This window comes from Devosia sp. ZW T5_3 (genome assembly GCF_044987315.1).
In the GTDB taxonomy this organism is placed as follows: Bacteria; Pseudomonadota; Alphaproteobacteria; order Rhizobiales; family Devosiaceae; genus Devosia.
Genome location: NZ_JBJDRE010000002.1, coordinates 226,325 through 281,946, shown reverse-complemented (window position 1 = coordinate 281,946; position 55,622 = coordinate 226,325). Strand labels below are relative to the sequence as shown.

At 61.9% G+C, this 55,622-nt stretch carries 58 protein-coding genes (2 of these 58 running past the window's edge); 17 read left to right on the top strand and 41 right to left on the bottom strand.

The window, feature by feature from the left end; all coding sequences use genetic code 11:
- The 6 genes in view from ACI3KW_RS03850 to mazG are tightly spaced (at most 33 nt apart) and all read left to right on the top strand, a layout consistent with a single transcriptional unit that may run on beyond the window.
- A protein-coding gene (locus ACI3KW_RS03850) for an ABC transporter ATP-binding protein (RefSeq protein WP_404847046.1) crosses the window boundary here: on the top strand, nt 1-619 show its 3' portion. Its footprint begins 146 nt before the window's first position; only the last 619 of its 765 coding nucleotides appear in the window; its start codon lies off the left edge, out of view; its stop codon occupies nt 617-619.
- A complete protein-coding gene (locus ACI3KW_RS03845) occupies nt 616-1,479 on the top strand; it encodes an ABC transporter permease (RefSeq protein ID WP_262167706.1) in 864 nt (287 codons plus the stop codon). The genes ACI3KW_RS03850 and ACI3KW_RS03845 overlap by 4 nt, the downstream gene beginning before the upstream one ends.
- Nucleotides 1,451-2,803 carry a cytosine deaminase gene (locus ACI3KW_RS03840; RefSeq protein ID WP_404846995.1) on the top strand — a complete coding sequence of 451 codons (1,353 nt, stop codon included), beginning with the start codon at nt 1,451-1,453 and terminating at the stop codon, nt 2,801-2,803. Before ACI3KW_RS03845 ends, ACI3KW_RS03840 begins: the two co-directional genes overlap by 29 nt.
- Complete coding sequence (locus ACI3KW_RS03835) at nt 2,800-4,200, top strand: FAD-binding oxidoreductase (RefSeq protein ID WP_404846994.1); 1,401 nt, start codon at nt 2,800-2,802, stop codon at nt 4,198-4,200. The genes ACI3KW_RS03840 and ACI3KW_RS03835 overlap by 4 nt, the downstream gene beginning before the upstream one ends.
- Nucleotides 4,200-4,796 carry an NAD(P)H-dependent oxidoreductase gene (locus ACI3KW_RS03830; protein ID WP_404846993.1) on the top strand — a complete coding sequence of 199 codons (597 nt, stop codon included), beginning with the start codon at nt 4,200-4,202 and terminating at the stop codon, nt 4,794-4,796. The genes ACI3KW_RS03835 and ACI3KW_RS03830 overlap by 1 nt, the downstream gene beginning before the upstream one ends.
- A 33-nt stretch (nt 4,797-4,829) precedes the next feature.
- The gene (gene mazG, locus ACI3KW_RS03825) at nt 4,830-5,639 is read left to right on the top strand and encodes a nucleoside triphosphate pyrophosphohydrolase (RefSeq protein WP_404846992.1); all 810 of its coding nucleotides are present in this window, start codon (nt 4,830-4,832) and stop codon (nt 5,637-5,639) included.
- Here mazG and hflX read toward each other — a convergent pair.
- The 7 genes from hflX to dusB form a co-directional block, all read right to left on the bottom strand.
- Nucleotides 5,636-7,018, bottom strand: a complete 1,383-nt coding sequence (gene hflX / locus ACI3KW_RS03820; RefSeq protein ID WP_404846991.1) for a GTPase HflX — start codon at nt 7,016-7,018, stop codon at nt 5,636-5,638. The genes mazG and hflX overlap by 4 nt on opposite strands.
- Nucleotides 7,019-7,027: 9 nt before the next feature.
- Nucleotides 7,028-7,276 carry an RNA chaperone Hfq gene (gene hfq / locus ACI3KW_RS03815; RefSeq protein ID WP_035096785.1) on the bottom strand — a complete coding sequence of 83 codons (249 nt, stop codon included), beginning with the start codon at nt 7,274-7,276 and terminating at the stop codon, nt 7,028-7,030.
- A 179-nt stretch (nt 7,277-7,455) separates the two neighbouring features.
- The gene (locus tag ACI3KW_RS03810; protein WP_113120467.1) at nt 7,456-8,838 is read right to left on the bottom strand and encodes a sigma-54 dependent transcriptional regulator; all 1,383 of its coding nucleotides are present in this window, start codon (nt 8,836-8,838) and stop codon (nt 7,456-7,458) included.
- Entirely contained in the window at nt 8,838-11,174 is a 2,337-nt protein-coding gene (locus tag ACI3KW_RS03805; RefSeq protein ID WP_404846990.1) for an ATP-binding protein, read from the bottom strand. Before ACI3KW_RS03805 ends, ACI3KW_RS03810 begins: the two co-directional genes overlap by 1 nt.
- A gap of 151 nt (nt 11,175-11,325) precedes the next feature.
- Nucleotides 11,326-12,771, bottom strand: coding sequence for a nitrogen regulation protein NR(I) (gene ntrC, locus ACI3KW_RS03800; protein WP_035096789.1), 1,446 nt, complete (start codon nt 12,769-12,771; stop codon nt 11,326-11,328).
- Entirely contained in the window at nt 12,768-13,904 is a 1,137-nt protein-coding gene (locus ACI3KW_RS03795; protein ID WP_113120523.1) for a nitrogen regulation protein NR(II), read from the bottom strand. The genes ntrC and ACI3KW_RS03795 overlap by 4 nt, the downstream gene beginning before the upstream one ends.
- Nucleotides 13,901-14,881: a tRNA dihydrouridine synthase DusB gene (gene dusB / locus ACI3KW_RS03790; protein WP_404847045.1), complete on the bottom strand. Its 981-nt coding sequence runs from the start codon at nt 14,879-14,881 to the stop codon at nt 13,901-13,903. The genes ACI3KW_RS03795 and dusB overlap by 4 nt, the downstream gene beginning before the upstream one ends.
- A gap of 200 nt (nt 14,882-15,081) precedes the next feature.
- Between dusB and ACI3KW_RS03785 the strand changes: the two genes are divergently transcribed.
- Nucleotides 15,082-16,272: a bifunctional 2-C-methyl-D-erythritol 4-phosphate cytidylyltransferase/2-C-methyl-D-erythritol 2,4-cyclodiphosphate synthase gene (locus ACI3KW_RS03785; RefSeq protein WP_404846989.1), complete on the top strand. Its 1,191-nt coding sequence runs from the start codon at nt 15,082-15,084 to the stop codon at nt 16,270-16,272.
- Nucleotides 16,272-16,772, top strand: coding sequence for a CinA family protein (locus tag ACI3KW_RS03780; RefSeq protein ID WP_404846988.1), 501 nt, complete (start codon nt 16,272-16,274; stop codon nt 16,770-16,772). Before ACI3KW_RS03785 ends, ACI3KW_RS03780 begins: the two co-directional genes overlap by 1 nt.
- 3 nt (nt 16,773-16,775) lie before the next feature.
- On the opposite strand, the gene ACI3KW_RS03775 is transcribed toward ACI3KW_RS03780, so the two are convergent.
- The 17 genes from ACI3KW_RS03775 to aspS form a co-directional block, all read right to left on the bottom strand.
- Nucleotides 16,776-17,141 carry a VOC family protein gene (locus ACI3KW_RS03775; RefSeq protein ID WP_404846987.1) on the bottom strand — a complete coding sequence of 122 codons (366 nt, stop codon included), beginning with the start codon at nt 17,139-17,141 and terminating at the stop codon, nt 16,776-16,778.
- A 2-nt stretch (nt 17,142-17,143) separates the two neighbouring features.
- Nucleotides 17,144-17,587, bottom strand: a complete 444-nt coding sequence (locus ACI3KW_RS03770; RefSeq protein ID WP_262167732.1) for a type II toxin-antitoxin system RatA family toxin — start codon at nt 17,585-17,587, stop codon at nt 17,144-17,146.
- Nucleotides 17,587-18,540, bottom strand: coding sequence for a lipoyl synthase (gene lipA / locus ACI3KW_RS03765; protein WP_262167734.1), 954 nt, complete (start codon nt 18,538-18,540; stop codon nt 17,587-17,589). Before lipA ends, ACI3KW_RS03770 begins: the two co-directional genes overlap by 1 nt.
- A gap of 85 nt (nt 18,541-18,625) precedes the next feature.
- Nucleotides 18,626-18,883, bottom strand: coding sequence for a GlsB/YeaQ/YmgE family stress response membrane protein (locus tag ACI3KW_RS03760; RefSeq protein WP_262167736.1), 258 nt, complete (start codon nt 18,881-18,883; stop codon nt 18,626-18,628).
- Complete coding sequence (locus ACI3KW_RS03755) at nt 18,880-19,920, bottom strand: Gfo/Idh/MocA family protein (protein WP_404846986.1); 1,041 nt, start codon at nt 19,918-19,920, stop codon at nt 18,880-18,882. The genes ACI3KW_RS03760 and ACI3KW_RS03755 overlap by 4 nt, the downstream gene beginning before the upstream one ends.
- 91 nt (nt 19,921-20,011) lie before the next feature.
- Nucleotides 20,012-21,451: a dihydrolipoyl dehydrogenase gene (gene lpdA / locus ACI3KW_RS03750; RefSeq protein WP_262167740.1), complete on the bottom strand. Its 1,440-nt coding sequence runs from the start codon at nt 21,449-21,451 to the stop codon at nt 20,012-20,014.
- A 20-nt stretch (nt 21,452-21,471) separates the two neighbouring features.
- Nucleotides 21,472-22,122, bottom strand: coding sequence for an SGNH/GDSL hydrolase family protein (locus ACI3KW_RS03745; RefSeq protein WP_113120456.1), 651 nt, complete (start codon nt 22,120-22,122; stop codon nt 21,472-21,474).
- A gap of 12 nt (nt 22,123-22,134) precedes the next feature.
- Nucleotides 22,135-23,508 (bottom strand): pyruvate dehydrogenase complex dihydrolipoamide acetyltransferase, encoded by a 1,374-nt coding sequence (locus tag ACI3KW_RS03740; RefSeq protein WP_404846985.1) that lies wholly within the window; start codon nt 23,506-23,508, stop codon nt 22,135-22,137.
- Nucleotides 23,509-23,519: 11 nt separating this feature from the next.
- Nucleotides 23,520-24,908: a pyruvate dehydrogenase complex E1 component subunit beta gene (locus tag ACI3KW_RS03735; RefSeq protein WP_404846984.1), complete on the bottom strand. Its 1,389-nt coding sequence runs from the start codon at nt 24,906-24,908 to the stop codon at nt 23,520-23,522.
- Nucleotides 24,909-25,277: a hypothetical protein gene (locus ACI3KW_RS03730; protein WP_404846983.1), complete on the bottom strand. Its 369-nt coding sequence runs from the start codon at nt 25,275-25,277 to the stop codon at nt 24,909-24,911.
- On the bottom strand, nt 25,274-25,663 hold the full coding sequence (locus tag ACI3KW_RS03725) for a hypothetical protein (RefSeq protein WP_404846982.1): 390 nt from the start codon (nt 25,661-25,663) through the stop codon (nt 25,274-25,276). The genes ACI3KW_RS03730 and ACI3KW_RS03725 overlap by 4 nt, the downstream gene beginning before the upstream one ends.
- Entirely contained in the window at nt 25,663-26,682 is a 1,020-nt protein-coding gene (gene pdhA / locus ACI3KW_RS03720; RefSeq protein ID WP_113120450.1) for a pyruvate dehydrogenase (acetyl-transferring) E1 component subunit alpha, read from the bottom strand. The genes ACI3KW_RS03725 and pdhA overlap by 1 nt, the downstream gene beginning before the upstream one ends.
- Before the next feature lie 115 nt (nt 26,683-26,797).
- Nucleotides 26,798-27,196 carry a septum formation initiator family protein gene (locus ACI3KW_RS03715; protein ID WP_404846981.1) on the bottom strand — a complete coding sequence of 133 codons (399 nt, stop codon included), beginning with the start codon at nt 27,194-27,196 and terminating at the stop codon, nt 26,798-26,800.
- A gap of 138 nt (nt 27,197-27,334) precedes the next feature.
- Entirely contained in the window at nt 27,335-27,625 is a 291-nt protein-coding gene (locus ACI3KW_RS03710) for a Dabb family protein (protein WP_404846980.1), read from the bottom strand.
- Nucleotides 27,622-29,940, bottom strand: coding sequence for an NADP-dependent malic enzyme (locus ACI3KW_RS03705; RefSeq protein WP_404846979.1), 2,319 nt, complete (start codon nt 29,938-29,940; stop codon nt 27,622-27,624). The genes ACI3KW_RS03710 and ACI3KW_RS03705 overlap by 4 nt, the downstream gene beginning before the upstream one ends.
- Before the next feature lie 81 nt (nt 29,941-30,021).
- Nucleotides 30,022-31,620, bottom strand: a complete 1,599-nt coding sequence (locus ACI3KW_RS03700) for an EAL domain-containing protein (protein ID WP_404846978.1) — start codon at nt 31,618-31,620, stop codon at nt 30,022-30,024.
- Nucleotides 31,621-31,761: 141 nt separating this feature from the next.
- Entirely contained in the window at nt 31,762-33,555 is a 1,794-nt protein-coding gene (aspS, locus tag ACI3KW_RS03695; protein WP_113120446.1) for an aspartate--tRNA ligase, read from the bottom strand.
- A gap of 200 nt (nt 33,556-33,755) precedes the next feature.
- Here aspS and rnd point away from each other — a divergent pair, with 200 nt between their 5' ends.
- Nucleotides 33,756-34,925, top strand: coding sequence for a ribonuclease D (gene rnd, locus ACI3KW_RS03690; RefSeq protein WP_113120445.1), 1,170 nt, complete (start codon nt 33,756-33,758; stop codon nt 34,923-34,925).
- Nucleotides 34,926-34,934: 9 nt separating this feature from the next.
- Here the strand turns inward: rnd and ACI3KW_RS03685 are convergent, their stop codons facing one another.
- From ACI3KW_RS03685 to ACI3KW_RS03670, 4 genes are read right to left on the bottom strand one after another with little or no spacing between them, the layout of a single operon-like run.
- Nucleotides 34,935-36,476: an exopolyphosphatase gene (locus tag ACI3KW_RS03685; protein ID WP_404846977.1), complete on the bottom strand. Its 1,542-nt coding sequence runs from the start codon at nt 36,474-36,476 to the stop codon at nt 34,935-34,937.
- Nucleotides 36,473-38,644, bottom strand: a complete 2,172-nt coding sequence (locus ACI3KW_RS03680; protein WP_404846976.1) for an RNA degradosome polyphosphate kinase — start codon at nt 38,642-38,644, stop codon at nt 36,473-36,475. The genes ACI3KW_RS03685 and ACI3KW_RS03680 overlap by 4 nt, the downstream gene beginning before the upstream one ends.
- Nucleotides 38,637-39,392: a hypothetical protein gene (locus ACI3KW_RS03675; RefSeq protein ID WP_162740086.1), complete on the bottom strand. Its 756-nt coding sequence runs from the start codon at nt 39,390-39,392 to the stop codon at nt 38,637-38,639. The genes ACI3KW_RS03680 and ACI3KW_RS03675 overlap by 8 nt, the downstream gene beginning before the upstream one ends.
- Nucleotides 39,370-40,461, bottom strand: coding sequence for an AI-2E family transporter (locus tag ACI3KW_RS03670; RefSeq protein ID WP_404846975.1), 1,092 nt, complete (start codon nt 40,459-40,461; stop codon nt 39,370-39,372). Before ACI3KW_RS03670 ends, ACI3KW_RS03675 begins: the two co-directional genes overlap by 23 nt.
- Before the next feature lie 133 nt (nt 40,462-40,594).
- Here ACI3KW_RS03670 and purM point away from each other — a divergent pair, with 133 nt between their 5' ends.
- Nucleotides 40,595-41,671, top strand: coding sequence for a phosphoribosylformylglycinamidine cyclo-ligase (gene purM / locus ACI3KW_RS03665; protein ID WP_404846974.1), 1,077 nt, complete (start codon nt 40,595-40,597; stop codon nt 41,669-41,671).
- A gap of 44 nt (nt 41,672-41,715) precedes the next feature.
- Nucleotides 41,716-42,255 carry a phosphoribosylglycinamide formyltransferase gene (gene purN, locus ACI3KW_RS03660; RefSeq protein WP_404847044.1) on the top strand — a complete coding sequence of 180 codons (540 nt, stop codon included), beginning with the start codon at nt 41,716-41,718 and terminating at the stop codon, nt 42,253-42,255.
- Here the strand turns inward: purN and ACI3KW_RS03655 are convergent.
- On the bottom strand, nt 42,252-43,163 hold the full coding sequence (locus ACI3KW_RS03655) for a 5'-methylthioadenosine/S-adenosylhomocysteine nucleosidase (RefSeq protein WP_404846973.1): 912 nt from the start codon (nt 43,161-43,163) through the stop codon (nt 42,252-42,254). The two genes, purN and ACI3KW_RS03655, sit on opposite strands and share 4 nt — an antisense overlap.
- Nucleotides 43,164-43,341: 178 nt before the next feature.
- On the opposite strand from ACI3KW_RS03655, the gene ACI3KW_RS03650 reads away from it, so the two are divergent.
- On the top strand, nt 43,342-44,235 hold the full coding sequence (locus ACI3KW_RS03650) for a DMT family transporter (RefSeq protein WP_404846972.1): 894 nt from the start codon (nt 43,342-43,344) through the stop codon (nt 44,233-44,235).
- Nucleotides 44,236-44,299: 64 nt separating this feature from the next.
- Nucleotides 44,300-44,884 carry a carboxymuconolactone decarboxylase family protein gene (locus ACI3KW_RS03645; protein ID WP_404846971.1) on the top strand — a complete coding sequence of 195 codons (585 nt, stop codon included), beginning with the start codon at nt 44,300-44,302 and terminating at the stop codon, nt 44,882-44,884.
- A gap of 100 nt (nt 44,885-44,984) precedes the next feature.
- Here the strand turns inward: ACI3KW_RS03645 and gatB are convergent, their stop codons facing one another.
- The 4 genes from gatB to ACI3KW_RS03625 are packed head-to-tail and all read right to left on the bottom strand — an operon-like array spanning nt 44,985 to nt 47,843.
- The gene (gatB, locus tag ACI3KW_RS03640; RefSeq protein WP_404846970.1) at nt 44,985-46,484 is read right to left on the bottom strand and encodes an Asp-tRNA(Asn)/Glu-tRNA(Gln) amidotransferase subunit GatB; all 1,500 of its coding nucleotides are present in this window, start codon (nt 46,482-46,484) and stop codon (nt 44,985-44,987) included.
- Nucleotides 46,481-47,005, bottom strand: coding sequence for a GNAT family N-acetyltransferase (locus ACI3KW_RS03635; RefSeq protein WP_404846969.1), 525 nt, complete (start codon nt 47,003-47,005; stop codon nt 46,481-46,483). Before ACI3KW_RS03635 ends, gatB begins: the two co-directional genes overlap by 4 nt.
- Nucleotides 47,005-47,517 (bottom strand): GNAT family N-acetyltransferase, encoded by a 513-nt coding sequence (locus ACI3KW_RS03630; RefSeq protein ID WP_162740085.1) that lies wholly within the window; start codon nt 47,515-47,517, stop codon nt 47,005-47,007. The genes ACI3KW_RS03635 and ACI3KW_RS03630 overlap by 1 nt, the downstream gene beginning before the upstream one ends.
- Before the next feature lie 11 nt (nt 47,518-47,528).
- The gene (locus ACI3KW_RS03625; RefSeq protein ID WP_113120521.1) at nt 47,529-47,843 is read right to left on the bottom strand and encodes a chorismate mutase; all 315 of its coding nucleotides are present in this window, start codon (nt 47,841-47,843) and stop codon (nt 47,529-47,531) included.
- Nucleotides 47,844-48,126: 283 nt separating this feature from the next.
- Here ACI3KW_RS03625 and ACI3KW_RS03620 point away from each other — a divergent pair, with 283 nt between their 5' ends.
- On the top strand, nt 48,127-48,384 hold the full coding sequence (locus tag ACI3KW_RS03620) for a YjhX family toxin (RefSeq protein WP_404846968.1): 258 nt from the start codon (nt 48,127-48,129) through the stop codon (nt 48,382-48,384).
- 185 nt (nt 48,385-48,569) lie between these two features.
- Here the strand turns inward: ACI3KW_RS03620 and ACI3KW_RS03615 are convergent, their stop codons facing one another.
- From ACI3KW_RS03615 to ACI3KW_RS03580, 8 genes are all read right to left on the bottom strand, one after another.
- Nucleotides 48,570-48,887 carry a hypothetical protein gene (locus ACI3KW_RS03615; protein ID WP_113120432.1) on the bottom strand — a complete coding sequence of 106 codons (318 nt, stop codon included), beginning with the start codon at nt 48,885-48,887 and terminating at the stop codon, nt 48,570-48,572.
- A 118-nt stretch (nt 48,888-49,005) separates the two neighbouring features.
- Entirely contained in the window at nt 49,006-50,490 is a 1,485-nt protein-coding gene (gene gatA, locus ACI3KW_RS03610; protein ID WP_404846967.1) for an Asp-tRNA(Asn)/Glu-tRNA(Gln) amidotransferase subunit GatA, read from the bottom strand.
- Nucleotides 50,483-50,941 (bottom strand): hypothetical protein, encoded by a 459-nt coding sequence (locus ACI3KW_RS03605; RefSeq protein WP_404846966.1) that lies wholly within the window; start codon nt 50,939-50,941, stop codon nt 50,483-50,485. The genes gatA and ACI3KW_RS03605 overlap by 8 nt, the downstream gene beginning before the upstream one ends.
- Complete coding sequence (locus ACI3KW_RS03600; RefSeq protein ID WP_404846965.1) at nt 50,938-51,420, bottom strand: GNAT family N-acetyltransferase; 483 nt, start codon at nt 51,418-51,420, stop codon at nt 50,938-50,940. Before ACI3KW_RS03600 ends, ACI3KW_RS03605 begins: the two co-directional genes overlap by 4 nt.
- A complete protein-coding gene (gene gatC, locus ACI3KW_RS03595; RefSeq protein ID WP_404846964.1) occupies nt 51,421-51,708 on the bottom strand; it encodes an Asp-tRNA(Asn)/Glu-tRNA(Gln) amidotransferase subunit GatC in 288 nt (95 codons plus the stop codon). It lies immediately after the preceding gene.
- 88 nt (nt 51,709-51,796) lie between these two features.
- Nucleotides 51,797-52,330 (bottom strand): hypothetical protein, encoded by a 534-nt coding sequence (locus tag ACI3KW_RS03590; RefSeq protein ID WP_404846963.1) that lies wholly within the window; start codon nt 52,328-52,330, stop codon nt 51,797-51,799.
- Nucleotides 52,331-52,358: 28 nt separating this feature from the next.
- Nucleotides 52,359-52,835 (bottom strand): DUF2442 domain-containing protein, encoded by a 477-nt coding sequence (locus ACI3KW_RS03585; RefSeq protein ID WP_404846962.1) that lies wholly within the window; start codon nt 52,833-52,835, stop codon nt 52,359-52,361.
- Nucleotides 52,810-53,037, bottom strand: a complete 228-nt coding sequence (locus ACI3KW_RS03580; RefSeq protein ID WP_404846961.1) for a DUF4160 domain-containing protein — start codon at nt 53,035-53,037, stop codon at nt 52,810-52,812. The genes ACI3KW_RS03585 and ACI3KW_RS03580 overlap by 26 nt, the downstream gene beginning before the upstream one ends.
- A gap of 158 nt (nt 53,038-53,195) precedes the next feature.
- Here ACI3KW_RS03580 and ruvX point away from each other — a divergent pair, with 158 nt between their 5' ends.
- The 3 genes from ruvX to pyrC form a co-directional block, all read left to right on the top strand.
- Nucleotides 53,196-53,654, top strand: a complete 459-nt coding sequence (gene ruvX, locus ACI3KW_RS03575; protein ID WP_404846960.1) for a Holliday junction resolvase RuvX — start codon at nt 53,196-53,198, stop codon at nt 53,652-53,654.
- Nucleotides 53,655-53,735: 81 nt separating this feature from the next.
- Nucleotides 53,736-54,734, top strand: a complete 999-nt coding sequence (locus tag ACI3KW_RS03570; protein ID WP_404846959.1) for an aspartate carbamoyltransferase catalytic subunit — start codon at nt 53,736-53,738, stop codon at nt 54,732-54,734.
- A protein-coding gene (gene pyrC, locus ACI3KW_RS03565; protein WP_404846958.1) for a dihydroorotase crosses the window boundary here: on the top strand, nt 54,731-55,622 show its 5' portion. Its footprint extends 407 nt past the window's final position; 892 of the gene's 1,299 nt are visible here — the first part of the coding sequence; the start codon lies at nt 54,731-54,733; the stop codon falls past the right edge of the window. Before ACI3KW_RS03570 ends, pyrC begins: the two co-directional genes overlap by 4 nt.

The following is a 55,622-nucleotide window of genomic DNA, read 5'->3' as shown; positions in this document are numbered from 1 at the left end:
CGCGCCAAGTTCGGGCAGCATCGATTGGCCGTCCTCCAAGATCAACACCAAGGGCTTGCCCGAGGGCGATGTGGGGTTTGTGTTCCAGGATCCGACCCTGATGCCCTGGGCCAGCGTGTTCGACAATGTGCACCTGCCGCTCAAACTCAGGGGCGTTTCCAAGGCAGATGCGCGCGAGCGGATCATGGAAGGGCTGGCCAGTGTCGGTCTGGCTGATTTCACCAAGTCCTATCCTCGCGAACTGTCCGGCGGCATGCGGATGCGCGTCTCGATTGCGCGGGCCATCGTCACGCGGCCCAAGCTGCTGCTGATGGATGAGCCCTTTGCCGCGCTCGATGAAATCACCCGCCAGAAGCTCAATGACGACGTGCTGCGGCTGTGGCAGCAGTTCGGCATGACGGTGATTTTCGTCACCCACTCGGTCTACGAGTCCGCTTATCTCTCCAGCCGCATCGTGGTGATGCGGGCGCGTCCGGGCCAGGTGTTCACCGATATGCAGATCGCCCAGCCCCCTGTTCGCGACCATGATTATCGCAATTCCGAGGGCTATCGGCAGACCTGCCAGACCGTTTCGGATGCGCTGCAACGCGCCATCCATGCTGCGGAGATCACGTCATGAACCAGATCAAGACCATCGCCCCAGCCGAAGCCGGCACTGATGCCGCCGTGGCGGCCCTGATTCCCCGCGCCACTACCAATGAAAAGGTGTTGCGCATCGCAGTCCCCCTTATTGCACTCGTACTGGCGATCACGGCCTGGCATTTGCTGGTCACGATCAACGGGATTCCGAAATACATCCTGCCGGGGCCGGTCGATGTCGTCATCGCGCTCTTCACCGACTCCGCGACGCTATGGCCTGCCCTGCTCGTCACCCTCAAGATCACTTTCATGGCCCTGGCTTTGGCGCTGATTGGCGGCGTCGGGCTGGCGATCCTGCTGGTGCAGTCGCGCATTCTCGAGCTGGCGCTGTTCCCCTTCGCGGTGATCCTGCAGGTGACGCCGATGATTGCCATTGCGCCGCTGCTGCTGATCTATGCGCCCGATACGCAGACGGCTTTGCTCATCTGCGCCTTTCTCGTGGCCTTCTTCCCTATCCTCTCCAACATGGCGCAGGGCCTCAAGAGCGTCGATCATAACCTATTGAACCTGTTCGAGCTTTATGGCGCCTCGCCGTGGCAGACGTTGCTTTACCTCAAAATTCCGACCTCGATGCCCTATTTCATGGCCGGGTTGCGGATTGGTGGCGGGCTGTCGCTGATTGCCGCGGTCGTCGCGGAGTTCGCTGCCGGTTCCGCTGGCCAGGGCGCGGGCCTCGCGTTCCGGCTGCTGGAAAGCCAGTACCGGCTCAATCTGCCCCGCCTCTTCGTTGCCCTGCTGATGCTCTGCGGCACCGGCATTGCCATCTTCGGGCTAACCTCGTTTATCTCCTGGCTGACGCTGCATCGCTGGCATGAGAGCGCCATCAAGCGGGAGAATTAAGGTTTTGACGATCACTATTCCTTCGACCGGCCACTATGTGCTGGCCAATGCAAACGTGCCGGCAGCCGTGATGGGCGAACCCGCCTCGGGTGCGCTTATTCTGGTCGATATCGAGATTGCCGACGGCAAGGTCACCAGCCTTGGTGCCGCTGGCAGCGCCCCGCTTGGGCCGGATCGTATCGATCTCGACCATGGCATTGTGCTGCCAGCCTTTGTCGATCTGCATACCCATCTCGACAAGGGCCATATCTGGCCGCGCAAGGAAAACCCCGATGGCACCTGGCTTGGTGCCCTGATGGCCGTCGGCGAGGACCGCACGGCCAATTGGGCGGCGGCCGACGTCGAGCGGCGCATGGATTTTGCCCTGCGCTGTGCCTGGGCCCATGGCACGGCCGCCGTGCGGACGCATATCGATAGCGCTCCGCCACAACATGAGATTTCCTGGGACGTGTTCGAGGCCGTGCGCGAGCGCTGGGTGGGCCGGATCGAGCTTCAGGCGGCAGGTCTTATGGGGCCCGACACAATTCTTGACCCGGCGGCGCTTCGCGCGGTCGCCACACGCACCAAGGCGGCCAAGGGGTTGCTGGGCGGCTCCACGGGCGTTCACCCGGATAATCCCGCCATCATGCGTGCGCTGCTCGAAGTGGCTGGCGATTTTGGCCTCGATGTGGACCTGCACATTGATGAGACCGGAGACCCGGCGGCCGACGCTTTGCAGAGCCTGGCCGATGCGGTGATCGAGACCGGTTTTGCGGGCAAGGTGACGGCCGGGCATTGCTGCGCCATTGCCATTCAGCCCGAAGCGACGGCAATGGCAACCATCGAGCGCGTCGCGCAGGCGGGCATTGCCGTCGTCTCGCTGCCGATCTGTAACATGTATCTACAGGACCGGCGCAATGTCGGCGGGGTGCGGACGCCTCGCTGGCGGGGTGTTACCCTGCTCAACGAACTCAAGGCGGCCGGGGTGCCGGTTGCCATCGCGTCGGACAATACCCGCGACCCCTTCTATGCCTATGGCGATCTCGATGGCTTTGAAGTCCTGCGCGAAGGTGCGCGGATTTTGCACTTCGACCACCCACAGGCCGATGCCTTTACCTGGGCGCGTTCGGTCAGCACCGAGCCGGCGGCGATTGGCGGCTTCACCTATTCCGGCATGATCGGCATCGAGCTGCCTGCCGAGCTGGTGCTGTTCCGCGCCCGCACCTGGACCGAGCTGATGTCCCGGCCGCAAACCGATCGCGTCGTGCTGCGCAGTGGCGCTGCTATCGACACTACCCTGCCCGACTACCGTGAACTCGACGACCTGATGGGACGACAAGCATGAGCATTTCAGATTTCCGCGCTGACCTTGGCGATATTCCGGTCGAGGATCATCCCCGCATCGTCCAGCAACGCAGCCGCGATCATTATTGGTATTCCCCGATACTGAAAGCCAAGCTCGATCATGTGACCGCGGAAATCGTGGTGTCGCCGCGCTCCAATGAGGAGGTGAAAACCGTTCTCGCTGCTGCGTTCCGCCATGGCATTGCCATCACCCCGCGCGGAGCCGGCACCGGCAATTACGGCCAGGCCATGCCGCTTTCGGGCGGCGCCATGCTCAATCTGATGAACATGGACAAGGTTCTGGAGATCAAGCCGGATCGCGTGCGTGCGCAGGCCGGTGCCGTGCTGGAACAGATGGATCACCAGACGCGGGAAGCCGTAAACGGCGAGTTGCGCTTTCACCCCTCGACCTATCGCATGGCCAGCATTGGCGGCTTTATCGCCGGCGGGTCGGGCGGCGTCGGCTCGATCCGTTGGGGTGGTCTGCGCAATATCGGCAGCATTCTGGGGGTGAAGGTCATCACCTGCGAGGAAAACCCGCGCGAGCTGGATCTGGTGGGCGAGGACATCCTCAAGGTCGCCCATGCCTATGGCACCAACGGGATTATCGTCGAGGCGGAAATGCCCCTGACCCAGGCGCATGACTGGGTCGACATGATTGTCGGCTTTGACGACTTTATCGAGGCTTGCCGCTTTGGCGGCGCGGTGGCCCTACAGGATGGGCTACTGGTCAAGGAAGTGGCGCCCTGCGCGGCCCCAATCCCGCAGGACTATTTCAACCGCCACAAGCCCTATATTCGCGATGGCCAGTCCGTCGTGCTGCTGATGGTGGCGCCGGTGGCTGTGGACGCGATGACGCTGTTCGTGGCCCACCACAAGGGCGAAATGCTCTACCGCTCCGACGAGGCCAGCGCCGAAGAGCTCAAGCGCCTGCCGCCCGTGTACGAGCTGGCCTGGAACCACACGACGTTGCGGGCGCTCAAGGTCGATCCGACGATCACCTATCTGCAGACGCGCTATCCCACCGTCTCTCATGTCGAAAAGATCATCTCGATTCTTGGCGACGAGCTGCCCATGCATATCGAGGTCGGCCGGCAGGATGGTGTGGTCATGTATGGTGGCCTGCCGCTGGTACGCTACACCACCGAAGAACGGCTCAACGAGATCATCCGCATCCATGAGGAAAACGGCTGCGCCGTGTTCAATCCCCATCGCTACACGCTTGAGGAAGGCGGCATGAAGCGGACCGATCAGAAGCAGCTCGATTTCAAGCGTGAGGCCGACCCCAAGGGCATGCTCAATCCCGGCAAGATGATCGCCTGGGACGATCCGAATTTCGATTTCAATGCCGGCCGCGCCTGGTTGTTCGACGGCCTCAATCCAGTGAACGCCGCCTGATGCGCGTTCATGTGGTTCATGCTCACCCGGTGGAAACGAGCTACAACCGGGCTCTGTTCGATGCTGTGGTGGGCGAACTGATCGACAATGGGCATGAGGTCGATGCCCTCAATCTTTATGACGAGCAGTTCGGCGCCGTGCTGAGCCGCGAAGAGCGCCTGAACTATCACGAGGTGCCCGGCAATCTGACGCCGGCAATCAAACCCTATGTGGATCGGCTACGGGCGGCGGAAGCCATTGTCTTCGTGCATCCTGTGTGGAACTACGGCTATCCAGCCATTTTAAAAGGATATTTCGACCGCATCTTCCTGCCGGGCGTGTCCTTTGTGATGGAGGGCGGCGGGGATCGGGGGCGGCTGGTTCCGAACCTGACGAACATCAAGAAGGCGATCTTCATCACCACCTATGGCGGCAATCGCTGGCGCACCATGCTCATGGGCGATCCGCCGCGCCGCATCGCCCGCCGATGGGGTTGGGCAACCTTCCGCGGCCGGATGCCACCGAAATATCTGGCGCTTTACGACATGAATAATTGCACGCCCGAGCAACTCACCGGGTTCATTCAGACGGTTCGCAGCGAGATCGGCAAGTTCTAGACTGCAACTCCGATTCCTAGCCATGAGTCCGCCATGCAGCCCTCCCGCGACATCTCCCGCCTCATCGAGATCATGGCGGCGCTGCGCAATCCGGTGGGCGGCTGCCCCTGGGATCTGGAGCAGGATTTCTCGTCCATTCGCCACTACACGATCGAAGAGGCCTATGAGGTCGCCGACGCGATCGAGCGGCAGGATTTTTCCGATTTGCGGGAAGAGCTGGGCGATCTGCTGTTGCAGCCGATCTATCACGCGCAGATGGCCAGCGAGGCCGGGCATTTCGACATTGGCGACGTGATCTACGGCATTACCGAGAAGCTCATTCGCCGACACCCGCATGTGTTCGGCGATCTCGACGCCAGTGATTCCGATGCTGCCAAGGGCCGCTGGGAGGCGATAAAGGCCGAGGAGCGCGCCGCCAAGGCAGCCCGCAAGGGCGAAACCACGCCTTCAGTGCTCGATGATGTCGCCGCGCCCCTGCCCGCTCTGGCGCGCGCCGAAAAGCTCACCAGGCGCGCTGCCAAGGTCGGCTTTGACTGGCCGGACTATGCCTCCGTGCGGGCCAAGGCGGTCGAGGAACTGGATGAGGTTGATGAAGCGGTAGCAGCGGGCGATCCAGCGGCAGCGCATGAGGAAATCGGCGACCTGCTGTTTGCCGTCGTCAATCTCGCGCGCCACGCTGGCGTGGACGCCGAAGCGGCCTTGCGCGATGCCAATCTCAAATTCACCCGGCGCTTCCACTATGTGGAGGCCAGGTGCCGCGAGGACGATATCGAACCGGGCAATGCCGGGCTCGAACGTCTGGATGGCTATTGGAACGAGATCCGCAAGGCCGACAAGGCTTAAGCGTCAGACCCTTCGATCCGGCCGTTGAAACGCTCGAGGAACGCCGCTTTGTGCCGGGGTTCTACGCGCACGATGAAGCCGGAGCCTTTTTCGGTCGCCTCATCGCGTGAGATAATCTCGGCATGCGAGTGCAGCCAGCCGATGTCGCTGCCCGCGCTATGCGGCACATGCACGTGATAGGTTCGGCTCTTTTCGGCAAGCGCGGCCTCGATGGCCAGCTTGAGCGCGTCCAGCCCCTGCCCCGTTTTGGCCGAAACCGGCACCACGGCCGCAACGCGACCGGCCGGGCTAATGGCCGCCAATGCTTCCTCAGTGGAGCCGTCGACGGTCCCGAGCAGATCGACCTTGTTCCAGACTTCGATGACCGGCGTCGTTTCCGCCGACACACCCAGATCGCCCAGCACCTTGAGCACATCGAGCGCCTGCGCCAGATGGTCGGGGTTGGCAACATCGCGGGCATGCAGGATCACGTCGGCATCGACGACTTCTTCGAGCGTAGCGCGGAAGGCGGCGACGAGGTCGGTCGGCAGGTCGGCGACAAAGCCCACCGTGTCGCTGAGCATCACTGCCCTGCCATGCGGCAATTCGAGCTTGCGCACAGTGGTGTCGAGAGTGGCGAAGAGCAGGTCTTCGGCAAACACCCCTGCCCCGGTCAGCGTGTTGAACAAGCTGGATTTTCCGGCATTGGTGTAGCCGACCAGTGCAACGATCGGGAATGGCGTGTCGTCGCGCTGACGGCGCTGCTGGGCGCGGGTCTTCTTGACCTTTTCCAGCCGATCCTCAAGCAACACGATACGGTCGGTCAGCTGGCGCCGATCGCTTTCGATCTGCGTTTCGCCCGGGCCGCCCATAAAGCCCATGCCGCCACTGCCACGCTGGCGCTCAAGGTGGGTCCAGGAGCGCACGAGGCGGCTCTTTTGGTAATTGAGGTGGGCAAGCTCGACCTGCAACACGCCTTCGCGTGTGGCGGCGCGTTCGCCGAAAATTTCGAGGATCAGCCCGGTGCGGTCCAGCACCTTGGTGCCCGTTTCCTTTTCCAGATTACGCTGCTGGATCGGGGTCAGCGCGGCATCGACCAAGAGCAGGTCGATCTCGTCCTCTTTGACGCGGGCCGCCAGGGTTTCGACATGACCGCCGCCGATAAACGTCGCCGGCTTGACCTCGCGCACCTTGACGATTTCGGAGAAGGCAATCTCGAGCCGGATCGCCCCGGCCAAGCCTTCAAACTCCGCCTTGCGGGCTTCGATACTGTGCTGGGAAACGGCCCCGCGGACATCGGGGCAAATCAATCCGGCCCGTGTCGGCTGGGCGCGTTGGTCGATAAACGCCTGCGGGCCGCCCTTTTGGACGGCCTCGTCGTCGTCGTGAAAATCGCTCATATAAGCTCGTTAGTCGTCGTGGTTCTGTTCTGGATCGAACAGCTGGATCGGTGCGCCCGGCATGATCGTCGAGATGGCGTGCTTATAGACCAGTTGGGACTGGGCGTCACGGCGCAGCAACAGGCAGAAATTGTCGAACCAGGTGATGACACCCTGCAGCTTGACGCCGTTCACGAGGAAAATCGTGACGGGCACCTTCTGCTTGCGGACATGGTTGAGGAAAGAGTCCTGGAGATTTTGTTGTTTTTCGCTAGCCATTTAGGTCTCTTTTCGCGGCATTTGTTGTCGCTGTTATAATTGCGCTGGCTGGTCCAGGCTGGGCGCGAAAGCTGATGCTCCGCCCCCATCGCAAAAGTGCATTCACTACACGTTAAACACTATGGCACAGAAGCCCAAGGCTGCCTACCCGCGCCTCATGCATAGCCTCCGCCCAATTTTCAAAGCCCCAGCGACTTGATTTTGCGGTGCAAGGCGCTGCGTTCCATGCCGACAAATTCGGCCGTTTTGGAGATATTGCCGCCGAAACGCTCGATCTGCGCCAGCAGATATTGCCGCTCGAACACCTCACGCGCGTCGCGCAGCGGCAGGCTCATCAAATGCGCCGAAGCGTCGGTGTCGCCCACTGTGGGCAGCACTTCGCCAATGTCGGATGGCAGCATGGCGGCGGTGATCACCCCATCCTCGGGCTGCTGGTCCTTCATCAGAATCAGCAGGCGCTCGATGGAATTGCGCAATTGCCGCGCATTGCCCGGCCATTCCTGCGCCTGCAACACCGCAATCGCGTCATCGCCCACCGTTAGCCGCTGCAGATTATGCATGCGGCAGACCTGCTCGATAAAGACGCTGACCAGTGGCGGCACGTCCTCGCGGCGCTCCTTGAGTGGCGTCAGGGGGAGCGGCACGATGGAGAGGCGGTGGAAGAGGTCCGAGCGGAATTCGCCCCCTTCGATCTGGGCCGCCACATTCTGCGAACTGGATGAAATGATGCGAACGTCGATGGGCACGGCCTGCGTGCCGCCAACGCGGTTGAAGCGGTTTTCCACCAGCGTGCGCAGCAGCGCCGCCTGAGTCTGGGCCGGCAAAGTGGTCACTTCCGACAGATAGAGCGTGCCGCCATGGGCGCGTTCCAGCGCGCCGACTTCCACCTTGAGAATGCCGGTCTTTTCGCGGGCCTCGCGGCCGAACAGCACGACCGGCACTTCCTCGGGCGCATAGAGCGAGGCGTTGATTTCAACGAACGGTGCGTCAGCGCGCGGGCTGCGCTGATGGATCAGGCGGGCCACCAGGCCCTTGCCGGCGCCGGACGGGCCCGAGACAAAGATGCGCGAATTGGTCGGCGCCGACTTTTCGATAATGCCGCGCACCTGCTGCAAGGCGGGCGAGGTGCCCACCATGTCGATGCTCTTGCTCGCCGAGCGTTCCTTGAGCTCCGCAACCTCGTTGCGCAGGCGGGTGGCTTCCATGGCGCGCTGCGTGATGTGCAGCAGCCGGTCAATCTTGAACGGCTTTTCGATATAGTCATAGGCGCCGCGGCGGATCGCCGAGACGGCGGTTTCGACATTGCCGTGCCCCGAAATCATCACCACCGGCATGTCCGGGTGCTGGCTCTGGAACACATCGAGCAATTGCAGACCATCCAGACGCGAGCCCTGCATCCAGATATCGAGGAAGACCAGGCTGGGGCGGCGGCGGGCGATTTCGTTGAGCCCGCTATCGGCATCATGGGCCTGCCGGGTTTCAAATCCCTCGTCCTCCAGAATGCCGGCGATCAGGTCGCGGATGTCGTCTTCGTCGTCGATAATGAGAATGTCGAGTGCCATTATTTATGAACCGCCGCTGAAATAAGCGGCTCCTCCTGTTGCGAGGGGGCGGTCGATGCCGCATCGGCACCGCTCTCCTCGGACGTCTTGATTGGCGATTGCAGGGGCAATGTGAAGGTCACGCAGGCGCCGACCCGGCCGGTCGCATCAGGCTCGGCGTCGACCAGTTCCACTATGCCGCCATGTTGTTCGATGATTTTCGCTACAATGGCGAGACCCAGGCCCGTGCCCTTCTCGCGCGTGGTCATATAGGGCTCCAGCAGCCGCTGCCGGTTTTCGCTGGGCCAGCCCTTGCCATTGTCGGACACGTTGATCCGGGCGTGATTGCCCTCCAGCTGCCCCTGCACTGTGATGGTAGGTACCCAATCGGATGAAGGACTCACGGATTCAAAGGCTTCTACCGCATTCTTGATCAGGTTGGTCAGGCTCTGCGAAATCAGGCGGCTGTCGAACCAGGCATGGATCGGCATCTCCGGCAGCTCGGTATGGATCACCATTTCCGGCAGGCGGACGCTTTCGAGGAACACCGCCTGCCGGATGGTATCAGACAAGTCGGCCATTTCGGGAGCGGCTTCTGGCATACGGGCAAAGGCCGAGAATTCGTCGACCATGCGACCGATATCGCCCACCTGGCGCACGATGGTGTTGATGCATTTGTCGAAAACCTCGCGGTCATCCTCGAGCTTGGAGCCATAGCGGCGACGCAGGCGCTCGGCCGAAAGCTGGATCGGGGTCAGCGGGTTCTTGATCTCATGAGCGATGCGCCGGGCGACATCGGCCCAGGCGCTGGTCCGCTGTGCGGATTCGAGATCGGTAATGTCATCGAAGGTAAGCACATAGCCCTTGGATTCGGCGATCGAGCCCTCACGGGTCAGCTGCACCTGATAGGTTCTCCTATCGGTCTCGTTGCCGAGCTGGATCTGGTCGCGGACCTGGCCACGGCGGGCCGAGCGGGCGCGTTCAAGGATCGGCGCCAATTGCGGCATGGCCACTTCGATCCGCTCCCCCATGAGGCCAATTTCATCGCGTTCCAGCATTTCGCAGGCGCGCGCATTGACCAGCGTGACGGCTCCGAAGGGGTCGAGTCCGATAATGCCAGCCGAAACGCCTTCCACCACCGCCTCGGTGAACTGGCGGCGCTTTTCGTTCATCTCGCTGGCGGTCACCAGATCTTCGCGCTGCGATTTGAGCTGCAGCGTCATCTGGTTGAAGCCATTAGACAAATCGCGCAGATCGCCCCTGCCCTCCTGCACCGGAACCTGCACATCGAGATCGCCGCGGCTGACGCGACTGGAAGCGATCATGAGATTTCGGATCGGGTCTACGAAGCGATTGGCAAGCGCAATGCCGATCCACAACGCGGCGAGCAACAGCACCACGGCCAAACCGACATACATGATGGTAAAGGTGATCTGGAACACTAGCCGGTTGGATGCATACTGCCGGTATTCGGTGATGTTCTCGTCAGTCAGCCGCATATATTCGAGCACTTCGGCATCGACCGGGCGGGCAACGAACAAGTAAGTGTCGTCATAGCCCCGCAGCTTGACGATAGAGCCGACCAAATTGGTGCTGCCCGGCGCAATCTGGCTCGGCACGCCTTCGACCACCCCCTGGGTAATGCCCTCCGGCAGCTTGGGATAAGCCCCCTGCACGTTGATCTGCGCCCGCATCAGTGTGTCGCCATCGCCGTGAATGAGCGACGTGAAGGGCAGTGAACGGGTAACCGCAAGCGCGGTCAGGATACGCTCGAAACGGTCGCGATCTTCCTCGAACGTGCCGCGCGCCTGTTCGAGCTCGGTGGCCACCCAGATAATGTCGTCCCGCAAAACCTGCGCGTGCTCAAGCATATAGGAGCGCGCGACGAGGCGTGAGCTTTCCACCATGGCTCTGGTGCGTTCGGAGAACCATTGATCCAGCCCCTGGTTGAGCGAGAAGGTCGCGACCACTGCAACGATGACCGCGGGAATGGCGGCGACGATAGCGAACATCGTGACCATGCGGAGCTGCATGCTCGAGCCGGGCTGGCGCTGCGAGCGGGCCTGGATGAGCAGCACGGCCTCGGTAACAACCAGGGCGATCATCAGCAGGACCAGGATGCCGGTGACGATCCAGATAACGGTCCAGACGGTTGCTGAAGGCTCGATATTGGTCGCGCCCGACAGGATCAGGAAGGAGATCGAGGACATCAGGACCGAGGCGAACACCACCACAAAACCCAGGACCCGCAGCGGCCTATTGGTATGTGCAGCAAAAAACGGCACGCGAGAAGAATGCGCCGCCTCGCTCCGCCGTGCTGGCGCAGCCTGGTTATCGATGATCGCCGTTTCCGTCATACAATGCCGCTTGGCACTCCATCTCCGCCACAGGAAGGCAGAGCCTGACCCAATTTGGGCAACCCTTCAAGACAATTGTTGCCAAAATGTGACAGTGTGATCAAACGGCCGCAATTTCGCCAGTGCGGCGAACGGTTTGTAAACAGCCGCATCAATTGCGGCGGCTGTGCTTGACGATCTCGATGCTGTGGGTGCGGATTTTCTTGCGCAGCGTATTGCGATTGAGGCCGAGCAGATCGGCCGCCTTGATCTGGTTTCCGCCGCAGGCATTGAGCGCCATGGCGATCAACGGCGCTTCCACCCGGTCGATCACGCGCTGATACAGCCCCGCCGGCGGCAGGTTCGGCTCATATTCGCGCAGCAACTGGCCCACATGGGTTTCCACCGCCATGGACACATCGACCGGACCGGCCATGCCGTTGGTCTGCGGGCGCTCGGCGATATTGAGTTCGTTCTGCACGATCTCGGCCGAAATGCTTTCGTCGGCATAGAGCGCCGAGAGGCGACGGACGAGGTTTTCCAGTTCGCGGACATTGCCCGGCCAGGAATAATTCTGCATCAACCGGATCGCTTCGGGAGCGATGGATTTGACCGCCTCCCCTTCGCGCTGGGCGGCGTTGAGGAAATGCGTCGTTAGATCGCCGATATCGTCGATGCGCTCGCGCAGCGGCGGCAGGCGGATCGGCACGACGTTGAGGCGGTAATAGAGATCTTCGCGGAACAGGCCCTGCCGGATCATCTGGCTGAGATCGCGATGCGTAGCCGCGACGATGCGCACATTGGTCTTGATCGAGGATCGGCCGCCGACCATGGTGTATTCGCCTTCCTGCAGCACGCGCAGCAGGCGGGTCTGGGCATCCATCGGCATATCGCCAATTTCGTCGAGGAACAGCGTGCCGCCCTCGGCCTGCTCGAAGCGACCGGAAGAGCGGGTATTGGCGCCGGTAAAGGCCCCCTTCTCGTGGCCGAATAGTTCGGCTTCGATCAGGTCGCGCGGAATGGCAGCCATATTGATGGCGACAAAAGGCCCGTTACGGCGCTTGCCGAAGTCATGCAGCGCCCGCGCAACCAATTCCTTGCCGGTGCCGCTCTCGCCGGTGATCATCACCGTCAGGTCGGTCTGCATCAGGCGCGCCAGTGCGCGGTAGATATCCTGCATGGCGGTCGAGCGGCCAACCAGCGGCATGGTCTCGCCCGGCTCTTCGGCCTTGCGCTCGGCGGTTGTCGGCTTTTTGGCGTCGGCCAGCGCGCGGGCCACCACCGAAAGCACTTCGGTAATGTCGAACGGCTTGGGCAGATATTCGTAAGCGCCGACTTCAGAGGCGCGAATGGCCGTCATGAAGGTGTTCTGCGCCGACATCACGATCATGGGCAGATCGGGGCGCAGCTTCTTGATCTTGGGCATGACCTCGAAGGCATTGCCATCGGGCATGGCCACGTCGGTGATCAGGATATCGCCTTCGCCGCGGCTCACCCAATTCCACATGGTGGAGATATTGCCGGTGGGGCGCACTTCGTAACCGGCGCGGGTCAGCGCCTGGTTGAGCACCATGCGGATGGCCGCGTCATCATCGGCTAGCAGGACAACGTGGCTCATTTTGCCGATACCTCTTCAGAAGACGCGTTGAAGGCCCCGCTGGCGACGGGCAGGAGAATGCGGAAACGGGTGCGGCCGGGGCGGCTATCGCAATCGATGACGCCGCCATGGTCGCCCACGATCTTGGCCACCAGTGCCAGGCCGAGGCCCGAGCCATTGAGCTTGGTCGTGACGAAGGGATCGAACAGGAACGGCAGGATATCGGGCGGCACGCCGGGGCCATTGTCCTCGATGACAATTTCGAGCGGCAGCGAGATGCGCTCGGACACACCCGTCACGCTGATGCGAATGCCTGGGCGGAAGGCCGTGGTGATACGGATTTCCGGTTTCTGTGTGCGCTCAAGGGCTTCCGAAGCGTTCTTGACCAGATTGAGGAAGACCTGAATGAGCTGGTCGCGATTGCCATAAACCGGTGGCAGCGACGGATCATATTCTTCGGAGAAGGCAATACCCCGGGCGACGCCGTTGCGTGCCAGCAGTTTTACCCGATCGAGAATGACGTGGATATTAATCGGCTCGCGCTCCATCGGGCGCTCGTCGCCAAACACTTCCACACGGTCGATCAAGCCGACAATGCGGTCGGTCTCTTCGCGGATCAGGCGAGCCAGCGGGATTTCGTCGCTCGCCACGCTCTGCTCAAGCAATTGGGCGGCGCCGCGAATGCCCGAGAGTGGATTCTTGATCTCATGCGCCAGCATCGAGGCCAAGCCCGTCACCGAGCGCGCCGCGCCACGCGACACCATCTGGCGGTCGATCTTGTCGGCCATGGTCCGCTCCTGGATCAGCAGCGCCACACGGCCATCGCTATCCGAAAGCGGGCTGGCGAACACGTCGGCAATACGCTCATCGCCAAAGCGGGACGAGCCGACGCGGACGCGATATTCGGTCATGGGCCCGCGGCGCAGGATGACGGTTTCAACTAGGCTGATAATGGGCGACCCGAAAGCGATGAGATCGTCCAGGCGCTGGCGCGTCAAAACGCTCAGGGAGGCGCCAAAAAACGCCTCAGCGGCATAATTGACGAAGATGATCTGGCGATCTTCGTCGCAAACGATGATGGGCTGGGGCAAAGCCTGCAGCACCGCAGTCGAAGGCACGCTGGCCAATTTGCTCGCATTCGTAGACGCGCTCATGCCGCCGCCTTCCATTCGCCCGAGAAAATCGCGCCGATCATCTCGAGCACATGAGACGGCGTTTCGTTGTTGAGAAAGGCAGTGCGGGTCGGCTTGTCGAGCGCGATGCCGGCGGCCTCCAGATACCAATCCAGATGCTTGCGCGCGGCCCTCAGGCCCACCACCGTGCCATATTCGACCAGGATGCCCTCGTAATGCTCGGCAACCAGTTCGGCAAGCGCCTCGCCCTGTGGGGCAGGCTGCGCCTCGTTGCCGGCCAGTTCATCGCCAATCTGACCAACAGCCCATGGACGGCCCTGGGCGCCACGACCCAACATGACCGCGGCGGCGCCGGATTGCTGCAGGGCCTCGCGCGCACTGGCAAAGTCCACAATGTCACCATTGACCACGACAGGCACGTCCACCGCCTCGACAACCGCCCGCACCAGTTCCCAGCGGGCATTGCCCTTGTAAAATTGCTGGCGGGTGCGGCCATGCACGGTGATCATCTGGGCGCCGGCATCGACGGCCCGGCGGGCGATTTCGGGGGCATTGAGGCTGTCATCGTCCCAGCCCAGGCGCATCTTGACGGTGACCGGTAGCGGGGTGGCGGCAACGACTGCGTCGATCAGCGTCATGGCATGATCGGGCACGCGCATCAGCGCCGAGCCGGCATAGCCATTGGTGACGCGCTTGGCCGGGCAGCCGAAATTGATGTCGATGATATCGGCGCCCGCATCGTGGGCGATCTTGGCGCCACGCGCCATCCATTCGGCCTCGCAGCCCGCCAGTTGCACCATGTGGGGCAGCGTGCCGGGGCGGCCGAGCTTACGCACCATCTCTTCATTGCCCACGCCCAGGGCATTGCTGGCGATCATCTCGGATACGACCATGCCAGCGCCGAACCGCTCTGCGAGGACACGAAACGGGCGATCGGTGATTCCCGCCATGGGAGCAAGCAAAGCATGACTGCGAACCCGATGGCTCCCAATGCTCAACTCGCAGGCAATTTCAGACAAGGACTGCCCCAGAAATGGTCATTTTTGAATTTCTGCCCGCACAATAATCAAAAGCGCCGCTAGCGCAACACCTTATGTACCGTTGCCGCGTGTGCGGCAGCCCTGCACTTGCCGCATGACACCGGCACGGCTAGACCAGATTCATGTGACGGTTTTCCGGGTTGAGTGTCTGTTCCGATATGCGTCAAAAATCCATCGCCGTCATCATTGTTGCTGCTGGCCAGGGTGAGCGTGCGAGTGCCGGCGGAACGCCCGATCCCAAGCAATACCGCAATGTCGCAGGCGTGCCGGTGTTGCAGCGGACCATCCAGGCATTTCTCGACCATCCTGCCATCGGCCAGATTCTGCCCGTTATCCACGCAAGCCATGCAGAGCGCTACGCCGCTCTTGGCCTCAACGACAACCGCCTCCTGGCGCCGGTACTTGGGGGCGGCACGCGGCAAGCCTCGGCGCTGGAAGGCCTCAAGGCCCTGGCACCATCGAGGCCTGATCTGGTGCTGATCCAGGATGCGGCGCGGCCGTTTGCCACCACCGACCTGATTGGCGACGTCATTGCGGTGCTGGACCAATATGATGGCGCCCTGCCCGCTCTTGGTGTCACCGACACCATAAAGCGGTCGCTGGACGGCCGCCTGGTCGTTGCCACCGAGGATCGCAACCAGCTTCATGCCGCCCAGACGCCGCAGGGTTTCCGCTTCGGGCAGATTTTTTCCGCGCATATGCGCGCTTCCACCATTCGCCGCCGGTTCACCGACGACGCAGAAATCGCCGAATGGGCGGGGCTCAAGGTCGCCATGGTGATGGGCGACCCCGACAATATCAAGATTACGCATCCCCAGGATTTCGAGCGGGCCGAGCGGATCGTTTCAGGAGATTTCGCTATGGAAACCCGTGTCGGCACCGGCTTTGACGTGCATCCATTCGAGCCCGGTGACGCTGTATGGCTGGGCGGGGTGCGCATTCCCTATCAAGCCAAGCTCAAGGGTCATTCCGACGCTGACGTAGCGCTGCATGCGCTGACCGACGCCATTTTGGGCGCCATCGGCGAAGGCGATATCGGGGTACACTTTCCGCCGGCCGATATGCAGTGGAAAGGCGCGGCCTCCACCATCTTCCTCAAGCACGCTGGCGATCTCGTGACCGGAATGGGCGGTCGCATCGTCAATCTTGACGTGACAATTGTCTGCGAAGGACCCAGGATTGCGCAACATGTGCAGGCAATGCAGGCGGTGATTGCCGAAACACTGGGAATTGCGACCAACAGGATCGCGATCAAAGCGACAACGAGTGAAAAGCTCGGCTTTACCGGGCGGGAGGAAGGTATCGTGGCCATGGCGAGTGCGAGTGTAGAAGTACCGAGGGGGGATTGATGGCAGCCAGGGCAGCGCGCGATCCCGGCAAGGAAGTCATCGATTTCCTCACGCAGGCCGGTAAGACCATTGTTACCGCAGAGAGTTGCACCGGCGGCATGATTGCCGCGGCGTTGACCGACGTTCCAGGCTCATCCGCCGCCTTTTATGGCGGCTACATCACCTACGCCAATTCTGCCAAGTCGCGCATGATCCAGGTCCCTGCCCGGCTCATCCATGATTACGGCGCGGTGTCCAACCAGGTGGCCCGAGCCATGGCGGACGGCGCGCGCAATACGGCGCGGGTCGATTTTGCAGTGTCCGTGACCGGCATCGCTGGCCCCGATGGCGGCACCGAGAAGAAACCGGTGGGCTTGGTTTATGTAGCGGTGTCGTCGGAACTGGCCACGGTGGTGATCGAACACCGCTTCGGCGATATCGGTCGCGATGCCGTGCGCCGGGCCACTGTGGAAGCGGCGTTCGAACTGATCCTGCAGGTGCTCAATAGCGACGACGACTAAAGCTTAGTTGCCGATCAGCACAAAGGCATTTCCGTCCGGCGCCTGCATGACGGCCACATGACCTTGCTCGATGGGGAATGGTTCGGCCAGCCAGCGAACGCCTGGGCTCTGGCGCAATTGCTCATAAGCGCGGCGAACGTCGGCAACCCGTATTTCGACCTCAATCATCCGCCGATCAGGATGCGTGCTGAGTACAAGTTGCGAACTGGTCTTGTCGGGGAAATCCAGCCCAACCAAAGTCCAAGGCCTGCCGTCGTCAAGCAAGCGGTCGAGCCGCCAAGCCTCGGTCGTGCCCATATCGCCAAGGAACGTCAGGGATGTCTCGATGTCGTCCGTGTGCAAACAAACGCAATCGAGCCGTTCGAACATCGCTAATCCCCGTAGCGGCTGTCCGCCTCATCGGCGAAGGCGCGCATGATTTCGTCCTGCTTGGCGGCGAAAGCCGGCTCGGCCACGGCGGCGATCAGCGGGTTGGAAATCTTGAAGTCGATTTCGAAGCGCACGCGCGTGCCCATGCCCTCCGGCTCGAAGCTCCATACGCTATCGAGATAGGCAAAGGGGCCATCCACCGCCTTGGCACGGATGGTCAGCGCTTCGGGATCGACAGTCACCCGGCTGGTATAGGCTTGCGTGATCGGGCCGAAGAACAGCGTCATCTTGGCCAGCCTTATATCGGCCGCGCCGGCGGCGGGGTCCTTGCGGACCTCCATTGCCTTGCAATTGGGGATGAAGCGCGGATAGTCCGACAGGTCGGCGACGATGTCGAACATGCGCTTGGGCAGATGCGGCACATGCCGTTCGAAAAAGCGTTTCATCAGTGGCCGAGCTTTGCCATCCGGGCTGCCTTGAGCTTGGCGAAGTCTTCGCCAGCGTGGTGGGACGAGCGGGTCAAGGGACTGGACGAGACCAGGGAAAAGCCCTTGGCAGTCGCAACGGTGGCGTAGGACTTGAATTCATCGGGCGTGACGAAGCGCTGCAGCGGATAGTGCTTCTTGGTCGGCTGCAGATATTGCCCGATGGTCAGGAAATCCACATCGGCCGAACGCAAATCGTCCATCAGCTGGAGCACTTCATTCCGCTCTTCGCCGAGGCCAACCATGATACCGGACTTGGTGAACATGGTGGGGTCGAGTTCCTTGACCTTTTGCAGCAGGCGGATCGAGTGGAAGTAACGCGCGCCGGGCCGCACCTTGAGATATTTCGAGGGCACAGTTTCAAGGTTGTGGTTGAACACGTCTGGCTTGGCTGCCACGACGATTTCGAGGGCCCCTTCCTTGCGCAGGAAGTCAGGCGTCAGGATTTCGATCGTGGTGCGGGGATTGTGCGCGCGAATGGCCAGGATCACGTCGGCAAAATGCTGCGCGCCGCCATCGGCCAGGTCGTCGCGGTCCACCGAGGTGATGACGACATGCTCAAGGCCGAGCTTCTGCACGGCCAGGGCAACCTTTTCCGGTTCACTCGCGTCGAGCGGGCCGGGCATGCCGGTGCGCACATTGCAGAACGCGCAGGCGCGGGTGCAGATTTCGCCCATGATCATCATGGTCGCGTGCTTCTTGCTCCAGCATTCCCCGATATTGGGGCAGCCGGCTTCTTCGCACACGGTCACCAGCCCATGCTCGCGCACGATCTGCTGGGTTTCCTTATAGACCGGAGAACCCGGCGCTTTCACGCGGATCCAGTCCGGCTTGCGCAGCACGACGCTGTCGGGCCGGTTGGCCTTTTCCGGGTGGCGCGGTTTGAGCGCCGAATTATCAATGAGCGTAACCAATTTTGGTCCTGACTGGGCAGAGCGTGCCCGTTATATCGCTCCCAAAGGCTGCCGGTTCAACCCGGTCTTTATGATGGGCTGCCCCCTACTTGGCGACAACTCGCGCCACGATGATGACGACGATAGCGCCAATCGTTGCGGTAATGATCTGGCTCACCAGCACATTGCCGATGGGCAGTGAAATATTGGCCACCGACAGCAGCCAGCCCCCCACAAAGGCGCCAATGACGCCCACGATCAGGTTGCGCAACAGCCCACCGCCACCAAGCAGCAGTCCGGCGAGCCAGCCGGCGACCAGGCCGATGGCCAGAAAGATCAGTAGTTCCTGCATTCCGACGCTCATTGCATGATCTCCGCTATGTCGACCCATTCGCCGCCCCGGGCGGCGGAAGTGATAGTGGCCTGCACCAAGGCAAGCGAATGCAGGTTGTCCTCGCCCGAGCTGAACCGGGCAGGAACCGAGCCGGACTCGATCACTTTGGCGATCGCCGCCAATGTGCCGGTACGGTCGGTGAATTCGACGGGCGCCAGTGAGACGGGAACGGCTTCCTTGTCGCGCTCACGCAGGCTAAGCCGGTCGGGGCCGGCCTTGCCCATGAAATGATCGCGCGAACTCCAGATGATCTCGCCTTCCGAGCAATCCATGGTCCATTCGCCCGCCCACGGCGTTACCGGGCCGCTGCTCATCCAGCTACCGCGATAGGAGACGATAGTACCCTTCTCGAATTCCAACGTCGCCACGCCGATCGGGTGATGGCCGAAGGGACTGGCCGCCGGGTTCCAGGTGCGGCAGGAGACGCGCTTGGGCTCGTCGCTCAGCACCATGCGCATCAGGTCGAAATGGTGGATCGACATATCGGCCAGCAGCGGATCGGGCATGTCCCAATAGCGGTAGCCCTGGCTCGGTGCGTGGCGGCGGAAATCGATCGAGACCAGGTTCACCGGCCCGAACTTCTGCGCGCCGATCAGCTCGGCTGCGGCAATCGGCGCAGGCTGGAAGCGATAATTCTGGCTGACCATCAGCACCCGGCCATTGGCCTTGGCGAGATCCACCAGTTCCTTCGCCTGCGCGATGGTCGAGGCGAAGGGCTTTTCGACCAAGACATTGAAACCCAGCTCGAGGCACCGCTTGACCACCGGATAATGTGCCTCGGTGCGCAGCGTGCAGATGGCAAGGTCGGCTTCGACACCCTTGGCTGCCTCATCAAGGCTCAGGAAGCAGCGCTTCTCCTCGATGCCGAGTTCGTTCTGTACGCGCTTGACCGCGTCCGGATTGGAATCGACATAGCCCACCATGTGAATGCTGGGAACTTTGGGGATAACTTCCTTGGTCCAGCTGAATCCCCAGTGTCCGAGGCCGACTTGGATGGCTTTGACCATGTGGATAACTCCTTCAATTCCGTTGCTGTTGCGCCCCACCCTGCACGCGTAGCAGGGCGAGGTCGTGGCAACGGCGGTGAGCAGTTGCGCGCTAGATGTTCAGCGCGCGACCATAGGCGTCCAGAACGCTTTCCTTCATCGTTTCGCTCAGGGTCGGGTGCGGGAAGATGGTGTGGATCAGTTCTTCCTCGGTCGTCTCCAGGTTCATCGCGATGACGAAGCCCTGGATCAGTTCGGTGACTTCGGCACCAATCATGTGCGCACCCAGAAGTTCCCCGGTCTTGGCGTCGAAAATGGTTTTGACCAGCCCATCGGGCTCGCCCAGGGCAATGGCCTTGCCATTGCCGACAAATGGGAAGCGCCCCACCTTGATCTCGCGACCCAATTCCTTGGCCTTGGCTTCGGTCAGCCCGACGCTGGCCACCTGCGGCTCGCAATAAGTGCAGCCCGGCACCTTGAGCTTGTCGAGGCCATGCACCTTGAGACCGGCAATCTTTTCGACGGTGATGACAGCCTCATGCTCGGCCTTGTGCGCCAGCATCGGCGGGCCGGCGACGTCGCCAATGGCCCAGATGCCGTCCACATTGGTCTTGCCGTAGCCATCGATGACAATGGCGCCGCGCTCGGTCTTGACCCCGACGGTCTCAAGCCCCAGTCCTTCGATATTGCACTGTACGCCGACAGCCGAGATCAGCTTGTCGCCCGCGATCTGCTGCTTCTCGCCGGATTTCAGCTCGACATGGGCGACCACGCCGTCCTTGGTCTTTTCGACCTTGGCGACCTTGGCATCGGTCAGGATCTTGATGCCCCGCTTTTCCAGGCGCTTGCGAGCAAGGCCGGAAATCTCGGCATCTTCCACCGGCATGATCTGCGGCAGCAGCTCGATAATGGTCACTTCGGCGCCCATCGAGCGGTAGAACGAGGCAAATTCGACGCCGATGGCGCCCGAGCCCATCACCACCAGCGATTTGGGCATGGCGGCCGGTTTCATCGCTTCAAAATAGGTCCAGATCTTGTCGCCATCGGGCTCGATGCCGGGCAGCACGCGCGGGCGAGCACCGGTAGCGATGATGATGTTTTTTGCCTTGTACGTGCCCTCGCCCAGAGCATTCTTGGGAACGGGACCCTGCGGCTGCACGATGGCCTTCTTGGTCGGGGCGACCTTGACTTCGCCGGGCTTGGTGATGACCGCTTCGCCCCAGATGATGTCGACCTTGTTCTTCTTCATGAGGAACTGGACGCCATTGTTCATCTGCGCGGCAATGGCGCGCGAACGCTTGACCACGCCATCGATATCGACGCCGAATTTCTCGACCGTCAGGCCGTAATCCTTGGCGTGACTCATATGGCCGTAGATTTCGGCCGAGCGCAGCAACGCCTTGGTGGGAATGCAACCCCAGTTCGAGCAGATGCCAGCCATATGCTCGCGCTCGATAATGCCCACCTTCATGCCGAGCTGCGCGCCGCGAATGGCGGCGACATAGCCGCCCGGACCGGCACCGATGACGAGAAGATCGTATTGGTCAGCCATTTTGGCCTCCAGAGTTTGGCCTAGAGGCCGAGCATGGATTTGACGACGGGCACGAGCCCGACGCCGATGGCGCGGGTATTGGCCGCATCGAGGTGAACGCCGTCAGCCGGGTCGGCCTTGGCCACCGTGGACGCGTCGAAGAAGCCGGTATTCCACTCCTGCGCACGGCGCGCATAGTGAGCGGCAAACTGGCTCGATTGCTCGAGCCCATGTTGCAGCCCGCCGAAATGGCCGAGCATGTCGGCATTGTCGCTGTCGCAGATCAGCGGTGGCGCAACGAGAATAATCTGGGGCGCGGTTTCGCCCTTGCCCGCCGCCTGCCCCCGAATGATCTGCACCAGACGGCGCAGGCCAAACGAAGCCTCGAGAGCCGAACCGCAGACGGCGGGCTTGAGGTCATTCGTGCCCAGCATGATGATGACCAGATCGAGCGGCGAATGGCTGTCGAGCAGGGTCGGCAGGATGCGCGCCCCATTGCGATCAGCCGCAGCGTACCAATCATCCGAAGCCGTCGTGCGGCCGCCCAACCCTTCGGCAATCACCCGCGCCTTGCCGCCCAGGCCTTGCTCCAGCACACTCGGCCAGCGATCTTCATAGGCATGCCGCGGCCCATTAGGCTGCGGATTGGCGCCGTAGGTCAGGCTATCGCCATAGGCGAGGATGGTTTTCATGCGCCCTGCCCCTTAGGCCAGCATCATCACGGGATTTTCGATCAGGCCCTTGAACACGCCCAGCACTTCGGCGCCCAGCGCGCCATCGACGGCGCGGTGATCGCAGGAGAGCGTGACTGTCATGAACTGGCCGATCTTGATCTGCCCGTTTTCGGGATAGACGCGTTCCTCACCAACGCCGACCGCCAGGATCGTGCCATGCGGCGGATTGATCACCGCGGCAAATTCCTTAATGCCGAACATGCCCAGGTTGGACACCGATGAAGCACCGCCCTGATATTCATGCGGTGCCAGCTTCTTGTTGCGGGCGCGGCCGGCCAGATCCTTGACCTCTTCGGAGATTTCGCGAAGCGTCTTGGTATCGCAGGATTTGACCACGGGCGTGAACAGCCCGCCCGGCACCGACACGGCAACCGCTACGTCGCTGCGCTTGTGGTAGAGGATCGAGTCCCCCGCCCAGGTGGCATTGGCCGCGGGCACGCGCTGCAAGGCCACAGCCCAGGCCTTCATCACGAAGTCATTGACCGAGAGCTTGAAGGCCGGCTTGCCCTCCTTGCTCTTGGGCGCCGAGGCATTGATCTGCTCGCGAGCCGCCAGTAGCGCATCGATCTTGCAATCGAGCGTCAGGTAGAAATGCGGCACCGTCTGCTTGGATTCGGTGAGGCGCGCTGCCACGACCTTGCGCATGCCATCGTTAGGCACCAGTTCGTAGCTGCCTTCTTCGTAAAGCGCGATGACCTGGTTCTTGCTCATCCCGGTCGCAGGAGCCGCACCGGCCGATGCCGTCGCGGCAGCAGGCTTGGTTGCACCCTTGCCCGACTTGGCGGCCTCGACGTCCGACTTGACGACGCGGCCCTTGGGGCCCGAGCCGGCAATGGCCGACACATCGATCCCGGCTTCCTTGGCCAGGCGCCGGGCAAGTGGCGAAGCAAACACCTTGCCGCCTTCAGCTTTGGCCGGGGCGCTGGAGCCTGAATTGGCAACCGGCGCCGGATCGGCCTTGGCGGTCGGCGCCGTCTGGGTGGCGGCGTCAGCGCGCATCACCGTGCCGGCGTCGGCTTTTGGAGCATCAGCCTTAGGCGCTTCCGCCTTGGGGGCCTCGGCGGGCTTGCTGCCCCCCGCCCCAATGGCGCTGGCGTCCTCACCTTCCTGCAGCAACACGGCAATGACCGCGTTGACCTTCACATTATCGGTGCCCTCGGCAACCATGATCTTGCCGATCTTGCCCTCGTCAACGGCCTCGACTTCCATCGTGGCCTTATCGGTTTCGATTTCGGCGATCACGTCACCGGAGGAGACGCTGTCGCCCTCCTTGACGTGCCATTTGGCAAGCTTGCCCTCTTCCATCGTGGGGGAGAGCGCCGGCATGGTGATTTCAATCGGCATCTCGTCTCTCCTTACGAGCGGTACGTCACGGCATTGACCGCCGCGATGACTTCATCGACGTTGGGCAGCGCCAGCTTTTCGAGATTGGCGGCGTAGGGCATCGGAACATCCTTGCCGGTCACGCGCATGACGGGGGCGTCGAGATAATCGAACGCCTGTTCCATGACGCGGGCCGAAATCTCGGCACCGATGCCGCCCTGCGGCCAGCCCTCTTCCACGGTTACCAGGCGCCCGGTCTTTTTGACCGACTCGATCACGGTGTCACTGTCGAGCGGGCGCAGCGTGCGCAGATCGATCAGTTCGACATCGACGCCCGCCGCGACCAGCTTTTCCGTGGCCTGGGTGGCATAACGCATGCCCATCGAGAACGAGACGATGGTGACGTCCGCACCCTTGCGGGCAATGCGGGCCTTGCCGATCGGCAGCACGAAATCATCGACCTTGGGGACCAGGCCCGTGGAGCCGTAGAGAATTTCGTTTTCGAGAAAGACGACCGGGTTGGGCGAACGAATGGCGGCCTTCAGAAGGCCCTTGGCGTCGGCGGCGCTATAGGGCGCAATGACGGTGAGGCCGGGAACGTGGCTATACCAGGCCGAATAGTCCTGGCTGTGCTGGGCGCCAACGCGCGAGGCAACGCCGTTCGGGCCGCGGAACACCATGGGCGCGGTAACCTGGCCGCCCGACATATAGAGCTGCTTGGCGGCCGAGTTGATGATCTGGTCGATTGCCTGCATGGCAAAGTTCCAGGTCATGAATTCTACGATCGGCTTGAGGCCGGCAAAGGCTGCACCGACGGCGAGACCCGCAAAACCATGCTCGGTGATCGGGGTATCGATAATGCGCTCGGGGCCGAATTCCTGCAGCAGGTTCTGCGTGATCTTGTAGGCGCCCTGATATTCGGCGACTTCCTCGCCCATCACGAAAACGTCCTTGTCGCGGCGCAGCTCCTCAGCCATGGCCTCGTTCAGCGCCTGGCGCACGGTCATCTCGACCATCTCGACGCCTTCGGGCAGATCGGGGTCGCTCTGGGCTTCAAACTTTGGCGCGGCCGGAACCGTGGCAGCAGCGGGTGCAGCCTCGGCCGCCTTTTCAGCTGGAACCACCGGGGCCTCAGCCGGCTCCGGGGCGGTCTGCGCGGCAGGCGCTGCACCGGCGGTTTCGCCTTCGGCCAGGATCAGCGCGATGGGCGTATTGACCTTCACCGCGTCCGTGCCTTCGGCGATCAGCAGTTCCTTGACCACGCCTTCATCGACCGACTCGACTTCCATCGTCGCCTTGTCGGTTTCGATTTCGGCCAGCACGTCGCCGGATTTGACACTGTCGCCGACCTTGACCAGCCACTTGGACAGTTTGCCCTCTTCCATGGTGGGCGACAGCGCAGGCATCAGAATTTGGGGCATTTAACTCTCCAGCGAGGGGGCGCCGGGCATCGCGGCCACGCGGCGGGCAGGAATTTCAGGATTGGATTGAATAAAGGCAGTGGTGCTCTCGGCCGGCGCAGGGCGATTGGCGGACCAACCGCTCAGCACCAAGCCAAGCACCAGAAAGATCAGGAAGGCGATGACGGCGCGCTTGTAGATTGCCAGGGGCGCAGCCGCCTGCGGGCCGGCCTTGGCGTCGAGCTTGCTGAACTTCCACCAGCCGAGCGGAAAGAACGAGCCGATCTGCTCGCTGGCGGGCGCCAGGCGAGTGATCGCCATGGCCTGCACGACAGCCACGACCGCCGACAGGATGGCAAACAGCACGATGACACCGAGCAGGATACTCATGCCGGCCTCCCACCACTGTCGATGACCGACGCCGCTAGGAATTGGGCTACGCCCTCCTCCACGCGCTTGGCCAGCGCCTTGGGCAGGGGCTCGTAGCCATTGGTCATCAGCACGGTGAGCTCGCGATAGCGGAGCTGCAGATAGATCAGTGCGCGCAGTGCCAGCGGCCAAGTGTCGAGGTCGCGCGTATAGGAGCGGACATCGGCCCGGTCATCACCGAGATAGCTGCGCGCGAAGATCGTCTGCTCGTCCGCCCCGAAGACATAATCGAGAAAGTTGTAGTGATACTCGATGTCCCCGTTCGGGCTCGTGCCCACGTCCAGCCCATGGGTAATGGACACGGGTACGCCGTTGATACTCTCGACAATGTCGACAGGGCCGGTCATCAGGCTGAGATGGTGATGTCGGTCCAGAGCTCGGACGCATCCGGCTCGGGATCGTTGGTCGCAAAATCGGCGGCTTCGGTGACGATGGCGCGGATTTCGTTTTCCGTTGCCTTGAGCGATTCTTCGGTTGCATAGCCCTCGGCCAGCAGCCGCGCCTTGATCTGCTCGATCGGGTCGCGTTCCTGGCGGTACTTGGTCACTTCGTCCTTGGTGCGATATTTCGCCGGGTCGGACATCGAATGGCCGCGATAGCGATAGGTCAGCATTTCGAGGATGAACGGGCCCTTGCCCGAGCGGGCATGCTCGATGGCGCGCTTGGCGGCATCATAGACCATGCGCACATCCATGCCGTCGACCTGCTCGCCCGGAATGTCGAACGAAGCGCCGCGCTTGGAGAAATCGGTGGTTGCCGACGAGCGCTCGATCGAGGTGCCCATGGCGTATTTGTTGTTCTCGATGATGAACACGACCGGCAGGTTCCAGAGCTTGGCCATGTTGAAGCTCTCATAGACCTGGCCCTGGTTGGCCGCGCCGTCGCCGAAATAGGCAATGGAGACCGAACCGTCGCCCTTGTACTTGGCCGCAAAGCCGAGGCCCGTGCCCAGCGACGCCTGCGCGCCGACAATGCCGTTGCCGCCATAGAAGCGATGCTCGTTGGAGAACATGTGCATCGAGCCGCCCTTGCCGCGCGACAGGCCGCCCTGGCGTCCGGTCAGCTCAGCCATGACGCCCTTGGGGTCGAGCCCCATGACCAGCATGTGGCCGTGGTCGCGATAGCCGGTGATCTGCGCGTCCTTGCCCTTTTCGCTGGCCATGGTGATGCCGGTGACGACAGCTTCCTGGCCGATATAAAGGTGGCAGAAGCCGCCGATCAGGCCCATGCCATACATCTGGCCGGCCTTTTCCTCGAAGCGACGGATCAGCAGCATCTCGCGATAGGCTTCGAGCTCCTGTTCCTTGGTCAGCTGAGGTATGTTGGATTGCGTCTTGGCCTTGGTGGCCACAGCCTTACGCGCCATAGGGAACGCTCCGCATCGGAATGGATTTGCCGCAGGGCCCGAATTGGCCACACAACGCCATCATAGTGCAAGCAATTGGCGGAAAGCAATGCCCAAGCGGCAGATCGGATCAACGCTAAAGAATTGAATCCGCTGATATAATTTCGTTTAACTGATCTTTGGCTAATTCATCGAATTTACCGGAAAGTGGTTTACCACTCACCGGATCAACCATGACGATAATGTCATTCGCATTGGCCATGTTCAGCAGCGCCCGAGCCCGCTCGGTGACGATATCGGGATCAAGCTTGCGGCTATCCATCAGCGTCGAGCGGTGCCGGAACGCATCGATTTCCGCCTGCAGCGCCGCAGAGCGCGCCTTGAGCACATCGATATCAGCCAGTATCTGGCCCCGATTGTCGATGCCGAACTGCCCGCTGATCGCCGAATAGGCCAAATAGCCCTGAAACCCGAGCAAAGCCACAGTCATTGCCAATGGACGCCAAATGGCCGGACGTTTGAGACGGGTGGGCATGGGCAAAACCGAATACTGAACGCGGCCAGTATGGCTGACAATGCCTTAACGCGGGGTTGCGAAGCAGTGCGTTAGCCGACAGCTACGGTGCACCCAGCTTGGAGTGTGGTGCCACCACGGTCGGCGCCACCCCTCTCCTCAAAGCGCCACGTAGTCGATCTCCAGAAACCGCGCCACTTCCGGCACCCAGCGGTCCCGCACGAACGCAACATGCTCCGGATGCTCATTATAGCCGGTGTACGCAGCCTGATCGGCAAATTCCATCGAGAAGCCGAAGGCATAATCGTTCTTCGGACTGACCTGCCGCAACTGCTCGAACTTCTCGACGCCCGGAATGTGTGCCAGCACCTTGGCATTGCGGAGGAAGGCACCCTCCTCCGCCGATCCAGCCTGATGCTTGAGCGTGAAGACGACCGTATGCCGGATCATGCTTCGGTCCCGATCGCTTCATTGGCAGCGATGGCGGCCATGTTGACAATGCCGCGGCTGGTGGTGGACGGCGCCAGGATATGCGCCGGCGAACGCGGCCCCATCAGGATCGGACCGACGGAGAGGGCGTTGTTCATTTCCTTGAGCAAGGTCATGGACAGGTTGGCGGCGTCAAGGTTCGGGAAGATAAGCAGATTGGCTTCGCCGGTCAGCACGGTGTCGGGCACATAGCGCTCGCGCAATTCCTGATTGAGCGCCAGGTCGCCCTGCATTTCGCCTTCGACGATCAGGTCCGGAGCGATTGCCTTGAGCTTGTTATAGGCCTCGCGCATCTTGTAGGCGCTGTCGCCATCGCGCGAACCGAAGTTCGAATAGCTCAGCAGCGCCGCGCGGGCCTCGATGTTGAAGCGCTTGAGGTGGTCGCGCGCCTGCAGTGTGATGCGCACGATTTCGTCGGCGGTCGGGTCCTGGTGGACATAGGTATCGGCCAGGAAAAACGCGCCGCGCGGCATGATCAGCATGGAGAGCGCCGACACGTCATTGAGCCCGTCCTGCAGTCCGATGACCGAGCGGATATCGCGCACATGCTTGATAAAGCGCCCCTGCAGGCCACAAATCAGCGCATCGGCTTCGCCGCGCTTGACGGCCAGGGCGCCGATCACGGTCGTATTGGTGCGCACCATCTGGCGGGCGGTGTCGGGCGTGACGCCGTCGCGGCCGACCAGCGAGTGGAACAGTGCGACATAGTCGCGATAGCGCGGATCGTCTTCGGGATTGATGATCTCGAAATCGGTACCGGGCTTGAGGTTGAGCCCGAAGCGCTCGATACGTGCCTCGATCACCGCCGGGCGGCCGATCAGGATGGGCCGGGCAATGCGTTCCTCGAGCAGCACCTGGGTGGCGCGCAGCACGCGCTCGTCTTCGCCATCGGCAAAGGCGAGGCGCTTGTTCTGCCCCTGGGCCCGATCGATGATCGGCTTCATCACGAGCCCGGAGCGGAACACGAAGCGGTTGAGGCTATCGAGATAGGCCTTCCAGTCGGTGATCGGCTTCTTGGCCACGCCCGAATCCATCGCCGCGCGGGCGACGGCCGGCGCGATGCGCAGAATCAGCCGCTGATCGAACGGATTGGGAATGATGTGCTCGGGGCCATAGACGGCCGGCGTGCCCGAGGGCGAGGATTCCAGCCCCGGCTCATGCGCCAGCTTGGCAATGGCGCGCACGGCCGCCAGCTTCATTTCCTCATTGATCGTGGTGGCGCCAACATCGAGCGCACCGCGGAAAATAAACGGAAAGCACAGCACATTGTTGACCTGGTTCGGATAATCCGAGCGGCCGGTGCAGACCATGGCGTCCGGCCGGACTTCCTTTGCCAGCTCCGGCATGATTTCCGGGTTCGGATTGGCCAAAGCCAGAATCAGCGGCTTGGGCGCCATCTTGGTCAGCATTTCGGGCTTGAGCGCCCCGGCAGCCGAGAGGCCCAGGAACACATCGGCGCCATCGATCACTTCGGCGAGGCTCGTCGCCTCGCTGGTGCGGCGGAACTGACCGCGCCACTTGTCATTGACGTCGTTGCGCTTGTGGGTGACCAGACCATCTTTGTCGGCGACCCAGATATTCTCGTATTTTGCGCCGAGCGCGACCAGCACATTGAGGCAGGCAATAGCCGCGGCCCCTGCCCCGGACGTGCAGATTTTGACGTCTTCGATCTTCTTGCCGGCCAGTTCGAGTCCATTCAGCACCGCAGCACCGACAATGATAGCGGTGCCATGCTGGTCGTCATGGAACACCGGAATTGGCATGCGCTCGCGCAGCGTTTCCTCGATTTCAAAGCAATCGGGCGCGCGAATATCTTCGAGGTTGATGCCGCCAAAGGTGGGCCACAGCGGCGCCACGGCATCGATGAATTTCTTGGGGTCGATCTCGTCGATTTCGAGATCGAACACGTCGATGCCGGCGAATTTCTTGAACAGGACCGCCTTGCCTTCCATCACCGGCTTGGATGCCAGCGCGCCGATATTGCCCAGACCGAGCACGGCGGTGCCGTTGGAAATCACCGCGACCAGGTTCTGGCGCGAGGTATAGCGCGCCACGCTATCCGGATTCTCCGCGATTTCCTCGCAGGGCGCCGCAACGCCGGGAGAATAGGCCAGCGCCAGATCGCGCTGGTTGCCCAGGGGCTTGGTTGGCTGGATTTCCAGCTTGCCCGGCTTGGGGAATTCATGGAAATGCAGGGCCGCTTCGCGAAGGGCTTTCCGCTGCTCGTTGATGTCGGTGGACACGAGGTATTCTCCTGGCGATCCGGCGGGGACCATCGGACAATGGATTGCCGGCACGCGTACGTGCCATCAATCCGGCAGGATGAAAAGACCTAATGTCCGAAGGGGACTTGCCGTCTAGGCAGCGCTGGCGACACTGGCCTCGCCGCGCCGCCGGGTCGGATGGGTCGCCTGCAGCGCCAGGGCCAGTTCCTTGAATGCCCCGACCTTGAGTGCCGGCGCAAAAATGAAACCCTGGGCATGCAACACGCCCCGCGCCCGCAGGTAGAGCGCCTGCGCTTCGGTCTCCACGCCCTCGGCCACGATCTCGCAATTGAGGTCCTTGGCCATGGCGATCAGCCCGTCCAGCACCGGCACCTGGGTCGTCTCCGGCTTGACCATATCAACAAACACCCGGTCGATCTTGATCACGTCCACGCCAAGCGTGGCGAGATAGGCCAGGTTGGAGTGTCCGGTGCCCGCATCGTCCATGGCCAGCTTGGCGCCCAGCGCATGCAGCCCGGCAATCACACTGATCGCCACGGTCGAATTAGCCAGCGGGCGACGCTCGGTAATCTCGAACACCAGCTGCCGATAGGCGATCGGTGAGCCCCCGAAGATGGCCTGCACGTCCTCGATAATGCTGCCATCGCGGAAATGCCCCTCGAACAGGTTGATCGACACCTTGAGGTCGGGCATCTGCCGGCACAATTCGCCCAGGTCGAACTTGACCTGCTGCATCAGCGACAGCGTCATGGGTATGGCGAGGCCCGTGACTTCGGCATAGTCGATGAACGCACCCGGCGGCACCACTTCGCCATTGCGCTTTTCCCAGCGGCACAGCACTTCGCAGCCGACCAACTCGCCCGTCCGCAGGTTGATGACCGGCTGGTAATAGGGCTTGATCTGGCCGCGGGCGATGGCGCGTTCCAGATCGAAAGCCGGCACGCGCGAGCGGCGAACATAATGCAGCGCCATCAGCAGGAATCCTGCGCTCATCAGGCAAGCCAGGACGGTGAAGCTCATATCGAGATCGGCGTAACCTGCGCGCACCACGGCAAACGGCACGGCGGCCTCGATCTTGAGCGGCAATTCCCCGGCAAAACTCTGCGCCGAAACGAATTCGGTAGCCCCCTGCCCGTCAAACGCCGTCGCGTCGCCCAGGGTGAATACCGAGGTACCATTGGTCAGCACCACGCGCAGCATGCCGGCAGCGGGAATGGTTTGGGCCAGCCCCGCCTGGCTCTGGCCGACCAGCGGCACAAAGGCGGAAACCCGCCGCGTCGTGCCAAATACCTGTGTGATCTTGAGCGCCGGCATTGCCATCTGGCCCAGCTTGACCACCGTGATTGTCTCGGTATGCCCGGGGATCGGCAGGCTTTGCGACAGCGGCGAATAGGAAATCGTACGGCCAAAGGCGTCGCAATATTGGACACCATCGGCATTCTCGACCAGCACCTGCTTGAGGTTGAGGCTGGATTCGATCTCGTCCTGCACATTGGCGACAAAGGTCGGTGTACAGAGCGAGGGACTGGCCGCCAATACCCGCCGCAGCGAGGCCACCGCATCCATCGCGCCGATTTCGATTTGTGAACTAACCAGGCTAGCGGATTGTTGAATCACCGCTTTTTCGCGGACCCGCACATAGGCGTCGAGCAGATAGTCCACCGCCAGGATGGGCACGAACGCCAGAATGGCGCCCAACAGCATCAGGATGTGGGAATACCGCGACTGCACAAAAACGAATCCGGGAAAATAGTTTCTCGCCGCCATAGCGGTAACAACAGGCGTTTAACGCATCATTAACGCTGATTAACCGCCGGAAACGAAAAGGGCGGGCACCCTGTGGTGCCCGCCCCAAAATTCGGTCGGTAGAGCCTACTTGTCCTGCACGTTCAGGCGGATGCTCAGCTCGCGCAGTTGCTTGGCCGAAGCCGGACTGGGCGCGTTCATCAGCAGGTCTTCGGCCTGCTGGTTCATCGGGAAGGCCGTGATCTCGCGCAGGTTCTGCACGCCGCAGATCAGCATGACGATGCGATCGACGCCGAAGGCAGCGCCACCGTGTGGCGGGGCGCCATATTGAAAGGCGCGATAGAGGCCGCCGAACTGCTCTTCGACCTCGTCACGGCTCTTGCCGGTTAGTTCGAACGCCTTGACCATGGTCTCGGGCAACTGGTTACGGATCGAACCAGAGGCGATTTCATAGCCGTTGCAGACCGCATCATACTGATAGGCCTTGATGGTCAGCGGGTCCTGGCTGTTGAGCGCCTCGATGCCGCCCTGCGGCATGGAGAAGGGGTTATGCGCGAAGTCCACGCGCTTTTCCTCTTCGTCCCATTCGTAGAACGGGAAATCGACGATCCAGCACAGGGCGAACTGCTCAGTATCGACAATGCCGATATCGGTCGCGGCCTTGGTGCGGGCTTCACCGGCAAACTTGTAGAACTTGGCCGGGCGGCCGCAGACGAAGAACACGGCGTCGCCATCGGCAAGACCAAGCTGGGCCTTGATGGCGGCGGTGCGTTCTTCACCAATATTCTTGGCGATGGGGCCGGAGCCCTGCCCGTCCTTGAAGAAGATATAGCCAAGGCCTGGCTGGCCTTCGCCCTGCGCCCAGGCATTCATGCGGTCGCAGAATGCGCGGCCGATCGGCTCGGCACCGGGCTTGTTCTTGGCCGGAATGGCCCACACTTCGACCTTGTCGTCAGCCTCGATCTGGCCGGCAAACACCTTGAAGCCCGACCCAGCGAAATGCTCGGTCACGGCCTGCATTTCGATGGGGTTGCGCAGATCGGGCTTGTCCGAGCCATATTTGCGGATCGCCGTGTCATAGGGAATGCGCGGCCAGTCCTTGGTCACGCGCTTGCCATCGGCAAATTCCTCGAAAATGCCGGTGATGACCGGGGTCATCGTGTTCCACACGTCTTCCTGCGTCACAAAGCTCATTTCGAGGTCGAGCTGGTAGAACTCGCCCGGCAGGCGGTCGGCACGCGGATCTTCGTCGCGGAAACAGGGCGCGATCTGGAAATAGCGGTCAAAGCCGGCCACCATCAGCAGCTGCTTGTACTGCTGGGGCGCCTGCGGCAGCGCAAAGAACTTGCCGGGATGGATGCGACTGGGCACGAGGAAGTCGCGTGCGCCTTCAGGTGACGACGCAGTGAGAATCGGCGTCGAATATTCGGCAAAGCCGGCCGTCGCCATTTCGCGGCGCATCGCAGCGATCACCTTGGTGCGCTTGACGATGTTGGCATGCAGCTTCTCGCGGCGCAGATCGACGAAGCGATACTTCAGCCGCACGTCCTCGGGATATTCCTGATCGCCGAACACCGGCAATGGCAATTCCTTGGCCGCCGAGAGCACTTCGATCTCGCGCACATAAATTTCGACCGCGCCGGTGGGCAGGTTCGGATTCACGGCTGCCGCGTCGCGCAGCTTCACTTCTCCGTCAATACGCAGCACCCATTCGGCCCGGATTTTCTCGGCAGCGGCGAAGGCCGGAGAATCAGGGTCGATCACGGCCTGGGTCAGGCCATAATGGTCGCGCAGATCGATGAAGAGCAGGCCGCCATGGTCACGGATACGATGCACCCAGCCGCTGAGGCGGACGGTCTGGCCTGCGTCCTGGGCCGTCAGGGCCCCGCAGGTGTGCGAGCGGTAGCGATGTGTTGTCATGTCGGAACTCGGTAAAAGGCCGGAATCTTGGGCCGGAAAAGCGCATGGGTCGCCATGCTTGTCAAGTTTGGCTGGCCTAGCCGGTGGGGTTGCATCATCCTGCTGCGCTAACCAATTCCTTATGCTTAAAGATTCACTTCTGGAGTGACGCTCTCGCACCTGCTAGGAACAATCTTGACTATTTTGAGACGGAAACCGGTATGGACGCCATAATTTCCACAGATGCGCTCGCGGCCTTCTGCGATCGTGCCGCTAAGTTCGACTTCGTAACGGTTGATACCGAGTTCTTGCGCGAAACCACTTACTGGCCAAAGCTTTGCCTGATTCAGGCCGCGACTGATGATGAAGCCGTACTGATCGACCCGTTGGCGTCGGGGATCGATTTGACACCCTTCTTCGCGCTGCTGGCCAATCCGGAAGTCACCAAGGTGTTCCATGCCGCACGGCAGGACGTGGAAATTTTCGTCAAGCTGAGCGGCAAAGTGCCGGTCAATATTTTCGACACGCAGATCGCCGCCAGCGTCTGCGGCTTTGGCGATAGCGTCTCCTACGACAATCTGGTGCGCTCCATCACCAATGTCGAACTCGACAAATCCTCCCGCTTTACCGATTGGTCGGCCCGTCCGCTCTCGGAAAAGCAACTGACCTATGCGCTGGCCGACGTCACCTATCTGCGCGATATCTATCGCGAATTGCGCAAGCAGGTGGATGCCACCAAGCGCTGGGATTGGGTAGAGGACGAGCTGGGCGTGCTGCGCAGCATCGATACCTATGTCGTGCAACCGGACAAGGCCTGGGAACGCCTGAAGATGAAGATCAATCGCCCGCGCGACCTGGCGGCCCTCAAGGTGCTGGCCGGCTGGCGCGAAAAACGCGCGCAGGACAGCGATCAGCCGCGTAGCCGGATTCTCAAGGATGACGTGCTGTTCGAACTGGCCATGCAACGCCCGCTGACGCCTGAGGCCTTCGACAAACTGCGTGCCGTGCCCCGCGGCTTTGGCCGGAGTTCCGCCGCCGCCGAGATCATGGCGCTGCTCAAGGATGTCGAGGAGCTGGGCAAGGCCGAATTGCCGACCATGCCCGAGCGCTATCGCGGCCCCTCGCCCAAGGGCGCGGTGGGCGATCTCATCCGCGTGCTGCTCAAATCGGTGTCCGAGCAACACGGCGTCGCCGCCCGTATCATCGCGACCTCAGACGATATCGATGCCCTGGTGCTCGATGACGAAGCTGATGTCGCCGCCCTCAAAGGCTGGCGCCGCAAGCTGTTCGGCGAAAAGGCCCTGGCGATCAAACACGGTCGCGTCGGCCTGGTTGCCACCCGCAAGGGCATCGTCGAATTCCCCGTCGCGCAGGCGGAAGCGGCTGAATAGCCGCTTCGACTAGCTCGCGACGCTGATGAACGAGGCCCTGTAGCCTGCCAGATTGGCGAACTGGTCCAGCCGTCCGCTCAGATGTTCGCCGTTCAGGAACGCGAAGTCCTGCGGCAGCACCAACGCCAGCAAGCTGCCCTCTACCTCGAACCGGATGCGCGGCAGAATGCCGGGCATGGCTGCCGTCATCGGATAGGCCACCCGGAACAGCGCCCCGATCAGCTTGGCGCGCTGCGAGGCTTCGGGCGTGGCGAGGGCCAGCAATGGCTGGTTGATGCCCTTCATCTTGAGCCCGCCATAGCGCACGGCAATGACCTGGCAGAGGAACGCCCGGCCGGGATGGTCGACGCCGGTCAGCGAGCCATAGGCCACCGCATCCACGCTCTGCACGCCGCGATAATCGGGGTGAGCCCGCCAGGCAATATCAGCCAACAGGCACGCCACTTTGCGCAGCCGGGTTTCCTCGGCCGTTTCCACAATGCCTGCGATGGCGAAATACTGCCCGGTAAACTCGATCAGATCATTAGCATGCGACGGCGAGCGCGAGCGCAGCACCGAGAGCTCTTCGGCCGCCTGGATCAGCGGATCGATCGCCTGTTCCTTGGCATCGAGCAGGCCATGCAGATAACCCTCGCGCACGCCCAGCGCCGAGAACATCACATTGGTGAAGGCACCGGCCTTGAGCACTTCGCCCAGTACGGCGGCGCCGAACGGCACCAGATCGCGGCGTGAGGAGCTGACGAATTCCGAGCCGGGATAATTCTTGAGTGAGCCGGCCTCCACGATCTCGGTGCAGAGCGCGATCATGTCCTCGGCGGGCACGGTATAGTGCTGCACCATCTGCAGCGGATATTCGCGCAGCACCTGATGTAGCTTGGCCAATGAGCGCCAGGTGCCGCCAATGGCCGCAAAACTGTTGCCCGGCGCGACTCTCTTCAGAATGGAGGCTTCCAGCCGCTCCCGCACGATGCTCGCGGCCTTCATCGGATTGCCGTTGCTGTCGTCCTGCAGGCGTATCACGCCGAGCTCGTAGGATTCCCCGTCGGTATCGTTGCCGCTCCTGATGGCGGAAAGCTCAAGGCTGCCGCCGCCCAGATCGCCGACAATGCCATCAAAGCCGGGAATGCCGGCCACCACACCCAGCGCTGCAAAATGGGCTTCGCGCTCGCCGCTCAGCACCTGCACCTTGGTGTCCATGATGGCCTCGACGGCATCAACGAATTCGTCGCGATTGGCGGCGTCACGCACCGCCGAGGTCGCCAGCACATAGACCTTGCCCACTCGCATCATGCGCGCCACCAGGGCAAAGCGCTTGATGGCCTCGAGCGCCTGAGCGACATTGGCGTCGGCCAGGCGCCCGGTCTGGGCAATGCCGCGCCCTAGGGCGCAGGCGGATTTTTCGTTGTAGAGCGGCGTCAGCGAACGCGCATGGCGCTCATAAACGACCAGGCGGACGGAATTGGAGCCGATATCGAGGACGGCCACGGGCTTGGCGCCCTTGATCCGTCCCTGTGCCGTTGGATCGGCATCGACCCCCCAGAATTGTGTCAAACCGTATCCTCGTCGCCCTCACCTATTCCGGCGCTGCCGCGACCCGACAGCGACGGATTGGTCATGAAATAATCGTGCGCATTGAACGGCTCTTCGCCTTCAGCCATGCGAATACGGTGCGAACTGCCATCCGGCAACACTTCCCAGCTCTGCTGGTTGTCGCGCAGATAGGCAACCAGAATCCGGTCCAGGATCTGCTTATGCACGGTCTTATTGAGAATGGGCACCATGATTTCCACCCGCCCATCAAGGTTGCGGCCCATGATATCGGCCGACGAAATATAGACCCGCGCATTCGGATTGGGCATATGCTCGCCATTGCCGAAACAATAGATGCGGCTGTGCTCAAGGAAGCGCCCGACGATCGATTTGACCCGGATATTCTCCGAGAAACCAGGAATGCCCGGCCGCAGGCAGCAGATGCCGCGCACGATCAGATCGACCTTCACGCCAGCCTGGCTCGCATCATAAAGCGCGTCGATCACCTGCGGATCGACCAGCGAATTCATCTTGAGCAGGATGCTGGCCGGCTTGCCCTGGCGGGCATGCTCGATTTCGCGGCCGATATCCTCGATCAGCGTCTGCCGCAGATTGACCGGGGAAACCGCGATGGTCTCGAGCTCCGTCGGGCGGGCATAGCCGGTGATGAAATTGAACACCCGCGCCACGTCCCGCGTGATCGCCGGATCGATGGTGAAGTAGCTGAGATCAGTATAAATCTTGGCGGTGATCGGGTGATAATTGCCCGTGCCGATATGGCAATAGCTGACCAGCTTGCCCTTTTCGCGGCGCACCACCTGACTCATCTTGGCGTGGGTCTTGAGCTCGATAAAGCCGAACACCACCTGCGCCCCGGCCCGCTCCAGATCGCGGGCCCAGCGGATATTGGCTTCTTCGTCAAAGCGCGCCTTGAGCTCGACGAGGCACGTCACCGACTTGCCGGCTTCCGCCGCCATCACCAGCGCCTTGATGATCGGGCTATCCGACGACGTGCGATAGAGCGTCTGCTTGATGGCGACCACATCAGGATCGCGCGCGGCCTGCATCAGGAACTGCGCCACCACGTCAAAACTCTCGAACGGATGGTGCACCAGAATATCCTTGGCGCGAATGGCGGCAAAGCTGTCGCCATTATAGTCGCGAATGCGCTCGGGGAACCGCGCCAGATAGGGGGTGAACTTGAGGTCGGGCCGCTCGACATCGCAAACCTTGCGCGCGTCGGCCAGCCCCAGGAAACCCTGCACCTCAAAGATATCGCCATCCTTGACGCCCAGCTGCTCGCCGATCTGGCGCTTGAGCGCGCGCGGCGTCGAGCTTTCGATTTCGAGCCGGATCACCTGCCCGCGGCGGCGCTGGCGCAAGGCGGATTCGAACTCGACCACGAGGTCGGCCGCTTCGTCGTCGATTTCGATTTCGCTGTCGCGGATGACCCGGAAGGCCCCGGAGCCGACGACCTCGTGGCCCGGAAACATCTTGTGGAAGAACAACTTCACCAGGGTGTCTATGGTAACCACCTCAGTCCGCCCTTCCGATACCAGCCCGCTGGGCAGGGTGATGAAGCGATCGAGATTGCCCGGAATGCGCACCAGGGCGGTCAGCGGCTGGTCGCTATCGGGACGGCGCAGCTCGAAAGCCAGCGCCAGGCCCAGATTGGGAATGAACGGAAACGGATGCGCCGGATCAACCGCAATCGGCGTCAGCACCGGGAAGATTTCCTCGCGGAACAGCTTCTGCAGGTAATTGACCTGGTCGGCGCTGAGGTCATCCTCCTCGTGGATCACCACATTCTGCGCGAACAATTCCTCGCGCAGGCTCTGCCAATGGTCCTGCTGCTCCAGTTGCAGGTGCTGGGCCAGTGTCGCGATTTCCTCGAGCTGCTCGGCCGGCGTCAGGCCGTCGGCGCTCTGCTTGGACAGCCCTGCCCGCAACTGGCCTTTAAGGCCGGCCACGCGGACCATGTAGAATTCATCAAGATTATTGGCCGAGATCGATACGAAGCGCAGGCGCTCGAGCAGCGGGTGGCTCTCATTGCCGGCCTCTTCGAGCACGCGCATATTGAACTGCAACCAGCTGACTTCGCGGTTGACGAACCGGGCCGGGCTGGTGCGCAGCGCTTCGGCATCGGGCACGCCGGCGTCCGCTTCGGCGAAATCGCTCATTTCATTCATCGTCCGGCCCATCCCAATCCTGTTCGTGCTGCACCGCGCCGCGAGCGACCGCGCGGCGGTCGAGCGCATCGGCGGCGATGCTGCGGGTAATGGCCGTACCCTTTGCCAGGGCCAGCCTATCCATGAGGTCAGCAAGAATCGCGACTTCCTCGGTAGAGCGCTCCATGCGCGCCACGAGGTAGCCGATGATTCTGGGATCGACCTTGATCTGCCGATCGCCGAACAGTTTCACGAACATCTGTGACAATTGAATGTCGTCCGTCATTTCGAGGCTGAACGCGGTCGCCCGCCGGGCCCGTGAGCGGACATCATCGGTCGCCAGCGGCCATTGCGCAACCTCTTCGCGCGCCGTCAGCAAGATGGCGCGCTGGTCGCGCATCGATTGGTTGAGCAGGTGAAACAGCCCCGCCTCGTCATAACCCAGCCGATCCACGTCCTCGACAATCAGGGGTTGCTGTCCGCCCTGCGTCGCCAGCGCCTCCAGCTCATCCACCCCCGCGAAATGCGCACCGCTACGATCGGCGAAAATCCGCGCCAGATGCGATTTCCCCGAGGCCGCCGGCCCGATCAGCAGCGTCAGCGGCTCGGACCAATGCGGGAAGGCCAGGATCCGCCCATGCGCCAGGGCATTGCCCTCGCCCACCAGGAAATCGCCTTCGCCCTGGGCCGGAACATGCGGCAGCTCGAAGGCAAGCTGTCCCCTTGCAGCACCTGTCTCGTCCATGTCAGGCCGCGCTGGCGTCGCCATCGGCGTCCCCATTGGTGCCTTGGTAGAGCGCGCTGGCTTTGTATTTCTTGACGCCATAGCGGATCAGCACGGCAACGATCGCCGCCAGCGGCACCGCCAGCAACAGGCCAACAAAGCCGAATAGAGCACCAAAAGCCAGCAGCGCGAACATCAGCCAGACCGGGTTAATATTGATCGAGGAGCCGACCAGCTTGGGATAGAGAATATTGCCCTCGATGAATTGCCAGCCCAGGAAAATGGCGCAGACCGCCACCACCATCCAGTAATTGGGCCAGAACTGCACGATGGCGATGCCAACCGAAAGCGCGAAGCCGAAAGCGAAGCCTACAAACGGAATGAAGCTGAGCAGCCCGGCCATCAGGCCAACCGCTAGTCCAAAGTTTAGGCCGAGCAGGCTCAGCGCCGTAGCGTAATAGGCTGCGTCGATCAGCAGCACACCGCCCTGCCCGCGAATAACGCCGGCCATGGACTTGTCGATATCGCTGAGGATGCCGTTGATCTCGCCCCGCGAATCCCGAGGCAGCAGCCCCTGCAAGCCGCGCACCATGCCTTCCCAGTCGAGTAAGAGATAGAAAGCCACCACCGGGGTCAACAGCGTAAAGCCGATGACTCCGGCCCCGGTCAGGCCGATATTGACCAGTTCGGCCGGCAGCGTAGCGATAAAGCTAAGGACTTGCGTAGCCATGCCGCTGATGCTGGTCTGCAATTGGGCGGCCCGCTCCGGCCCCAGCCATTCGTTGATTTCGGGCGACCAGCGGGTGATCAACGCCTGCAGATCGGTAACATAGCCCGGTAACCGCTGGATCAGGCCGATCACCTGCTGGCCGATCAGCGGCACCAGCATGAAGAACAGGCCGACAAAGATTGTGATGACGCTCAGCAGTACGACTGCGGTGGCCCAACCGCGCCCGAAGCGCCACTTCTGCAATTGGTTGACCAGCGGGTTGAGCAGATAGGCCAGTGCCGCGCCCACCACAAAGGGCAACAGGATGCCGCGGAACAGCCAAAGCAGCAGCACCAGCACCACCAGGAATGCGACCCAGATCAAGACTTGATTGCGCAGTGTCATCTTGCCGTACGGCCCTTGCGTCGTGGTGGTGGAGAAGCTATCAGGCCGTCTAGCTTCCGGCGCCGGAGTTGGCAATCGCCTTGGCTTTCCGGTAATGGCTTTGCGCACGCTTTCCCCAAACGGTTCCAGGCCAATGTCCGATCCTCAAAACCTGACATCAAACGGTCTCTCATACAAGCAGGCCGGTGTCGACATCGATGCAGGCAATGCGCTGGTCGAGGCCATCAAGCCCGCTGTCCGCTCTACCAGGCGCCCGGGCGCCGATGGCGAGATCGGCGGCTTTGGCGGCCTGTTCGATCTGAAAGCCGCCGGCTTTACCGATCCGGTGCTGGTCGCGGCCAATGACGGGGTGGGCACGAAGCTCAAGATTGCCATCGATACGGGCAATCACTCCACTATCGGCATCGACCTGGTCGCCATGTGCGTCAACGATATTATCGTGCAGGGCGCCGAGCCGCTGTTCTTCCTCGACTATTTTGCCACCGGCAAGCTGGATGTCGAACAGGGCACCGCCATTGTGTCGGGCATTGCCGAGGGCTGCCGCATTGCCGGCTGCGCGCTGATTGGCGGGGAAACCGCCGAAATGCCGGGCATGTATCACGGCAATGACTATGATCTGGCCGGCTTTGCTGTCGGCGCCGCCGAACGCGGCTCGCTCCTGCCCCGCCCCGATATCGCCGCTGGTGACATTCTGGTCGCCATTGCCTCCTCTGGCGTGCATTCCAACGGCTATTCGCTGGTGCGCAAGATTGTCGAACTGTCGGGCATTGATTGGTACATGGACGCGCCCTTCGCGCCCGGCCAGTCATTGTCCGAAGCCTTGCTCACGCCCACCCGCATCTATGTGAAGCCGCTATTGGCCGCCCTCAAGGCCGGCATCGGTATCAAGGCTTTGGCCCACATTACCGGCGGCGGCTTCATCGATAATATTCCGCGTGTGCTGCCCGACCATCTGGCAGCCCATGTCGATCTCAACGCCGTCACCGTGCCCAAGGTCTATGCCTGGCTCAGCCATATCGGCGGCATGAACGAGCGCGAAATGCTGCGCACCTTCAACTGCGGCGTCGGCATGCTGGTCGCCGTGACCCCCGAAGATGCCGAAAAGCTTGTCGACCAGCTCAACGCCGCCGGCGAAACCGCTGGTATCGTCGGCAAGCTGACCGAGCGAACCGGCGAGCCGGTCACCTTCGAAGGCAAGCTCTCGCTGTGAGCCGCAAACGCGTCGCTATCCTGATTTCGGGCCGCGGCTCCAACATGCAGGCGCTGATCGACGCCGCCAAGGCGCCGGATTATCCGGCCGAAATCGTCGGCGTGCTCTCCAATCGCGCTGCCGCTCCCGGCCTAGCCTTGGCAGCCAGTCAGGGCATTGCCACCGCGTCGCTGGCGCAGAGCAAGTTTCCCAGTCGGGACATGTTCGAGGATATCATGACCCAGACGCTCGAAAGCTGGGATGTCGATATCGTCTGCCTCGCCGGCTTCATGCGCATTCTGGGCGAAGATTTCGTCAATCGCTGGGCCGGCCGGATGATCAACATCCACCCATCCCTTTTGCCGCTCTACCGAGGGCTGCATACCCACGAGCGAGCACTTGCCGACGGCGCCAAAGTGCATGGCTGCACGGTGCATTTCGTGACGCCAGGCCTCGACGAGGGCACCGCCATCCTGCAGGCCGAAGTGCCGGTCCTGCCGGGTGACACCCCGGACACCCTTTCAGACCGTGTGCTGGTCGAAGAACACCGCATCTATCCCGAGGCCCTGCGCATGCTGGCCTCGGGCGAGATTGCGCCGCTTTAATTCGGTAGCGCGGCGATAAAGGCCGTCACGACAGCCGCCGAATTGGCTGATGCCAGCCCCATGAACGTGCCCATCTCGTTTTCCCCTTCGCCGCCACCGGCCAGGTCAGAGAGCGAGCGGAAGGCGATGAACGGCACCTTGTTGGCATAGGCGACATGCGCGACTGCCGCGCTTTCCATGTCCAGCACCTGGGCCTCGAACGTGCCGAAGGCATATTCGCGGAAGGCGGCATTATCGACGAAAGCCGCGCCCGACACGCCATTGCCGCCGACATAAATGCCCGGCGCCGTCGTGAGGCACTTATTGGCCTCGACGCAGTCTTCAAGATGGATATCAGCCGCCACTTTTTCAGCTACAGCCAGCAGATCCGGATCGACCGCAAACCAGAATTTCTCTTCTGGTTCAGCCCCTTCCCGGGCAACACCGACATTTTGCGGGAAGATCATGCCGAAATTTGGAAATGGCGCTTCGAGGAATGGCGGAGGTGTGAATTCACCCGCCGCAGTCTCGCGCGCCAGGATCACATCGAGATATTGCCCCCATTGGGCGGGCACGATGACGTCCCCGATATGCCGCTCCGGATTGACGCCGCCGGCAATGCCGGAAAACACGATGCTTTCGAGGTTGAAGAAGTCCATCGCCAGTTGCGAGGTCATCGCCGCGTTGACCATGCTGACCCCGGTCAGGAACAGCACGACCGGCTTGCCCTCGATCAGCCCGGTCGCAAAGGTTGTGCCGTTGACCGTGTAGTCCTTGCGCTCGCTCAGCGCCTCCTGCAGCACAATCCATTCGGGCGCGAAGGCGGACATCACGGCGATACGCGGCGTGGCGTCCAGAGTTTCGGCGGCCAGCGCCGGGGCGCAGGTCAAGGCGGCAAGCAGAGATGCGGCAATCGTTGTTTTCAGCATGAGTCCCTCATTATTTGCCGGCAAAGACTAGTGAGCCCGATCCGGCCCGGCTATCGCCACCCTTGCATGGCTGCATCATTCCATCAGCGGCGCTGATGACAGCCATCGTCAAAATCGGTTCGACCTTTGTTCTCCCCGGGCGTAAGTTCCGCTCCTTAATGGGCTGGGGAGGAATCACATGGCCACGCGTGACTGGGCTTTGCTCATCTTTGTCGGCAGCATCTGGGGCTGCTCGTTCCTGTTCAACGCCATCCTGATTCGCGAGCTGGGGCCGATCTGGGTCGCCGCCGGCCGCGTGAGTATCGCGGCCATTGCCAGCTGGGTCGTTTTCTTCGTCATGCGCAAGCCGCTGCCACGCGATCCCATGCTTTACCTCAAGCTGGGCCTGCTCGGCGTATTCAGCTATGCCCTGCCCTTCACGCTGTTTCCGCTCGGCCAGGCCCATATTCCCAGCGGGCTAACCGCCATCATCAACGCGCTGACCCCGATCCTCACCGTCCTGGTGGCCCATTTCTGGCCCGGCGGCGAAAAGGCAAAATACAACAAGGCCCTGGGCGTCATTGCCGGCTTTGCCGGCGCGGCCCTGCTGGCCTCTCCCGCCCTCACCGGCGGCCATGCCGGCGACCAGTTGATCGGCATCGGCTTCTGCTTGTTGGCGACCATCCTTTATGCGGTGACGCTCAATGTCGCCCGCAGCTTCCGCATGGTCGAGCCGACGACGCTCGCCACCATCGCCCTGACCGGGGCGGCGGTTGTCTCGGTGCCGGTCGCCTTTGCCGTCGAAGGCGTACCCCACGCCACCCGCCCCGAGACCTGGGCCGCCTGGCTGGCGCTCGGCCTGTTCTCGACCGCACTGACCTTCCAGATCATGTACCGCCTGCTGCCCCGCATCGGCGCAACCAACTTTGCCTCCAACACCTTCATCTCTCCGGTCGTCGCCATCATTCTGGGCGTCACGCTGCTGGGCGAAATCATCCTGCCCGTCCATATTGCGGGCATGCTGTTGGTCTTTGTCGGCCTGCTCTGCATCGATGGCCGCATTTTCAAGCTGGGCCGCCGCGCCCCCGCCTGAGCTGCCCATTGGCCTTTTACCGCGGGGGCGCTACCATCCTGCCGCGGTAACTGGAGAGCAACCAGTGTTTCTCAAGACTGTCACCCCGGAGGAGGCGACCGGCGAGGTCGCCCGGATCTATCAAGACGAACAGACCAGCATGGGCTTCGTCATGGAAGCCACCCGCTGCTGGACCGCGCGACCCGAAGTGCTGCCGCTCTACGAGCAGTTTTCCGAAGGCATCAAGGCCAATTTCTCGCTCGGCATGCGCGCCTGGCGCCTCATCACCTTTATCGCCGCCAAGCAGGTCCCCTCGACCTATTGCACCCATGTCTACGCCCGCTCGCTGACCAAGGAGCTGGGCTCCAAGGACATGGTGCTCGCCCTGCAGCGTGACTACCGCTCAGCGGGCCTGTCGGAAAAGGAAGTAGCAATGCTGGCCTATGCCGAGCAGGTGGCCCGCGACGCCTCCAGGATCACCAAGGCCGATATCAACGCCCTACGCGCCGTCGGCTTCACCGATGTCGAAATCTCGGACATCGCCCTTTGCGCCTCGTTCCGCAGCTTCATCAGCCGATTTTTCGACGCAACCGGCGCAACCCCGGAGCCGGTATTCTTCGATGCCGACCCGGTGTTTCGGGATGCGATGACCGTGGGCAAGCCGATTTAGATGCCACGACCTCGTGGTTCGACAGGCTCACCATGAGGTCTACTTTTGAGATGACAGTAGGCCTCACCCTGAGCTTGTCGAAGGGCGAGGCCGTGCGCCTCTACTCGATCCCGAGCTTCTTCTTCATCAGATCGTTCAGCGCCTGCGGGTTGGCCTTGCCGCCCGAGGCCTTCATTGCCTGGCCGACAAACCAGCCGATCATCGTCGGCTTGGCCAAAACCTTGGCGACTTGGTCGGGATTGGCCGCGATGATCTCGTCGACGATCTTTTCGATCGCCCCCATATCGGTCACCTGCTTCATGCCGCGGCGCTCGACGATCTCGGCCGGCTCGCCCTCGGGCTCCTCGGCGATCACGATCTGCAGCAGGTCCTTGGCGCCCTTGGACGAAATGGTGCCTGCCGCGACCAGATCGACAATACTGGCGATCTGGCTCGGCTTGAGGTGGGTTTCCCACACCGCCAGGCCCTGGCTATTGGCATAGGCGGCCACGTCCGCATTGAGCAAATTGGCCACGGCCTTGCCGTCGCGCTTGGTGCCGCCAAAACCCACGACGGATTCGAAATAATCCGCGGTTTCGCGATCCAGCGTCAGCACCATGGCGTCATAGGGCGTCACGCCATAGTCGCCGATGAAGCGCGCCTGCTTTTCGTCCGGCAGTTCGGGAAGCTTCTCGGCCAAGGCGGCGATGAAGGCATCGTCGAATTCAAGCGGCAGCAGATCGGGATCGGGGAAATAGCGATAATCATGCGCTTCTTCCTTGGACCGCATGGAGCGTGTTTCGCCCAGCTTGGGGTCGAACAGCCGCGTTTCCTGGTCGATGCTGCCGCCATCTTCGAGAATATCGATCTGGCGACGCGCTTCATATTCGATCGCCTGGCCGGCAAAGCGCACCGAATTGACGTTCTTGATTTCGCAGCGCGTGCCGAATTCGCCACCGGGGCGGCGCACCGATACGTTGACGTCGGCCCGCATGGAGCCCTGCTCCATATTGCCGTCGCAGGTGCCCAGATACCGCAGGATGGTGCGCAGCTTGCTCAGATAGGCCTTGGCCTCGTCGGATGAGCGCAGATCGGGCTTGCTGACGATTTCCATCAGCGCCACGCCCGACCGGTTGAGGTCGACAAAGCTCATATTGGGATGCTGGTCATGGATCGACTTGCCGGCATCCTGCTCCAGATGCAGTCGCTCGATGCCGATCTCGATACTTTCCCCGTCCACGTCGAGCAAAACCTTGCCCTCGCCGACTATAGGGTCCTTGAACTGGCTGATCTGATAGCCCTGTGGCAGATCGGGATAGAAGTAATTCTTCCGGTCGAACACGCTGCGCTTGTTGATGGCGGCCTTGAGCCCCAGCCCCGTCCGCACGGCCTGGCGCACGCATTCCTCGTTGATCGTGGGCAGCATGCCGGGCATGGCCGCATCGACAAAGCTCACATTGGAATTGGGCGGATTGCCGAACTCGGTCGAGGACCCGGAGAACAGCTTGCTCTCGCTCGTCACCTGCGCATGCACTTCCATGCCGATGATCACCTCCCAATCGCCAGTCGAGCCGGCAATGAGGCGCTTCGGATGTGGGGTGCGGGTATCGATGAGAGTCATGGTCTCGGCAATCCTGTGCCATGTTGCGCTTGACCGGCCAACGGCTTGGAAAAGCGAATTTTGTCCAGTTCGTAATTCAGGCTGGCGGAGAACTTCAGCCCACGCCAAACCGGCACATAGCCGTGGCGTTGATAGAAGCGAACCGCCCCGGCATTGCCGGCATAGGTTTCGAGTTCCGCATTCGTGAACCCATGGGAGGCGATAGCGGCTTCCAGCGCGTCTAGCAAGGCCGCACCGACGCCCTGGCCCTGCGCGTGCGAAGACACCCACAGATCAGATATGACATGATCGCCATCCTCGCGAGCGCCCCAGCCGAGTGGAACGCCCTTCTGTCGCGCGACAAGTATCTTGTCGGCCGATGTCCGGCAGAATTTTTTGAACTCATTGCTCAACTGGCTGATTGCCGTTCGCTCGGCATCATTTTCGCCAAACGCGCTCTGCCGCCAGGCAGAAATGCCAATTTCTGCCAGCGCCTCGGCCTGTTCGGGCTGGGCGGGTTCGATTGCAAACGACAGCGCCATCAATCCTCGTCGTCGATCTCGCCCTCAAAGGGGTCGAGCCGCTTTTCGAGGTGGACGCTCATGAAGGGCTCATGAGCCGCCCGGCCATCTGGCCGCAGCGCCAGGATGCGGTAGCCCTGCTTTTCGTAAAAGCGCACCGCACGCACATTGTCGGCCGGCGTTTCCAGATGCACCCGGTCGGCGCCTTCCAGTTCCAGCATGGATTCCATGCGGCGTAGCAACATCGAGCCGAGCCCATGGCCCTGCAATTCGGGCATGACGAAGAGGAAGGGAATATAGGCCCGCCGCGCCGAGCGCGAACACCAGGCCACGGCAATGCCGTCGACTTCGGCAACGATGATGCGCGAAATGCTCTCTGACACAGCCTGGGCCAGCCGGCGTTGCTCAGCCTCGCGCATGCCGGGCTTTTCGGTCAGCAGCGGCAGAATCCCGCTTTCCCAGGCCCGATAGGCGATATCGGCCAGCCGATGGGCATCCTTGGGCTCTGCCTTGCGCATTGTAATACCGGGCATGGGACCTCTCCCTATTCCGCGCCTCGCCGGGCCGCGATGATGCCCTTCTCGTAATTAATGTTCCAGTCGATCAGGGTACGCCATACAAGTTCGGCCTGATCTTCGTCGAGATCAAGAGCCAAACTGCGATCCCGGACTTTCTCGATGATCGATTCGATCCGCGCGCGGTCGTGCGCCTCATGTGGATCGGTCTTGATCTGGGCCATGCGCGTCACATAGCGATGCCGCTCCGCGAACAGGCTGAGCAGTGCCTGGTCGATCCGGTCGATCTCGACGCGGACATCGTCCTTGGTTTCACATTGGGCAGGCGATTTCAAAGCGGTCACGGCAATTTCCAGTCCAGATAAGGCTGTTGCTGGTTTGCACCGGCAGGGTGCGGATTTCAACTGTGCTGCGCGCTCACTCTTGGCGGAGCGCGCCGGCGGCGCTAATTTAGAACCGTAATCAAGGTCACGCCTTATGTCTAATCAGTCTGAGATCGTCTGAGGCCCCGTCCAATCGAGACGGGGCGAGAATGAACCAATCGGCCGTCCTGCGTGATGCGGGCGGCTGATCACGTTTGTTCGCGGGCTGCTTCATGCGCCCGCCGGCACAGGCCTCAGACTATTCATGGATATTTCCAAACACGAACAGCGGGTGCTGCACGCCCTCGCGCAGGGCGGCTGCATTGCGCTGCTCCGGGACGACAACGGCAAGGTCGCCGGCCTCGAATTCTACAACCGCGACGGCTGGCTGATGAGCAATTGCACCCTGGCCTTGTTCAAAAAGCTCAAAGCCAAAAAGGCGATCAAGTCGTCGGGTGGCAAACCGTACCGGATCACCAAGCGCGGCTTGGAACTGGTCCGAAGCGAGGTGACTAACCGCTAACGCGTTGCGGTGGTTGGGAACTATCCCAACCACCGCGTCACTCCGGCGTGTTGAATGGGCCCCGCGGCCTCGCCTCCCACGGCATCTCCCTCGGGCTCGACCCGAGGGCCACTCTCAACAGGGCACAAACAACGAAAGGCCCCCGGATCAAGCCCGAGGGAAAACGCGACTGTAAAAGAAACGTCCTAATGCCGCGTCACTTCACTCAGTGCAGCCGCAATATGTTCCCATTCCTGCGAAACACTCGCCGTTGCCCGCCGCTTACCCGCGCGGCGATACCAGTAATCCGCATTGCCCATATCGGCTTCGATCCAGTGCATCAGGGCATGCACCCAATCAAATTGCTGCACGCCTTCCATGGCCTGCACGATGATATGGGCCTGTTCCCATTCGGGCCCTACGCGCAAGCTGCCCTTCTTGAGCCACCACAAAGCCTGCAGCGGTTTGCTCATGTCCTTGGGCGGCTCGGACCAGTCGAGCGAGGTAAAAATGTCAGAGGCCATCGGCGAAGTTCCTGTCGGCCCGGACGCCGCCATGGGCCGCGTCACAACCAGTTTCAATTTGTGCATGGTCGCCAAGTAGTGCGGATTTTAGCCGGGATCAAGTCACCCCGGCTTTTGCTCACCACCACGGCTTGGGCGAAAAGTCGGTGTCGGCACTGCGCTCGATCACGCGAGCGGCGGCAAACAAGGTCTCCTCGTCGAACGGCTTGCCGATCAACTGCAGCCCCAGGGGCAACCCCTGCCCGTCCTTGCCGGCCGGCACCGCAATACCCGGCAGCCCGGCCATGTTGACCGTCACCGTGAATACGTCGTTGAGATACATCGCCACCGGATCGGCAGCCAGCGCCTCATCGCCAATGCCGAAGGCGGCCGAAGGCGTTGCCGGGGTCAGGATAGCGTCGACGCCTGCGTGGAAGGCATCTTCAAAATCCTTCTTGATCAGTGTACGCACCTTCTGCGCCTTGACGTAATAGGCGTCGAAATAACCGGCCGACAGCACGTAGGTGCCGATCATGATGCGGCGCTTGACCTCGCGGCCAAAGCCGGCAGCGCGGGTCAACTCGTACATGTCGGTAATGTCCTTGCCCGATACGCGCAGCCCGTATTTGACGCCGTCATAGCGCGCCAGATTGGATGAAGCCTCGGCCGGCGCCACGATATAATAGGCCGGCAGGGCATATTTGGTGTGCGGCAGCGAGATGTCCTTGACCGTAGCGCCCTCGGCCTTGAGCCATTCGAGGCCCTGGCTCCACAGCTTTTCGATTTCGGCGGGCATGCCATCCATGCGGTATTCGCGCGGCACGCCGATAGTCAGGCCCTTGACGCCGCGTTCGACGGCAGCGGCAAAGTCCGGCACGGCCAGATCGACACTGGTCGAATCCTTGGCGTCGAAACCGGCCATCGAAGTCATCAGCAGCGCAGTGTCTTCCACCGTGCGGGCGATCGGGCCGGCCTGGTCGAGCGAGGAGGCAAACGCCACCACGCCCCAGCGCGAGCAACGGCCATAGGTCGGCTTGATGCCGACGGTGCCGGTGAAGGCGGCGGGCTGGCGGATCGAGCCGCCGGTATCGGTGGCGGTTGCGCCGGCACAGAGCCAGGCGGCAACAGCCGCAGCCGAACCACCCGAGGAGCCGCCAGGCACCAGATAGGCATTGCTGCCTTCGGCGCGGATCGGATTAATCACCGGGCCGTAATAGGAGGTCTCGTTGGACGAGCCCATGGCGAATTCGTCCATGTTGAGCTTGCCCAGCATCACCGCGCCATCGCGCCAGAGATTGCTCGTCACGGTCGATTCATATTCGGGTTTGAAGCCATCAAGGATGTGGCTGGCCGCCTGGGTATGCACGCCCTTGGTGCCGAACAGGTCCTTGATGCCCAGCGGAATGCCTTCCAGCGCCCCGCCCTGTCCTTGTGCCAGCTTGTCGTCGCTGGCCTTGGCCATGTCGAGCGCCTGCTCTCCCGTCACCGCCACATAGGCGTTGAGCTTGGGATTGGCAGCTTCGATCGCCTTGAGATAGGCGCCGGTCAGTTCGGTGGAGGTGAAGCTCTTGTCCTTGAGCCCCTTGCGGGCCTGGGCAAGGCTCAGTCTGGTCAGGTCAGTCAACGGGTATCTCGCTCAGATTGTCGCAGCGGTGGTAGAGAATCGCGCCGGGATTGCCGATCGGGCTGGTGGGTTCATAGGTCCCCGACACCTGCATCATGGCGTCGTAGGACGATACCACCTGAATGGTCTTATCGTCATAAGGGGTTATGGCGAATGTGTCGGGATAAATTTCGTCCAGCCCCTCGCACACCGCCGAAGCGAAGAAGGACCGGTTGGTCGCGTGGGTTTTGACGTCGAAAAACTCGCAGCTATGCTCCAGCGACCGGATGCCGCCGGCAAAAGTCATCACCGAGACATTGGCGTCGGACAGCGCATCGGCGCCATCCTTTTCCAGTGCCTGGCAGGTTTCCGGCGTCGTGACATAGACCTTGCTCTGGTCGACGGTGAATTCAGGCTGCGCCAGCGTCGGGGAAGCTATGAGGCCAAGCGCCGCAACAAGTATCGCCTTCATGCTGTCTGCTCCTGGCGAAGCGGCTTTTCAAAAAACGCGGACCATTGGCTGTCCGGATAGTCGAGGAACGGCCCGCGCGCCACAAATCCGCTGCGCGTATACAGCCGATGCGCCTCGGGCATGTCAGCCGCAGCACCCGTTTCGAGCATCAGCACGTCCAGCCCGCGCTCCTGCGCCAGCCCGACGATCGCCTCGAGCAACGCTGACCCGACGCGCTTGCCGCGCACCTCCGGATCCGTGAACATGCGCTTGACCTCGCCCATCCCAGCCGAATGCACCCTAAGGGCGCCGCAGCCAATAGCTCGACCAGTCTCGTCCCGCGCGACAAACACACTCGTATCTGCGCCAGCCATCTGCTCGACCGTCAGCTTGAACTGGAATTCGGGCGGCGACAGCGGCAGCAGATAGGCGTTGAGCTTGTCGATCAGCCCGCGCACATCGTCCTGCAGCGGCGTTTCGATGGCGATCGAAACCGCCATTTACTCGACCACCTTCGGCACCATGAAGAAATTGTCTTCGCTGAGCGGTGCATTGCTGACGATCTTGTCGGCATAGCCGCCATCGCTGATCACGTCATCACGGCGGCGCAGCGTCATCGGGGTCACCGAGGTCATCGGTTCGACGCCCGAAACATCGACTTCGGCCAGCTGTTCCACAAAGCCGAGAATGGCGTTGAGCTCGCTCTGGTAACCAGCGACCTCTGCTTCTTCGATGCGAATGCGGGCCAGGCGCCCAATGCGCTTTACGGTTGCGGCATCGACGGACATCTCAAACTCCAGAAAATTGCGGCACGATTTTCCGCTTCAATAGCAATGCGCGGCCACAAAATACAATGAAATTGGCTTATGCGCCGGATCAGACTTCCAGCGCCATGGCAGGCTCAAGCGCCACCAGCCCCGTTCCGTCCAGCCGGTCGCGCAATGCAGCCACCGCCACATCCACATCAGCCTCCCCCCCACCCAGCACCAGCAGCTTGGGCGCCGAATCCTCCAGCAGCGCCAGGCCAAGCCCGGTCAGCGCGGCCCCGTCGCCCAGCAGCACGACCACGGCATCGCCCGCCCAACGTCCCAGAACCGGCAATGCATCCGTTACCAATAATAGCGGCGGCTCGCCCACGGCATCGACCAGCGTAGCGCCCTGCCCCGCCCGAAAAAACGCAACAGTCTCTGGATCCGATCCCTCATCAAGCAACCGCGCCGGCCGCCGCGGTTTCCAGCGTGCAGCATCAACACCCGGCACACCATCCCCCCGCGATTCGAACTGCGCATCCGCCCCGGACACCAATTCCACCGCATCGATTCCCGCAGGCATCGCCCCGGCATCCATCACCAAAATCTGCCCACCAATATGTATCCGCAGCGTCGTGCCGCCAAACCAGGTGAGTTTCATTGGGTCTCCGTACAGTGTCGCCCGGTCATCAACTCGCTTTGCGCTGGCGGTCCACCAAATATTTCGTGGCCAACGCAATAGCTTGCGGGATCGGTTTATCCTTTCGATAGTCGGCTACAAGCCGCCGTGCAATTCCCAACCGCGCGGCCATGCCGTCCAGGCTAAGTTTCAAATCTGCCATGGCCTGCCGAAACTCGACATTATCGAGTGCGGTAGGCGCAAGGTCCTGAATCCAGTCAGCCGACAATTCCTGCCCATCGGGCCACACAAGCGAGTCGCCACGGTCGCGAACCTTGAAGGACGCAAAGAGTTTCGGATCCGCGCGAAGAGCAACATAGGCGCGGTGGCTCATGATGGCCGGCTTTACATCGATAATCTCTTCCCTACCATCATCCCACTCGACCTTGATTTTCATGTCTTCCACGGGTGATGCCTGCCTTATGCACGGCATCGGCCCACCAACCTCGACGAACTCGTCGTCATCCGTTGAACTTTGCCCATTCATTTTCTAAGAGCTCCTTGTTGGCCCTAGCCCAGTCGCGGGCGATCTGGAGATCGCGTTTCCGCAGCCTGCCGTGATACAATGACTGGTCCGCGATGAGCATCATCGCGTCGCCATACGGGGTAGAAATATGAAAATGCGGCGGCAGATGATCCCTCGGATAAAGACGTATCTGCAAACTTCCGATTTCTACGAGCGTAGGCAATTCGTCCTCCATTAGTGCACATGGCGCACTCGAGTTCAATGCCTACGATGTTTCCAAAAAGCGAACTGGTGCCATAGTACTTCCCCTCTCCCATGCCCATGAAGGAAGTTTGATCTTGTTTTGTTCTAAAATCAAGCAATTTGATCTTGTTATGTTCTATGAATGACCTAGAGAACCCGCTGGCCACTATCCCCCCCACCGGCCGGATCATGGGGCTCGACCTCGGCACCAAAACCATCGGCGTCGCAATCTCCGATGGCATGCGCTATTCCGCCACGCCGCTTGAAACCATCAAGCGCACCAAATTCACCCAGGACGCGATCCGGCTCGAAGAGCTGATCGCCCATAACAATATCGCCGCCATCATCCTGGGCCTGCCGCTCAATATGGACGGCTCCGAAGGCCCGCGCGTGCAATCCACCCGCGCCTTTGCCCGCAGCCTGGCGCAGCGCATCACCCTGCCCATCGCCTTTTGGGACGAGCGCCTCTCCACGTCAGCGGTCACCCGCATGATGATCGACGCTGATCTGCGCCGCGATCGCCGCGCCGAAATCGTCGACAAGCTGGCCGCCAGCTACATTCTGCAAGGCGCCCTGGATCGCCTGCGCCGGCAATAATCTACGCGAAAATCGCACAACCGCCTTGCCCCCCAACGCCCCCTCCGCTAGACCGCTGCAAATATCGCAGGATGGGAGCGCATGGCACAAACTCGCGCCAGCAAGACCGCAACGCCCGCCGGTTCGACCGGCGACTTTCCCCCATTTAACCAGCGCCATCTGCTTTCGATAGCCGACCTCAAGCAGCACGAGATTATCGATCTGCTTGATCGCGCCGAACGCATGGTTCCGGTCAGCCGGCAGGAGCGCAAGACGCTCCCCACGCTGGCGGGCAAGACGCAGATTAATCTGTTCTTCGAGCCATCGACCCGCACCCAGGGCTCGTTCGAGATTGCCGGCAAGCGGCTGGGCGCTCTGGTCATGAACATGTCGGTCAAGACCAGCTCGGTGAGTAAGGGCGAAACCCTGATCGACACCGCCACCACGCTCAACGCCATGCGGCCCGACGTCATCGTCGTGCGCCATTCGGCGGCCGGCGCGGTGGAACTCCTCAGCCAAAAGGTCGGTTGCGCTGTCATCAATGCCGGCGACGGTGCCCATGAGCACCCCACCCAGGCGCTGCTCGACGCCCTGACCATCCGCAACCACAAGGGCCGCATCTCCGGCCTGACCGTCGCCATCTGCGGCGATATCGCCAATTCCCGCGTGGTGCGCTCCAACCTGCTACTGCTCGGCGCGCTTAATGTGCGCACCCGCGTCATCGCTCCGCGCAATCTGCTGCCCGCCGGCATCGAACACCTCGCCACCGAAGTGTTCACCGACATGCGCGAAGGTCTCAAGGATGTCGATGTGGTCATGATGCTGCGCCTGCAGCATGAGCGCGCCAATGGCCGCATGATCCCCTCGGTCCGCGAATATTACCGCTTCTATGGCCTCGACGCCGAAAAGCTCAGCTTTGCCAAGCCTGACGTCATCGTCATGCATCCGGGCCCAATGAATCGCGGTGTCGAGATCGACCCCGCCATTGCCGACGGCCCCGCCTCGGTGGTCACCGAACAGGTCGAAATGGGGGTCGCCGTGCGCATGGCCGTGCTCGATGCTTTGCTGCCGGCCCGAAATAACGAGGGGAACGAAGCATGAGCCGCCCCCTCCTCATCGAAAATGCCCGCATCGTCGATCCGGCTTCGGGCACTGACCAACAAGGCGCCGTCCTCGTCGAAAACGGCCTGATTTCCGATATCGCCTTTGGCGGTCCGGTCGGCGTGCCCGAAGACGCCGAAGTCTTCAACGCCAACGGTCACGTGCTCTCGCCCGGCCTGATCGATATGCGAGTCTTTACCGGCGAGCCCGGCAAGGAATATCGCGAGACCCTCGCCTCGGCGGGCGAAGCCGCTGCGGCCGGCGGCGTCACCAGTTTCGTCATGATGCCCGATACGACCCCCGTGGTGGACGATGGTGCGCTGATCGATTTCCTGATCCGCCGCGCCAAGGCGACCAGCAAGGTCAATGTGCTGCCGGCGGGCGCCATCACCAAGGGCTTGGACGGCCAGGAAATGACCGAGTTCGGCCTGCTCAAAGAGGCCGGCGCTGTCTGCATCACCGATGGCCGCCGCTCGATCCAGTCCACCTCGCTGCTGCGCACCGTGATGAGCTACGCGGCCAATTATGGCCTCACCGTCGTCCACCATGTCTCCGACAAGGGGCTGACCGGCGATGGCGTGATGAATGAAGGCCTCTTCGCCACCATCCTTGGCCTCAAGGGCATTCCGCGCGAAGCCGAGACCATTCCCCTGGGCCGCGACCTGCAATTGGCGGCGCTGACCGGCACGAAATACCACGCCGCGCAGATATCCTGCGCCGCCTCGGTCGACCTCGTCGCCGCCGCCAAACAGCGCAACACATCGGTTACCGCTGGTATCTCGATCAACAATCTGGCGCTCAACGAAAACGACATTGGCCGCTACCGCACCTTCTTCAAACTCTCCACGCCCCTGCGCTCCGAGGATGATCGCCAGGCGGTCATCGAAG

Excerpts from the sequence above, each read along its gene's own strand:
- ACI3KW_RS03635 (WP_404846969.1), bottom strand. The coding sequence starts at position 47,005 with ATGGCGCTGTCGTTTGCAATCGAACCCGCCCAGCCCGAACAGGCCGAG.
- ACI3KW_RS03605 (WP_404846966.1), bottom strand. The coding sequence starts at position 50,941 with ATGAAGGCGATACTTGTTGCGGCGCTTGGCCTCATAGCTTCCCCGACG.
- ACI3KW_RS03675 (WP_162740086.1), bottom strand. The coding sequence starts at position 39,392 with ATGGCGACGCCAGCGCGGCCTGACATGGACGAGACAGGTGCTGCAAGG.
- purN (WP_404847044.1), top strand. The coding sequence starts at position 41,716 with ATGCAGGCGCTGATCGACGCCGCCAAGGCGCCGGATTATCCGGCCGAA.
- ACI3KW_RS03715 (WP_404846981.1), bottom strand. The coding sequence starts at position 27,196 with ATGCCCACCCGTCTCAAACGTCCGGCCATTTGGCGTCCATTGGCAATG.
- aspS (WP_113120446.1), bottom strand. The coding sequence starts at position 33,555 with ATGACAACACATCGCTACCGCTCGCACACCTGCGGGGCCCTGACGGCC.
- pdhA (WP_113120450.1), bottom strand. The coding sequence starts at position 26,682 with ATGGCGCGTAAGGCTGTGGCCACCAAGGCCAAGACGCAATCCAACATA.
- ACI3KW_RS03785 (WP_404846989.1), top strand. The coding sequence starts at position 15,082 with ATGCGTCAAAAATCCATCGCCGTCATCATTGTTGCTGCTGGCCAGGGT.
- ACI3KW_RS03835 (WP_404846994.1), top strand. The coding sequence starts at position 2,800 with ATGAGCATTTCAGATTTCCGCGCTGACCTTGGCGATATTCCGGTCGAG.
- rnd (WP_113120445.1), top strand. The coding sequence starts at position 33,756 with ATGGACGCCATAATTTCCACAGATGCGCTCGCGGCCTTCTGCGATCGT.
- ACI3KW_RS03655 (WP_404846973.1), bottom strand. The coding sequence starts at position 43,163 with ATGCTGAAAACAACGATTGCCGCATCTCTGCTTGCCGCCTTGACCTGC.
- ACI3KW_RS03710 (WP_404846980.1), bottom strand. The coding sequence starts at position 27,625 with ATGATCCGGCATACGGTCGTCTTCACGCTCAAGCATCAGGCTGGATCG.
- ACI3KW_RS03810 (WP_113120467.1), bottom strand. The coding sequence starts at position 8,838 with ATGGCACTCGACATTCTCATTATCGACGACGAAGACGACATCCGCGAC.
- ACI3KW_RS03805 (WP_404846990.1), bottom strand. The coding sequence starts at position 11,174 with ATGACGGAAACGGCGATCATCGATAACCAGGCTGCGCCAGCACGGCGG.
- ACI3KW_RS03745 (WP_113120456.1), bottom strand. The coding sequence starts at position 22,122 with ATGAAAACCATCCTCGCCTATGGCGATAGCCTGACCTACGGCGCCAAT.
- ACI3KW_RS03670 (WP_404846975.1), bottom strand. The coding sequence starts at position 40,461 with ATGACACTGCGCAATCAAGTCTTGATCTGGGTCGCATTCCTGGTGGTG.
- ACI3KW_RS03725 (WP_404846982.1), bottom strand. The coding sequence starts at position 25,663 with ATGACCGGCCCTGTCGACATTGTCGAGAGTATCAACGGCGTACCCGTG.
- hfq (WP_035096785.1), bottom strand. The coding sequence starts at position 7,276 with ATGGCTAGCGAAAAACAACAAAATCTCCAGGACTCTTTCCTCAACCAT.
- ACI3KW_RS03840 (WP_404846995.1), top strand. The coding sequence starts at position 1,451 with ATGAGAGCGCCATCAAGCGGGAGAATTAAGGTTTTGACGATCACTATT.
- ACI3KW_RS03590 (WP_404846963.1), bottom strand. The coding sequence starts at position 52,330 with ATGAAACTCACCTGGTTTGGCGGCACGACGCTGCGGATACATATTGGT.
- ntrC (WP_035096789.1), bottom strand. The coding sequence starts at position 12,771 with ATGAGCCACGTTGTCCTGCTAGCCGATGATGACGCGGCCATCCGCATG.
- ACI3KW_RS03650 (WP_404846972.1), top strand. The coding sequence starts at position 43,342 with ATGGCCACGCGTGACTGGGCTTTGCTCATCTTTGTCGGCAGCATCTGG.
- ACI3KW_RS03780 (WP_404846988.1), top strand. The coding sequence starts at position 16,272 with ATGGCAGCCAGGGCAGCGCGCGATCCCGGCAAGGAAGTCATCGATTTC.
- ruvX (WP_404846960.1), top strand. The coding sequence starts at position 53,196 with ATGAATGACCTAGAGAACCCGCTGGCCACTATCCCCCCCACCGGCCGG.
- ACI3KW_RS03570 (WP_404846959.1), top strand. The coding sequence starts at position 53,736 with ATGGCACAAACTCGCGCCAGCAAGACCGCAACGCCCGCCGGTTCGACC.
- ACI3KW_RS03585 (WP_404846962.1), bottom strand. The coding sequence starts at position 52,835 with ATGAATGGGCAAAGTTCAACGGATGACGACGAGTTCGTCGAGGTTGGT.
- ACI3KW_RS03615 (WP_113120432.1), bottom strand. The coding sequence starts at position 48,887 with ATGGCCTCTGACATTTTTACCTCGCTCGACTGGTCCGAGCCGCCCAAG.
- ACI3KW_RS03705 (WP_404846979.1), bottom strand. The coding sequence starts at position 29,940 with ATGGTCCCCGCCGGATCGCCAGGAGAATACCTCGTGTCCACCGACATC.
- ACI3KW_RS03680 (WP_404846976.1), bottom strand. The coding sequence starts at position 38,644 with ATGAATGAAATGAGCGATTTCGCCGAAGCGGACGCCGGCGTGCCCGAT.
- ACI3KW_RS03740 (WP_404846985.1), bottom strand. The coding sequence starts at position 23,508 with ATGCCGATTGAAATCACCATGCCGGCGCTCTCCCCCACGATGGAAGAG.
- ACI3KW_RS03735 (WP_404846984.1), bottom strand. The coding sequence starts at position 24,908 with ATGCCCCAAATTCTGATGCCTGCGCTGTCGCCCACCATGGAAGAGGGC.
- ACI3KW_RS03845 (WP_262167706.1), top strand. The coding sequence starts at position 616 with ATGAACCAGATCAAGACCATCGCCCCAGCCGAAGCCGGCACTGATGCC.
- mazG (WP_404846992.1), top strand. The coding sequence starts at position 4,830 with ATGCAGCCCTCCCGCGACATCTCCCGCCTCATCGAGATCATGGCGGCG.
- ACI3KW_RS03775 (WP_404846987.1), bottom strand. The coding sequence starts at position 17,141 with ATGTTCGAACGGCTCGATTGCGTTTGTTTGCACACGGACGACATCGAG.
- ACI3KW_RS03760 (WP_262167736.1), bottom strand. The coding sequence starts at position 18,883 with ATGAGCGTCGGAATGCAGGAACTACTGATCTTTCTGGCCATCGGCCTG.
- ACI3KW_RS03600 (WP_404846965.1), bottom strand. The coding sequence starts at position 51,420 with ATGGCGGTTTCGATCGCCATCGAAACGCCGCTGCAGGACGATGTGCGC.
- gatB (WP_404846970.1), bottom strand. The coding sequence starts at position 46,484 with ATGACTCTCATCGATACCCGCACCCCACATCCGAAGCGCCTCATTGCC.
- ACI3KW_RS03620 (WP_404846968.1), top strand. The coding sequence starts at position 48,127 with ATGGATATTTCCAAACACGAACAGCGGGTGCTGCACGCCCTCGCGCAG.
- ACI3KW_RS03730 (WP_404846983.1), bottom strand. The coding sequence starts at position 25,277 with ATGAGTATCCTGCTCGGTGTCATCGTGCTGTTTGCCATCCTGTCGGCG.
- hflX (WP_404846991.1), bottom strand. The coding sequence starts at position 7,018 with ATGAGCGATTTTCACGACGACGACGAGGCCGTCCAAAAGGGCGGCCCG.
- purM (WP_404846974.1), top strand. The coding sequence starts at position 40,595 with ATGTCCGATCCTCAAAACCTGACATCAAACGGTCTCTCATACAAGCAG.
- ACI3KW_RS03795 (WP_113120523.1), bottom strand. The coding sequence starts at position 13,904 with ATGAGCGCGTCTACGAATGCGAGCAAATTGGCCAGCGTGCCTTCGACT.
- ACI3KW_RS03755 (WP_404846986.1), bottom strand. The coding sequence starts at position 19,920 with ATGGTCAAAGCCATCCAAGTCGGCCTCGGACACTGGGGATTCAGCTGG.
- gatC (WP_404846964.1), bottom strand. The coding sequence starts at position 51,708 with ATGTCCGTCGATGCCGCAACCGTAAAGCGCATTGGGCGCCTGGCCCGC.
- ACI3KW_RS03830 (WP_404846993.1), top strand. The coding sequence starts at position 4,200 with ATGCGCGTTCATGTGGTTCATGCTCACCCGGTGGAAACGAGCTACAAC.
- ACI3KW_RS03770 (WP_262167732.1), bottom strand. The coding sequence starts at position 17,587 with ATGAAACGCTTTTTCGAACGGCATGTGCCGCATCTGCCCAAGCGCATG.
- lpdA (WP_262167740.1), bottom strand. The coding sequence starts at position 21,451 with ATGGCTGACCAATACGATCTTCTCGTCATCGGTGCCGGTCCGGGCGGC.
- ACI3KW_RS03630 (WP_162740085.1), bottom strand. The coding sequence starts at position 47,517 with ATGCCCGGTATTACAATGCGCAAGGCAGAGCCCAAGGATGCCCATCGG.